This window comes from Limisphaerales bacterium, assembly GCA_014382585.1.
Taxonomy (GTDB): Bacteria; Verrucomicrobiota; Verrucomicrobiia; order Limisphaerales; family UBA1100; genus JACNJL01.
The window spans coordinates 1-49,943 of record JACNJL010000059.1; the positions used below are offsets into that span (position 1 = coordinate 1).

Here is a 49,943-nt window from a genome sequence, read left to right on the forward strand (position 1 = left end):
TGCAGAGCCGCACGCCGTCGATGATCGAGGCGTGGTTGAGTTCGTCGGAAATGACGGCGTCCTCGGGGCCGAGCAATGTCTCGAATAAACCGCCGTTGGCGTCGAAGCAGGAGCTGTACAGAATCGTGTCCTCGGTGCCCAGAAACTCGGAAAGTTTGTCCTCGAGTTGCTTGTGAATTTTTTGCGTGCCGCAAATGAAGCGCACGCTCGCGAGGCCGTAGCCCCATTCGTCGAGCGCCTCGCGCGCAGCGGCGACGACTTCCGGATGGCTCGCGAGGCCGAGGTAATTATTGGCGCACATGTTCAGCACCGGCGCCGTGCGGCCCACACCCACGCGCGCAGCTTGTGGCGTATCGATCACCCGCTCGGCCTTGTACAAACCGGCGGCGCGGATTTCGTCGAGTTCAGTTTGGAGTTGGGTTTTTAGGTTGCCGTACATTTGTCTTTCAATCGGAATGACCAATAACCAAACCCCCAATCCCCAACTTGGGCCACTGAGAATTGGTCATTCCTTGGTGATTGGTTCTTGGTCATTGGGCATTAATCATTCACCACTTCAATATTACCTTGCCGCTTTGGCCGCTCAGGGCGGTTTCAAAGCCTTCCTCAAAGTCCTCAAACCCGAACCGGTGCGTGATTACAGGGGCGAGGTCAAGGCCGGCTTCGAGCAGGACGCTCATCTTGTACCATGTCTCGTACATTTCGCGGCCGTAGATGCCCTTGATGGTTAGCATGTTGAAGACCACGATGTTCCAGTCGATGGCCATCTCGCGCTCTGGAATGCCGAGCATGGCGATCTTGCCGCCATGACACATGTTCGCAAGCATGTCGTTAAACGCATCCGGATTGCCGCTCATCTCGAGGCCCACATCAAAACCTTCGTCCATGCCCAGCTCGGCCTGCACATCGGCGAGCTTTTCCTGCGCCACATTCACCGCGCGCGTCACGCCCATCTGCGTGGCGAGCTCGAGTCGGTACTCGTTGACATCCGTAATCACCACGTGCCGCGCTCCGGCGTGGCGGGCGATGGCCGCGGACATGATCCCGATCGGCCCCGCGCCGGTGACCAGCACATCCTCGCCCAGCACCGGGAAACTCAACGCCGAATGCGTGGCGTTGCCAAAGGGATCAAAGATCGACGCCACCTCGCGGTCGATGTCCGGTTTGTGCACCCACACGTTGGTCTGCGGCAGCGCGATGTACTCGGCGAAGGCCCCGGATCGCGTCACGCCGATGCCCGCCGTGTCATTGCACAAATGCCGCCGGCCGGCCATGCAGTTGCGGCAATGCCCACACACCACGTGGCCCTCGCCACTGACGATCTCGCCCACGCTGAAATCCTTCACGTCCGCGCCGATCTCCACAATCTCGCCCACGAACTCGTGCCCCACCACCAGCGGCACCGGCACCGTCTTGCGCGCCCAATCGTCCCACTTATAAATGTGCAGGTCCGTGCCGCAAATGCCCGTGCGATCAATTTTAATCAACACATCGCGAGGCCCAGCCGTTGGGCGCGGCACTTCCTCCAGCCACAGCCCCGGCGCGTCCTCGCGTTTTACTAATGCTTTCATTTGAGGGTTCTAGTTCGTGTAAATCATTTTGTGAATTGCAGTACGCGTCATAGAATTATATTTACCAAGCCGTCCAGCCAACGTCGATGGTGAGATTGAGGCCGGTGGTGTAGCTGCCAGCTTCGCTGGCGAGGAAAATGAGCGCACGTGCCGCTCGCCAATCGAGCCGACCCCGACGATCAAAAAAGTTAGCCGTCCCTTCATCTGACAGAAACGCTTGAATCGGTTCTTTCACAAATCATTGGGTTGATTTAATTGTACCGCCAACCACGGCCAGACTGCGATATAATTGATTTAAATGATGCCTGACATGTTTCCACAACTGGACCTCGATTTTTGTCTCAAGCGCCAGCGACGGCTGCTCGAAGTTTTGGAATCTGCCGAAGCCGACCGTGCAATTTTGACGAAGCCGGAACAGGTGTATTATTTCACCGGCTTCCGGCCACATCACTTGATGGCCGCCGCAGTGTGTATTGATGCCGAAGACTGTTTGCTCGTTGCGCCCAATGAAGAGCCGTCGCGGCATGCCGCTTCGCGGGTGGTCACTTTCGAGGCGCAGCGACTCTGCACGTTGCGGCAGGATCAACAACACGCCGCGGTTAAAACGCTAAAGGATGCTCTGCCCAATCCGGCCGCACGGGTGGCCACCGATGGTGTGTCGAGTTGGGAGGGGGTGGACATTGAGCCAGAGATTTTACAACTGCGCCGCCGCAAAGATGCCGATGAAGTGGCAATGATCCGCCACGCCATTAGGGGCACGGAGGCGATGTACGCGCGCGCGAGAGAAATCATCGTGCCGGGCATTACGGAGTTGCGCGTGTTCAATGAACTTCAGTCGACCGCCGTGGAGACCATCGGCGAAATGCTCACCGGCACGGGAAACGACTACCAATGCAACGCTCCCGGTGGCCCGCCGCGCGATCGGGCCGCGGGCGACGGTGAACTTTATATTTTGGATCTCGGCCCCGCGTATCGCGGTTACTACGCGGACAACTGCCGCACGTTTGCGGTCAACGGCCAGCCGACTGACGAGCAGCTGCGCGCGTACGAAGCCATCGTTTCGGTGCTTGATCATGTGGCCGCCACAGTGAAGCCGGGCGTGTCGTGCGCTGCATTGTACGCCGAAGCCAAAACGATGCTTGATGAGTACGAGCCAGATTCATTCTCTCACCACCTCGGCCACGGCATCGGGCTTTTCCCGCACGAAGCGCCCCGCTTGAATCCGAATTGGGACGACACCTTTCAGGAAGGCGAAGTGTTCACCGCCGAGCCGGGGCTGTACACCGATGCGCTCCGCGCGGGGATTCGCGTTGAGGAAAATTACCTCGTCACCGCCAACGGCGTGGAACAATTGACACGCTTCCCGACAGCGCTTTAAGGGTTGTTGAAAAATTAACCGCGGATTCAATTAATTGGCTCAGCGCATACGCAGTTTGTTTGGTAACCGAGCCATCCGGTTTGCCGAGTCAGGTGCGGGCGAGGTCGAGGTTGTCCGAACCGCAGCGGCGCCCATAGTTTAATCTTTTGGCGTTGCGATTTCTTCGGCGGCACAGCCTTTAAAACGAATGCCGCCATCGACGGGGAGCACAACCCCGGTGATATAATCGGCGGCGGCGGAACAGAGAAATGCCGCGGCACTACCGATTTCATCCGGCCGACCCATCCGGCCCCACGGCAGTTTGGGGCCTTCTTGCTGGATGGTGACCTCGGTAAAATGCTCGCGCTCGCCGGGGGTATCGATCCAGCCCGGAGCAATGGCGTTGACGTTGATGCGATGTGGCAGCAGCTCGACGGACATCGACCGGGCAAGATGGTTTAGGCCGGCCTTGGCGGCGTTATAGCCGTTGGCGAGAGAGAGCGGCATTTCACCGTGCACGCTGGAAATAAACACAATCTTGCCGCCGCCGCCGCGGTCGACCATATGCTGCGCCACGATTTGTCCGATATGAAATCCGCCGGTCAACGTCCGCTGCAATGTCTTTTCAAAAAGGTCCGGATCAGAATCTAGAAACCCAATTTTCTGGCTGAAAGCGGGGTTGCTGATGAGGATGTCGATGCGGTCGGTGGCCTTGAGCGCGTCGGCCAACATTTGCTCGCAGCCGGCCCGCGAAAATGCGTCGGCCTCGATGGGGGTACATTGGCGGCCTAGCGCGCGGATCGCGTCAGCGGTCGCCGCGAGGTCCGGGCTGCTGGGGCGGTCATTGAGCAAAATGTCCGCGCCGTGCCGTGCCAGCTCGAGCGCGCAGCCTTTGCCAATGCCGCGGCCGCCGCCGGTGACTAATGCGATTTTACCGGTTAGATTCATTGTTTAATTCAGATCACCCAACTGCATGGCGCCAGCCGAACGTTCCATGGACCAGCCGTGGAACTCGCTGCCTGCGATGAGCATTTGTGCGCCGAGTTGATTTAGTTTTTAAGGTCACCGGGGCCGGCGTTGTTGCGGTCCACAGCGGCCAACGCACCCAGTGTGTTGTGCATCACCTTCACGGCAGTCTCGAGTTGTTCGATCTGTGTGGCCTAGTCGCCCTTCTCCTTCGCGTGGCCCGCGAGTCGCACGGCCTCGAGGCGCGTGAAATAATGCAGCGCAATATGGAGCCCGAAGGTGGAAGATTCAAGAACCAAGGATCAATCTTTTTTGACAAGGGACCACCGCACTCCATATAAGCCGGGGCATTTTCTTGAACCTTTTCATCCGCTCGTTATCATCGACGAATGCTACGCCTATTCCTCTCGATAGTTTTGATTGGGTTCGGGTTGTCGGCGGCGCCGGGGCCGCTTTCGCCGGCGCAGGCGCTCAAGGCGTTTCAAATGGAGAAGGGTGTGCGGGTGGAATTGGCGGCGGCGGAACCGCAGGTGAAGGATCCGGTGGCGATGTGTTTTGATGACGCGGGGCGGATGTTTGTGGTGGAAGGGCGCGGGTATCCGTTTCTACCGGCGAAGGATGGCAAAGGGAAAACGCCGCCCAAGCTGGGCACGGTGGCGTTGCTGGAGGATACCGATGGCGACGGACGATTTGAGAAGCGCACCACGTACGCCGAGGGGTTCACCTTTCCCAATGGCATCCTGCCGTGGAAGGGCGGCGTGTTCGTCACGTGCGCGCCGGATATTTGGTATCTCAAGGACACCACCGGCGATGGCAAAGCGGATGTGCGGCAAATCGTATTGACCGGTTTCGGCACCAAGAGCAGCAGCGAACAACTCCGTGTCGCCAGCCCCACGCTCGGGCCTGATGGCTGGGTGTACGTCACTAGCGGACTCACGGATGCGAGCGTAACCAGTCCGCTGCATCCGAAGCGTAAACCGGTTGTTTCCAAACGGCAGGACGGCCGCTTTCATCCGGAGAGCTTTGTGTATGAACCACTCGCAGGCACTGGCCAGTTCGGCCAATGCTTTGATGCCGCCGGCAACCGCTTTGTTTCCAGCAACCGCAACCCGCTCATGCACGTCGTCGTGGCGCCCGGGCTGCTGCAGCGCAATCCGCATTATTCGTTCACTGACACCATCGAGAACGTCATCCCTGCCGCGGCCAAGGTCTATCCGCTGAGCCCCGACACCACGGCGGCGAGCTACATTCCCAGCCTCATCAGCCGCCAACACGCCGGCACTTACACCAGCGCCAGCGGCATCGTCATCCGCGGACGCAGTGCGTTCATTTGCGAGCCCGCGCAAAACCTCGTGCAACGCCAAGTGCTTACCCCCGCCGGCGCCACCTACACCGCCGCGCATCCCTCGCCTGGCCGCGATTTTCTGGCCACGCCCGACCAATGGTTTCGCCCCGTCCACACCACCGTCGGCCCTGACGGCGCGTTGTACCTGTGCGACATGGTCCGCCAATACATCGACCACCCGCGCTATCTCCCCGAGAACATCCGCGGCCAGCTCCCCTTCAAAGCCGGTACCAACCACGGACGCATTTGGCGCATCCAACTGTCCACCCCCGCCTCGCCCAAGCCTAGCGCCACCCACCCAAACTTGGCCACTCATCCAAACTTAACCATCCGCCAAGGCAAGTTTCCGGAAACGGCCGTCGAGGATTTGTTGAAACAAGCCGGGTCGAAGGACGCGAATGCGCGTTTTCTGGCGGTGTTGCAGTTGAGCAAACAGAACCATGCTCGCAAGGCCGATGTGCTGGCGGCGGCGCTCATGAAAGATCCCAACGATCAGTGGCTGCGCGCCGCGGTGTTCAATGCGCTTTCCAAAGGGGAATCCATGGCCGTTTTGGATTTCATCCGATCACAGCCGTACCGAGTGGATGGCATGACCCGATCTAGTTTACTCACGGCCCTCAAGGAACTGGGCGAAATCGTTGCGCAAGATTGTACGCCGGACCAAATGATTTTCTTTTGGAACCTCGGCACGCAAATGGCCCAACCGAAACTCAAGAAGGAGCCGGTCAATATTTCGGTTTGGGAACGGGTCGCCTTTCTCAACGGGCTGATCCTCGGAGCCAAAAAGAAGGGCGTGACGCTCACCGCCACGCATCCCGATGCGCATCCCCTGCGAAACTTCATCCCGCTGAAATCCAAACTAACGCCGGCCGAAATCAAGACTCAGTATGACCGCAACGAACTGCCCATGGACGTGGTGGCTGACTTTACGATTAAATCAACGCTGGGCTCGGCTCGGAATTCCGTAGTGGCAGGCATCTCATTACCACGCCGCTTTGCCGCCATCGAGTTGATGGGCCATACAGACTACGATTATGCCGGCGACACATTGCTGCGCTTACTGAGGCCCCTTGATGATCAAACCGACATCGGCCTTCGCGCGCCTGAAATCCAATCCGCCGCCATCCAAGCCCTCGCCAACCTAAACGATGCACGCGTCACCCCAATCCTGCTCGAACCGAAAGAGTGGACGAGCTACAATCCGACGGTTCGGGAATCCATCTTAGGCATGGCCACCAGCCGCGCCCTACACCACCCCGCCCTCATGGACGCCCTCGAAAAGGGCACTGTGCCCGTCCACGCTCTTTCCCCCGCGCGACGGCGGTCGTTGGAACGCAGCAAAACCATCGGCGCGCGGGCCAAGAAGCTGTTTGCCCAACACGCCGGGGGCGATCGGATGAAAGCGTACGAAGCCGCCCAGCCGATTTTGAAAATGAAAGCCGACGCCGCCAATGGCGCGAAGATGTTCACGCGCGCGTGCGCCCTCTGCCACACCCACAGCGGCCAAGGCCACGCGGTGGGACCGGATCTCACCGGCCTGCGTAATCAACCCGCCGCCACGCTGCTGCTCCACATCATCGTGCCCAACCACGAAGTCCAAGGCGCCTACACGCTTTACGAGGTGGACACCCAGGACAACCAAACCTTCGCCGGTCTCCTCGCCGCCGACACGCCCGACCAAATCACCCTCAAGCTCCCGCTCGGCCTCACCCAAACCATCCTCCGGAAAAACATCAAGACCCTCCGCGCCAGCGCCAAGTCATTGATGCCCGAGCAACTGGAAAAGGCGATGACCCAGCAGGAGCTAGCCGATCTGCTTACGTTTTTGAAAAAGTAATTCACCACTGAGACACAGAGGGCACAGAGGGCACAGAGGGCACAGAGGGCACAGAGGGCACAGAGGGCACAGAGTTTTGACCCATTACATCTCTGTGTCTCTATGATAAAATATATCGCCGGATTTCATTGCGCCCGCCCCCAAAAAGGCGCACGATGCCCCAACACCTTCCCCCATCACACGGCGGAAGCCTCTTCAGAAATGAAAATTGGAAAACGAATTTTGCTGATGCTCGCGGCCCTTGTGACGGTTGCGCTACCCGCCGCCGAGAAAAACATCGTCTTCGTCATCGCCGATGACCTCAGCCCCACGCTTGGTTGCTACGGTGATATGACCGCCGTCACGCCGAACATCGATCGCCTCGCCGCTGACGGCACGCTCTTTCGCTACGCCTTCGCCACCACCGCCAGTTGCAGCGCCAGCCGCTCGGTCATACTCAGCGGACTGCACAATCATCGCAACGGCCACTACGGTCACCTCCACGCGTATCACAAATTCAGCAGCTTCCCGTGGGTACAGACGCTGCCCGTGCTGCTCGCCAAAGCCGGCTACCGCACCGCCCGCGTTGGCAAACATCACAACGGGCCGGAGGATATTTATTTCTTTGAAACAAAAATCAATGCCAACAGCCGCAGCACCGTCGAAATGGCCAACAGCTGCGAGGCATTTATTAAGGCCGACGACAACAAGCCGTTCTTTTTATACTACGCCACCAGCGACCCTCATCGCGGCGGCGGCGACGCCAACGAGCTGCCGCACAAACCCAATCGGTTCGGCAACAAACCCAACAAAGGCGCGTACCCCGGCGTGAAGGAAGTTTTTTATGACCCCGCCAAAGTCACCGTGCCGCCTTTCCTGCCGGACACCCCCGAGACCCGCGCCGAGCTGGCGCAGTATTATCAGAGCACCTCGCGCGTGGACCAAGGGCTCGGGCGGTTGATGGAGATCCTCAAGAAAAACGGCAAGTGGGAAAACACGATTATTATTTTCACCAGCGACCACGGCATGGCCTTCGCCGGCGGCAAAACCACCGTCTACGAAGGCGGCCTTCGCGTGCCCTTCATTGTACGCAATCCGTACCAAAAAGAACGCGGCAATACCAACAACGCGATGCTTTCCTTCGTGGACATCGTGCCGACGCTGCTCGACTTCGCCGGCGGTTACGACGCCAAGACCGGCGCCGCCAAACCCGAACTGGCCATGATGCCCGCCGGTCGCGGCACCAAAAAAGGCCCGTACAAATTTCACGGCCGCTCATTCCTCCCCATCCTCGCCGATAAAAATCCGAAGGACTGGGATCAAGTCAACGCCAGTCACACCTTTCACGAAATCCAAATGTACTACCCCATGCGCGTCGTGCGCGACCGCAAGTACAAACTCATCTGGAACATTGCCCACCCGCTCCCCTACCCCTTCGCCAGCGATCTCTGGGCTGCGCCCAGTTGGCAGGCACAATGGAAAAAAGGGCAAAGCGCCCCGTACGGAAAAAAGACCGTGCGCGAATACATCAACCGCCCGCAGTTCGAACTATTCGATATCAGCGCCGACCCCAACGAAGCGGTCAACCTCGCCACCGACGCGAAATACGCCAAGGTCTTGGAAGAATACAAGGCGAAGCTGAAAAAATTCCAGCAAGATACGCAAGACCCGTGGGTGCTCAAGTGGCGCTACGAGTAGGGTGAAATGACTCAGGCCGAGGGGAATCCCCAATGGCCCAATAAAGCTCCAAACCGTATTGAGTCATTGATTTTTGGGACTTCCTTGGGGGCTTGGACATTGGAATTTTGGGCATTCTCCCCGAGTTGTCCCCACATTATCCACACTTCATTTTTCTCAAATAGAACTGTTTTTACGGTGTTTCCGGTCACGAGGGAGATAACTTCCGAGGTTGTCAACAGCCTCTTTCGCAGCCTGTTTGGCACTCAAATTGCTATGTTACCATTGCAATGAAAAACTTGGCCCCGATTGACATTTTTTTCCTGTGCCTCACCGCCGGCACCGCTGCGTTCGCAGTCGTGTGCATGGTGATGATGAGAGCATGAAGCGCCGTTTGCCTTATGAAAACCGATCGTCGGTCCAAGGGTCGGCGGTGTTGGAATAGCCGCGCACTTCCCAGAAACCGAGGATGTCGCGATCGAGAAAAATGATTTCGCTCACCCACTTGGCACCTTTCCACGCGTAGAGCTTGGGAATAATCACCCGCGCCGGGCCACCGTGTTCGGTGGTAATGGGAGCAGCGTTCCACGTGTGGGCGATGAGGGTATCATCGTCCATCACGGCATCAAACGTGGTGTTGGTGGAATAACCGTCGTAACCCTTGTAAAACACGTGGCTCACTTCGTCCTTGGGTTTCACCAATTCCGTAAGCGTGAAAAACGAAACTCCGCCCCATTCCATTTCGTACTGGCTCCAAGTGGTGACGCAGTGGAAATCGCTGGTGTCGGCAAACTGATCGAGCGCCATAAACTGCTCCCAATCGAGCGTCACCGGATTCTCCACCAACCCGTGAATTTTCAACCGCCAATCCTTGCGCGCCACTTCCGGCTGAATGCCCATATCAAGCACCGGAAAATTTTTGACCTCCCGCTGCCCCGGCGGCAGTCGATCCGTGGAACGCACCACGCGAGGCGCCCGCCCCGCGCGCTTCGCCGCCCAACGCTCTTTCGCGGCAATGTATTTATCCTTCATCGGTTAGCTTAGGTTCCCCGCGCGCGCCGTGCCAAATTCTGTGGATTTCAATCAGTTTCGAATCCGGATACACGCTATAGAAAATCCGATATGATTTGAAAACCCATTCACGAATGACTCGGCCCTTCCTCGTGCAAAAAATCCGGCCCATTTCAGGCATAGATGCCAACCGAAAAGTTCGAGTCAGTAGTGCATCTCCGAATTTGAATGCGGCCCCGGGATTGTCCTTTGCGATGTACGCGACGATAGCTTCCAAGTCACCGATTGCAACTGGCGAGAGATTTACTTTGAAATCCATGAGCGCAATTGCTTTCGAACCTCTTCCACCGGCACTCCCTCGCCGCGGTCAAGCTGTTCAATGCTTCGCTCAATGCCTGCAATCAATTCCATTTGATCAAAGATTTCATCCATCGTGGCCTCGTCTGGCATGTTTCCAACAGTTTCGAGTACCTGAGCTTTAGCGGTCATAATGGGGAGATATTGCCTTAAAAAAGGCGGGCTGGCAAGGGCGTCATTTCAGGCGCACTTGATCGCCGGGTTTGAGGATGGTCTTGGCCGTGGCTTGAATGGTTTGTGCGCCGCGGATGACCTCGACCGCGCGATTGGCAGTTTGGATTTGGGCCACATCGAGCCCCTTTTCCCACGGCACTTTTTGGCTGACGCCGGTGGTGGTGTCGATGACGGTGACGGCGCCTTTTTTGAAGGCGGCCCCGGCGATGTCGAAGGTGGTGTTGATAGCGGTTTTAGTGACTGCGCCACCGACTTTGAGAGTGGTCTTGGCGATTGCGCCGGTGGTTTTGAGCGTGTAAGTGGCAACGGTTTTGCAACCGATGACAGCGGCCAACGCGCAGAAAATAAAAATGCGGGCGGTCATTGAGAAACGAATCGCAGCACGTCGCCGGGTTCGAGAAGGGCTTTGGGAGTGGCATCGAGCAATTCGTCACCGCGTTCGATTTTGCACGGGCCGGGCGGGCGGTTGAGGCCGGCGGTGCGGCGGGCGGTGTACACGGTCATTCCTTCGCGCCACGGCAGCACTTTTTGCAATCCGGTTTCGGGGACGAGCACGGTGATGATTTGTGGCTCGGCGGCCGCTTCGCCGCCGGGATCGGTCACCACATCCACCGCCAAACCGACGGCGGCATTTTGCGCGCCGGCCACGGGATTGCCTCCGGACGTAATGGTGCCGGTTGCAAATCTCACCACAGTTTTGCAACCTCCCGCAAAGAGCAGCAGGCCGAGTGCACCGTGGCAAACGATGCGTGTTACATGGTGCAAACCAAGTCGCGCTCGGGCACGATGCCCCAGCGTTCGCTAACCTCCTTGTGCCCGGGCTGTAATCCCCAGCGATCGGGCAACGGCTCGGGGCCTTCGAAATTCGGATTGGCGCCTTTCAAATCCATACAACCGGCGTTGTTTCCGATGTCGGTAATGAAATCGCGCTCGTCGTCGGTGAGTGAAATTTCCGGCAAAGCGGCGAGGTCATCCAGCTTGGCCTCGATGGTCTTGGCGTCGTCGCCCGCTTCTTGGATGAGCGTGGGGATGACGCTTTCCACCGCCGGATGCGCGAGGTTCCAAAGGCACGCGAGTTGCAGCAGCGACACGCCGTGCGTTTCGGCGACTTTAATCATCCGATCAATTTTTTCGCTGCCGCGTTCCACCCAACCGCTCGGCCGATACACCCGATGATCGCCCTCGGCAAACGCGTGCCCCGGCCGCACATCGCCGTGAAACAGCCCGCCGTGATCCACCACGCGCGTGATGACTTTCACGCCAAATTCTTCCGCCGCCGGCAGCACCAACGCGCCCGGCCACGGCTCCAGCGGATTCAAAATCACCATCGCCCAGTCGATCGTGTCCGCAAATTTTTCCATACACAAAAGCATATCCAGCGTGAACCCATTCGCCGGCCCGGGCGCGATGCCGAGTTGTTCGGTGAGCCCCGCCTCCTTCAACGCCGCCATGCCTTCCCAAACCGCTTCGCTGGTGTAGCCGATCACGTCGGGATTATGCAGCAGCAACAAATCAAATTGCTCCGCGCCGCAGCGTTCGAGTTCCTTCTCCGTGGCCATTCGGAGGTAGTCGGCGTAATCCTCGGAGCCGCGCAATTGGGGGTCAGTGAAGCGCGGAAAGCCACGAGAGCCCGCGCGTTCGCCATTGTAAAAATCGTGCCCCACCGCGCCCACGAGGCAATAGCTATCGCGCGGTTTTCCCGCCAGCCCGCGCGCAAGCATCTCGTCCGACGCGCCTTGGCCGTACACATCCGCCGTCATAAACGTGCGCGCGCCCTTTTCGTAAGCCCGATCGATGAGTGCGAGGAAGCGCTCCTCATCGAGCTTCTCGCCAAAATGCATATATCGGCCCCCACTCCAAGTACCAAACGCTGTACGTGTTAAATTCACAGCGCGGGAGTATACCAAAAAATGACCAATTTTCAATGCTGCAGTTCATTTGCCTGTGAATGAAAAAACATTTCCGCCGCGGTGCCCTTCAATTAAGCTGCCCAAATGTTCAAGGCGGCGGACTTATTTGACCTCAGCCAAACCGAGCACGCCGCCCTCTTTGATGGCGACGGCCCGGCGTGGGAGGTGTTGCCGCGCATCAAAGATTACCTCGCCGACAATCTGCAGCTGACCAATCACGCCACCGTTTCGTCCGGCGCGGTAGTAGGCGAAAATGTATTTCTCGGCGAAGGCACGGTGGTGGAGCCGGGCGCGACCATCATCGGCCCGGCGATCATTGGCGCGAATTGCCAAATTCGGCACAACGCGTACATCCGCGAAAATGTCATCATCGGCGACAACTGCGTGATCGGCAATTCGTGCGAGTTAAAAAACGCGCTGCTGTTCAACAACTGCCAAGTGCCGCATTTTAATTATGTGGGCGATTCGATTCTGGGCCATCACGCGCATCTCGGTGCGGGGGTGGTGTTGTCCAACTTCAAATCGCTCCCGGGCGATGTGACCGTGCAGCACGGGGAGGAAAAGATCGACACCGGCCTGCGGAAATTCGGCGCGCTGATTGGCGATCACGCAGAGCTTGGCTGCAACAGCGTGCTCAATCCCGGCAGCATCATCGGCCGCCGCAGTGTGGTGTATCCCAATGCGAACTGGCGCGGCGTGCTGGCGGCGGATCGGATTGCAAAGCACCGCGGGGAGATGGAACTTGTGGAGCGGGATGCTTCACGATGATTCTTTCTTCCGATCAACTCCCCGCAGAATCCTCAGGCCTCGAAGCGCAGGTGGAGGAAATTTTTGGCCCGGGCGGGCTCTTATCGAATTCGAAAAATTTCGAGTACCGACCTCAACAACAAGCGATGGCCACGGGCGTGGCGCGCGCGTTGGAGGCGGGGAAGAATTGCGTGGTCGAAGCCGGCACGGGTGTGGGGAAGAGCCTCGCCTATTTAGTTCCAGCCATTTTGCACGGACAGGCCAGCGTGAAGAAGGCGATCATTTCCACGCACACCATTAATTTGCAGGAGCAGTTGGCGGAAAAAGATTTGCCGATGTTGCAGCGGATTTTGCCGGTGGAGTTCAGCTACACGATGCTAAAGGGGCGCGGCAATTATTTGTGCACGCGGCGGCTGCATCGCGCCCTGCAACGGGCGGATGGGCTGTTCACCTCGCCTGAGGTTGCCGAGCTCAAGCGCGTGGCGGAATGGGCGGCAAAAACGGAGGACGGCAGCTTGTCGGATCTCGATGTGGAGCCGGATCCAAAGGTGTGGGAAGCGGTGTGCTCCGAGCGCGGCCTGTGCTCGCCCAAGTTTTGCGGGCGCGGCAGTGACACGGCGGCGTTGCACGGCGAATGTTTTTTTCAGAGAGCGCGCCGGCGTTTTCTGAGTGCGGATGTGTTGGTGCTCAATCACTCGCTCTTTTTCGCCAACCTCACGATGACGTTGGAGGGGTATGCCGATGAGCAAGAGGAAGGCGTGGAGGGCGGTTTGCTTTTCAAAAATGATTTTGTGATTTTCGATGAGGCACAGCATCTCGAACGCGTGGCGTCGCGCCATATTGGGCTGAGCGTTTCCAGCGGGCAAATTCGGTTCAACCTCCAGCGACTATGGAATCCGCGCACAGAAAAAGGCATTCTCTCAATCCTGCGCAAGGGCGACGTGGTAAAAGGCGTAGGGGAAACACTCGACGCGGCGGATCAACTGTTCGATGAAGTGGAAGCCGCCTGCAACACCTCGCACGATAAATCGGCGCGCCGCGCGCGCGAATGGAACGAACTGCGCGTACGCGAGGCGGATTTTGTGGAGGACACCGTGTCGCGTCCGCTGCAAGCCCTGCGCGAAGCACTCGGCCACCTCATCGAAGCCAGCGAGGGTGACGAGGAAACCACCGCCGAACTCATCGAATGCAACCGCCGCATCGCTGAGATTCGCGAGGCGGTCGCGGTGTTCATTGGGCAATCGGCCGAGCAGCACGTTTACTGGGTGGAACGCTCCGGCCGACAGCGCCAAAATCTCACGCTCAATGCCGCGCCCACCGACACGGCGGCGTTTCTGCGCCAGCGCGTATTTGGCAGCGGGTCGTCCGTCATCTGCGCCAGTGCCACGCTGGCGGTTGAGGACTCCGAACGCTGCAAGCTGCCGCCCGAGCAAAAGGCGATGTGTCCTGGCTTGGAATATTTCATCAATCAAGTGGGCGCAGAAACTTCCCGCCGCGCTCAGCTTGGCTCGCCCTTTGATTATCAACAAAATGTGAAACTTTATGTGGCCGGCAAAATGCCTGACCCGCGGGCGGACGAATATGCCGAAGCGCTCGTGCATTGGATCGGCCATTTTATCCGCATGACGCACGGCAAGGCGTTTGTGCTTTTCACCAACGGCAAACTGATGCGCGAGGTGGCGGAGGAATTGGAGCCGCTCATTGACGAATTAGGCATTCGCGCGTTCATTCAAGGCACTGGCACGCCGCGTGCCACAATCCTCGAGCAGTTTAAGCACGACACCGATTCGGTGCTGTTCGGGTTGGACAGTTTTTGGCAGGGCGTCGATGTGCCGGGTGAATCGCTGAGCAATGTCATCATTACGCGCCTCCCCTTCGCCGTGCCGGATCATCCCCTCATCGAGGCTCGCGTGGAGGCGATTGAAGCGCGCGGCGGCAATGCATTTATGGAATTTAATTTGCCCGAGGCGATTTTGAAATTCCGCCAGGGCGTCGGCCGGCTCATCCGCACGCAGGGTGATAGCGGCATCATCGCCGTACTCGACAACCGCGTGCTCACCAAACGGTATGGTCAAATGTTCATCGACTCGCTGCCGAAAATGGAGGTGGAAATCGTGTGATGTGCTGCCGAAAGCACGAGCTTGATTCCCGATGTCATCCTGTTAAACTCTCCGTATGTCCGACATTGCCGAATTTGTTCATTCCAACGCAGCCAAAGTGTCACCCAAAATCCTTCACGGGATTCACCAGAAGCTGCCGCAATTGAAGCTGGAATTTGCCGAAATCCACGCACCAAAATTTCCGCACCTCGTCGATCAGCTTGAACTTTTGGCCGATGTCATCGAAGACTACGCCGAAGGTGCGGATCAGGAAATTCCCTTTTTCGTGGTCGCTGAATCCTGCTTCGCGCTCGCCTACGCGCACAAGCAAACCCACCTCATCCCCGACCACGTCGCCGATGTGGGCTATGCCGATGAATCCTCCGTGGTGCGCACCGTGCTCATCGAAAACGAAAAAACCCTCAGCGAATACTGCAAACGCCACGGCTTGGACTTCGCGGAAGTGACCACCCAGGCGTAGACGCTTTCCCATTTACAAACGCACGGCGGGCGTTAGCCTTGGGGCCTCTATGAAACGCATCACCGTACTTTTCCTTTCGTTCGCCTTCACCGCCGTTGCGATGGCTGAAGATCTCCGCATTGGCCTCATCGGGCTGGACACTTCGCACGTCATAGCCTTCACCAAAATCATCAATGACCCCAAGGCCACTGGCCCGCTCGCGAATGCAAAAGTAGTTGCAGCCTTCAAGGGCGGCAGCCTCGACGTCCCTTCCAGTGCCGATCGCATTGATAAATACACCGAAACGCTTACGAACGATTACGGCCTCAAACTCTACCCCACCATCGCCGAGCTGTGCAAAAATGTAGACGCCATCATGCTCGAAAGCGTTGACGGCCGACCCAAAGTGCGCCAAGTCATTCCCGTCATTGATGCCGGATTGCCGCTCTTCATCGACAAGCCGATGGCCGGTTCGCTCGCTGACGCGATTTTCATTTTTGAGTACGCCAAGAAGAAAGGCGTGCCCGTTTTCAGCTCATCCTCGCTGCGCTACGGCAAAACGAATCAAGCCATTCGCAATGGCTCCATTGGCACTGTCACCCGCGCCGAGGTGCACAGTCCCTGCTCGCTGGAGGTACATCATCCGGATTTATTTTGGTACGGCGTGCACGGCTGCGAATCGCTCTTTACCGTGATGGGCCCCGGCTGCCAAAGCGTCGTGCGGCGCACCACCGCCGATGGCAAAATCGAGGTGGAAGGCCAATGGAAAGGCAAACGCATCGGCATCTTCCGCGAAGGCAAAGGCTACGGCGGCAAGGCCAAGGGCACCAAAGGCGAAAGCGAAGCGGGCAAGTACGACGGCTACGCACCACTAGTGGTCGAAGCCGTAAAAATGTTTCAAACCGGCAAAGTGCCCGTGAGCGCGCAGGAAACTATCGAGATGTTCGCCTTTATGGCCGCCGCCGATGAAAGCAAACGCCGCGACGGAAAACCGGTGACGATTAAAGAAATGATCGAACAAGCGCGGCAGTAAATGCTTGGGAGGACGCCCCGCCCTACCTACCTTCTACCTTCTACCCTAACTTCAAAAAATTCCGCAACAACGTCCGACCCTCCTCGGTCAGAATGCTTTCGGGATGAAACTGCACGCCCCAAATGGGATGTTCCTTGTGACGTAACCCCATCACTTCGCCGGCTTCGGTTTCAGCGGTAATTTCTAGGCAGTCGGGAACGGTGTCGCGTTTGACAACGAGTGAGTGATAGCGTGTGGCGACGAAAGGATCGGGCATATCCGCAAATAGAAATTTCCCGTCGTGCGAAATAGGCGAGGTTTTGCCGTGCATGATTTGGTCGTTCACCACCACCTCGGCACCAAACGAATGCCCAATGCATTGATGCCCGAGGCACACGCCCAAGAGCGGCGTGCGCGGGCCGAAGGTTTTAATGATGTCGTTGGAGAGCCCCGCCTCGCGCGGCGTACACGGCCCGGGCGAAATCAGAATGCGCTCCGGCTTAAGCGCCTCAATTTGTTCCAGCGTGATTTCATCATTCCGATGCACCTCCATCGCCACATCCTCCTCGCCGAGATACTGGACGAGGTTAAACGTAAACGAATCGTAGTTGTCGATGACGAGTAGCATTGAATTACTGTTTTGCCTTCCGCTTGGGCTTGGGCTGGGGCGTATTGAATAACTCCAATTGTGGGGCGGCGAATAGGTCGTAGTTTTTTAGGATGCGAATGATTTGGAGGAGGTCACTTTTTTGGTAGTTGCGGTTGACCTCAATGTGGTCGATGAGGTCGGAGAGCATGGTGCGAAAGGCAATGACGGCGTCAATGCCCTTGGCGCGGAGCACGTCGATGCTTTGCTGGCGGGCCTCGCCGGCGGTAGGAAGGGCGGGGACGACAAGGATTTTGGTGAGCGGTCCGGGGCCGCCGAAGGCGTGGGTGGCGCGGGCGAAAGTTTCGGGCCCGGCGAAGCGGAACATTTCCGGCGCGTGGGCGAGGACGGCTTGGGTGAAAACTTCGGTGTGCCACGCTTTCACGACCACCACGGCACGCGTGAGGTGCTTAAGGTCGGCGGCGGATTCGAGGACGAAGGGGACGTCATTTTTGTCGGCGGCGCCGCCGGGATTGTGCACGTAAAAATCAACTTCGTCATCCTCGCGCTTGGGCGCGATGTGCTTGCGCTGCTGCCGCACGAAAAAGCCATGCAACTCAAAGAACTCACGGACGATGGTTTCGCTAACTGCCACCGGGTTAGTTGAGGGTTGAGGGTTGAGGGTTGAGGGATTGGCGGATGATGGGAGGGGAAACTTTTTGGTGCGTGACCACTTGGCCGATTTTTTTTGCCAGGACAAAATTGATTTGGCCGGCGGTGACTTTTTTGTCGAGCTGGATGGCGGTGAAAAGGCGTTTGGACTGGGCGGGGGTGAGTTTTACTTCGGTGGGGAGGCCGGCGTTTTGGAAGAGGGCGATGACGCGGGCGGTGTCCTTTGCGGTGAATCCGGTTTGGGCTTGGGAAATTTTTGAGGCGGCGACTTGACCGATGCTGATGGCTTCGCCGTGGAGGTATTTTCCGTATTTGGAAATGGCCTCGAGTCCGTGGCCGAGGGTGTGGCCGAAATTCAATATCGCTCGAAGGCCCGATTCTTTTTCGTCTTGGCCGACGACTTCGGCTTTGATTTGGCAACAGCGCGCGATGACGGCGGTGAGGGTGGCGGGGTCCTGTTTCAGCAGCTTGGGCAATTCGCACTCGAGGCGGGTGAAGAGTTTGGCGTCGTAAATAATGCCGTATTTGATGACCTCCGCGAGACCGGCGCGGAACTCGCGCCGCGGCAAGGTTCGCAGCGTGTCGAGGTCGCACAGCACAAGTTTGGGTTGGTGAAATGCGCCGACTAAGTTTTTTCCGGCGGGGAGGTTAACGCCGACTTTGCCGCCGACGGAGCTATCCACCTGCGCGAGGAGCGTGGTGGGCACTTGCACGAAATCAATTCCGCGCAAATACGTGGCGGCCACGAAACCGGCGAGGTCGCCGACCACACCACCGCCCAACGCGACGACAAATGAGCCGCGCTCGATGCGGTGTTTGGCGAGTTGATCGTAACACGCCTGCACGTTTTTGAGCGTCTTAGCCTGTTCCCCGGCAGGTTGGGAAATGAAGACAGGCGCAAAGCCGGCGGCCTTGAGCGAAGCGAGAGCAGGTTTGCGATAACGTCGGGCAACGGTAGCATCTGAAATCACCGCACACCGTTGGCCGAGCTTGAGACGTGCGCAATGTTTTCCCAAGTCCGCGAGCAATCCCGCCCCGACCTGAATCGGGTACGATCGATTTGCCAGCGGTACCTTGACCGTACGCACGGCGGTTTAGGCGGTCGCCTGTTCAGCGACGTAAGGGGCGATGCCTTCCACGCGCAGACGACGGGTTTCGCCGCCGAGTTCAAATTCGATTTCCTCTCCGGCAGTGCGGCCCAGAATGGCCTGGCCCATCGGGGTGAGGTAGCTGATGAGGTTGTGATCCGGATCGCCATCCCACGCGCCGAGCAGCGCAAACTCCTCGCGCACGCCGCTGCCCAGATGAGTAACGGTAACGCGCGTGCCCACGTTCGCAGCAGCGGTATCGGCCTCGGAGTAATTCATCCCGCGCGCGCGATCGAGGTCGCGCTCCCATTCGGCTTGCAGCGCAGTCAGCACTTTTTGTTGTTCCTTGGCGGCTTTGAATTCGTGGTTCTCGCGGAGATCGCCGTACTCGCGGGCGATTTCGATTTCCTTGGAGTTGGCGGGAATACGCTTTTGCTTCAAGTCTTCCAACTCCGCGGCACGACGTTCGAGGCTAGCCCACGACACCATCAGCGTGCCTTCGCCTTCGGCCTTCTTCTCCGGTTTTTCCTTGTCGGCGCCGGTAATGAACTCCTGAATCTCCGGCCGCGTCTTCACGATTTTGCCGAGCACAGAGCGTTTATCCATTCCCTCAAAACAGGTGGAAAGCTGAATGGCGCGGGTGATGTCCTGCACCACTTCAAGGTCGGCCGATTCGGTGAGCGTTTCGATGAGGCCGGTGTCGGCCAAAATATAATCGCGCAGTTTGCACGCGCGCTTTTCGTCGCTGGTTTCACGTTCAATGGCCGAGAGCATTGCTCCGAAGGCATCCGTCGTGAGTAAATCGGTGTACGCTTCCGGGCGCTCTTTGGCCAACCACAGCAACAGCTCGGCGGCGGCAGCGTGGTGGTTGATGAGATGTTCCAGCTCTTCCTTGAACACGCCGGCTTGGTTATGCGCGGCGAGCAGATTCGCGCACTCGCCCACCAATCGAGCGGGCACTTGGTTGGCCATCACCAGCAACGAGGTCGCCCACTCTTCGTTGTGCGCCTGGAACGAATCAAGCACGCGTCGTTGTCGCGCGGCCGGCACGGCGGTCACCACATCTTTCACCATCGGATTTGTCTCCCACACCGTGGCCTCAATAGGTGCGTCTTCGCCGATCTCTGTGCCCAGCGCTTTGGCGAGATCATCCCGCGCCATCACCGCCTCTAACGCGAGCGGTGCCTGCGTTTTGGCGTGGCTGGTAATTTCTTCGTTTAACTTTCCGAGTGTGCTTTCCGCCATCGCGGCGGCATCGTCGAGGTCTCCGCTATTCTTCGAAATTTCCGCCGTGACCGCCAAGCGCGCCTTCAGCCCTTTGGCTTTAGTAAAATCCTGAAGCAATCGTTCCTGCAACGGAATCTCCTGCGATTGATATTCGATAGCCTCGGTTTTTTTGGTCGGCAGCTTGAAGTGACCGTCCTTTTTCATTTCGCGCCGCGCGGTCTCCCACCATTTTTTGTAATCGTCTTTATCAATCACCTCGGGCACGAGCGCTTCCTGCACTTTATCATTCGTCGCATAAACGCCGTAGCTGTCGATAATAACCTTGATGACCTCGTGATGCTGCAGCGCGGCCATTTGTTTCAGTCCGGTCATATCCGTAGCCTTGCGCGCCTCGATGTGGTCTTTGGAAATCGGCGTGAGAATTTTGGGCGCGAAGGCAAGGTCGATGCTGTGGCCGGGACGGCTGGCAAAATCCACCGCCATTTTGCCGAGCACCACATCCACGGTTTTGATGCGACCGAAGCCCCAGCTCTTGTGCATGCAAAACCCTTCGGTCGCCATTTGCACGAGGGTTTCCACATCGCCGGGGAGAATTTTGCCGGAAGCCGCCAGTTTTTCGAATTCTTCTTTCATAGGTTGGACAACGCGCCGCCCCGCGATGTTGCGAAAGGACTCGCGTGACTGAGTGCGTGGCGGGATACTAGCCGCGTGCCAAGGCAAAGTCCAAGAGAAATCGCTGCGCGCCTCCTGCGAGAGTGGGAACGGGGCCCGGAAACCGCTGACATCCTGCTGGCCGACGCCCTGCCGCATTTGGGCCCGCGCGATCGCGGCCTGTGCCAGGAGCTGGTGCTCGGCGTCATCCGGCATCGGGCCGCGCTGGATTGGTTGATCGACCAAAAAACCAACGGGCGTCGCCAGCAGGCGCTCGCGCAAATTCTGTTGCGGCTTGGTTTATACCAGATTTTCTGGCTCGATCGCATCCCCGGCCACGCCGCCGTGAACGAAACGGTCAACCTCGCCCGCCGGCACGATCTCGGCCCGCAAGCGGGATTTCTCAATGCCGTGCTCCGAAATTGCCTCCGCGAAATGGACGACTGGCGCGCGCGACTGGACGATCTCCGCCGTGAACGCCCGGCCATCGGCCACTCCCATCCGCAATGGCTCGTGCAACGCTGGCAGGATCGCTGGCCGGATTATGACAAACTCCTTGAGTGGAACAACACCCCCGCGCCCGTTTTTGCCCGCCGCAATCCGTTGCGCGCCACCGCCGCCGAGTTGGAGGCGCAATGGGAAAAAGAGGGCGCAACCTTCGCGGCCGTGAAACGCGATTGGCTTGGCTCTCACGAAATGTATCAATTAAAAACCGAACGCTCGCCTGCCGCACTGGACAGTTTTGGCGAAGGGAAATTTTATGTGCAGGATCCGAGCACGCTCGTTTCGGTGTACGAACTCAACCCGCAACCGGGCGAAAACATTCTCGACCTCTGCGCTGCGCCCGGCGGCAAGTCCACCGCCATCGCGGAACGAATGAACAACGAAGGCAGCGTGCTCGCCATCGACCTCAATGAAGCCCGCCTCGGACGCTTGCGCGAAAACATCTCGCGCCTCGGCCACACTTGCATCCAGCCCAAGCCGCTGCACGGCATTGACCTCAAAAACGCCGGGCCCTTCGATCGCATTCTCGTCGATGCCCCCTGCTCCAACACCGGCGTGATGCGCCGCCGCGTGGACGTCCGCTGGCGGCTGCACGCGCGCGAACTGGCCGTGCTGGCCCGCACGCAACTGGATTTGCTCCAGCGCGCCGCGCGCCTGTTGCCCGTGGGTGGCACGCTCGTTTACAGCACGTGCAGTTTGGAGCACGAGGAAAACGAAGCCGTCGTGGAAAAGTTTTTGCACAAGCGTAAAGATTTCGAGCAGGAAATCGCCCGCACAATTACGCCGATGAATGACGGGGTGGACGGCGCATTTGTCGCGTGTCTGCGCCGCGTGGAAACAGGAACTACTGCGCCGGAACCAGCAGCTTGCTAATCGGCGCGTGGTCATCCGTGAGCACCAGCGATTTTGCCGCGCTCAGCGGTGCATTCGCCTGAATGCGCCCCAACCGTGGCCCGAAGTGCGCGGGCAATTTCGGCTGTGCACGCCGCAGCAAATCCACTCGCGCCCGCAGAGTCGCGCTGGTCAACCCGCCGGATTTCGCCTTCACCCCCACCAGCACAATGTTGCGCGAATCGGCTGCCGGGAAATGGTACACGTGCGGGAAAACCGTTTTCATCGTGCGATACATCGACCCCACGATATCCGCGCGCCACTCATTGTACGTGCCAATCACGTTGTACGCGAGCACTCCGTTGGCCGTGAGATCCTCCGCCGCGAGTTGGAAAAATTCTTTGGTCGCCAAGTGATAGGGAATGAATGAGCCGTAGGTGTTCGACGAATACGCATCCATCAAAATCGCCTCGTATTTCCGATCCTTGTTGCGGCGCAAATAACCGCGCCCATCGCTGATGTGAATGGTATGAGTTTTTGTTTCCTTCACCCCAAACCATTCCTTGGACACCTTAGCCACCGCGGGATCCAGCTCCACGGTGTCCACGTGCACAGTTGGGTAATAATGCTGGAACGCGCGTTGCGTGCTGCCGCCGCCCAGTCCCATCACCAGCACGCGCTTGGCTTTGGGATTCCAGAGGAGCGGCATTTGAAAATAATCGGTGTACTCAAAATGCCCAAGCAACGGATTGGCAATCAGCAACCGCGTTTCCATCGAGCCATTGAAGCGCAGCATTCGATAGCCGCCTTGGTCTTCCACCACAATTTGATTGTGCGCCGATTGGCTGCGATGCCGCACGGCACCCTCCGCTGCCGCTGCGCAAAGCAGCAGCAACGCCAGCATCATTCGTCCTGTAATTCTTCCGGCCATTGCCAATCAATGAGACAACATAACCCACCCAGCCCCAAAGTCAACGCCCCGGTCAGTTGAAAAATTTGTGTGGTGGTAAAAAGATCGATCAGCACATAAGCCGAAATAAATACGCCCGCAATGCTGCCCACCGTGCTGGCCGCGTACACCAGCCCGCTCACCGTCCCCACGTGCGCCACTTGCCGCGCCGCCAGCCGCACCATAAACGGCGAAATCATTGCCAGCACAAAACACGGAAATAAAAACACCACCGCACTGCCGATCGCCGGATCGAGCTTGCGCCACAGTGCAGGAATTTCTGAAGGCGCCGCGTCATCGACCGGCGGCGCGGGCAACGCGTTGGCGGCGTTGTTTGTGTTGCCCTCCAAAAAATCTTTGGGCAGTTCGGAAAGCAAGTTTGTTTCTGTGATAACCGGTTCCGCGGACGCCTCTTTTGGCGCGGCAGCATTTTCGTGCCGATCGACGATGCTGTTCAACACACCCGGTGCCATCTGCGGAATCAGCAATATAAAAATCCCCGCCGGCGCCAGTAGCAGTGACAGAAAGCGCGCCTTTTTGAATCGATCCGCCAAGTGCCCGCCCACGCCGTAGCCGAGCGCCAGCGCCAACATCACCATTCCGATTTGGCTGGTCCACACGTAAAACGCCCCGCCAAACCACGGTTGCAAATATCGCGCGCCGACAATTTCCAGCACCATCACCGCAAAGCCGCCGAGCAAAACCAGCGCCCCCAAGGCGAGGGTGCGTCCGCGTGGCCCTGTGTTTGCCCCGTCCATTTTAGGGGAAGACCGCCACCGTGAGGCCCGTGCGTTCGCGCACGATGGCCGCCATTGTTTCCAATTCCGCCAAATCCAATTTGGTGGCAAACGCCTCCGGGGTGGGCCGCGCCACGGTGTACAAATGCACCTCACTGATTTGGCCGCCACCCGCGGTGAGCTCGTTGAGCCGTCCGCAATACGCCGCCAATTCTGCGTCGCTCATTGCCTCGCCGTGGACTTTCAGAAAAAGACTCTGGATGATCATCGCGCGCGCCTTCGCGGTGGCCAGCAGGTTGTCGAGAATGCGCTGGAATTTGACGTTGGTGCGGTTGACGCGTTTGAAATACGCCTCGGTGCCGGCATCGAGTTTGCCCCACACTTCACCTTCGTGCGCGTCCATTAGCTCCAAGCCCTGCTTTACGTTCGCCTTGTCTAGTCCGGCGGCGTCGGTGATGAGGACGATTTGCGTGGCGCCCAGGTCTTCCGACTGTTTCACATCCACCACGGTTTGCACGCACTCGGCGAAATTATGAATCATTGTGGGCTCGCCGTCGCCACTGAAGGCGATGTCCTTCACCTCGCGCGTGAGCCACGGGACTTCGTCAAACTTGGGTTCCTTCGCCAAGCCGCCGTCTTTGGCAAAACGAATCATCGCGGTCAGCTCATCCTTCATTTGGCGAAGATCTACTTCCGTGACCGCGCCCGGGATTCGGCGATCCACCTCGCAATAAATGCAGTCGAAATTGCACACCTTGTCGGGGTTGAGATTCACGCCGATGGAAAGCCCTTTGCTGCGGCGCGAGATGACGGGATACACAAACGTAAAATCCGAGAAGTGCCGCGTGTGATCCTGCACCGCCGCCCAGCTTGATTTGATTTCCATGGCACCTTCGTCCATGCGCGATACTGTACGCCGACTGCGGTCCCGTGCCAACGCTCAAGCGTGTCACGCCCCGAATCGATTTGTAACTTTGCCGTAAGTGCGTGACTTTCCGTCTCCGCCAAACTGCTCCCACGTGTGGAGTTCGCCCTCGCGGTATTCTGAACGAAAGCTGGGCGAACCGTCTTCGTGCCAGCCCTGCCAAATGCCTGCGCGGCGATTGAGGATAAAGAAGCCTTCCATCTCTTTCTTGCCGTTGGAGTGGTAAAAAACGACCGAGCCGTGCTTTTTGCCGCGGATTAATTCCGTCTCCTCGCGCAGCTGCCCCTCCTCGTCCCAGCGCTGCTTCAGCCCTTCTCGATGTCCGTCGACTAGCTTGTATTTTAGCTGTGGTGTGCCATTCGGGTATTCCACGATGACGGTGCGATTGTTTAAAAGATACCGCTCGCGCGCCTTGTGTTCTGATTCTTCCTTCTCCTTGCGTTCTCGTTCTCTGGCCTCACGCTGTTCTTTCTCGTTCCGTTCCTTATCTCGCCGCATCTTCTCGGCAAACTCGCGTTCTTTGCGTTCGCGCTCCTCGCGTTCCAAACGCCCTTTATGCTGTAAATACCATCCTGCGTAATCAGCCGCGGCCACCCCGTCGGGCCATGAATCTATCTCTTCACTTTTGGATTGCCAAGTGGACCGGCGCATCCAATCACTCCATTGGTCACACCGCTCGTCCGCCAGATCCGCCTGACTGATGCGTTCGGGCCACTCGGCCGGATCCATCTGGTAAATACGCACCATCCAGTCATAAAGATCCCGTCGCATAAATTTCACCATTTCAGACCGCTCAAAGAATGCCTCCGTGGCGCAGGTTAAAAACTCAGCTTTATCGGTGGTGGCATATTTGCGAATGATTTCGTTGCCTGTTTTCTTCTCCCATGCGTTGCAAATATCCGCGTATTCTTCTTCAAGGAAAAGTTGGTAGTCAAACCTGGCGGCCTTGCTGTCAAAGTGCGGAACACTATCAAAATCGGAATCTTTGTAATCGAGCATGTGGCCGAACTCGTGTAACGTGAGGTTATGATTGTCGATTCCATCCCTCATCCCGTATCTTGTGCTCTCCCACCGCTGCCGAATGGTTCCCCCCGGCTCTGCCCATCCTGCACATTTGTCGCCGTCCTTTGCCACTAGGTACTTTTCATGGAACACAAAAGTATGGAAATGCTGGTAATCCTTCTTGGATCGTCGCGCGATCAAAAGACAGGCTTCGCATGCGACGCAGACTTTTTGCATTTCCTTGTCGGGTCTGTAGCCCACCCAATCCTCCCATTTCCAGAACACCTTTTCGACAAACCACGGGATCATTTCTTCCAACACCAATGTCAGATCTTCCGGCAACCGCCGATACAACGCCACGTTTTTCTCAAGGATATCCCGCCACTTCGGCTTGAAGCCGGGCGGAAATGGGGCAGGGTGAGAAACGATGGCCATGGAGAGAGGCCATTACGCAATGAAGCGGATTTGTTTCCAAGCAAAAAGGCTACATGCCCATCACTTGATATCCGCAATCGACATAGAGCACTTGGCCTGTGATCGCCGCCGCGCCGTCGCTGGCGAGGAAGGTGCCGGTGGCGCCCAGCTCTTCGGGCAGCACATTACGCTTGAGCGGCGCGTGCGCTTCGTAATGTTTAAGCATGCTGCTAAAACCCGCTATGCCACGCGCGGCTAACGTATTTACCGGTCCTGCACTGATACAATTCACGCGGATTTTTTGCTCACCCAAATCGCTGGCCAAATAACGCGTGCTCGCTTCGAGCGCAGCCTTGGCCACGCCCATCACGTTGTAATGCGGGATCACCTTTTCCGCGCCGTAATAACTCATCGCCACAACGCTGCCGCCTTCGGTCATCAACGGAGCCGCCGCGCGGGTCAGCGCCACCAACGAGTACGCACTCACATCATGCGCCACGCGGAAGGCCTCGCGAGTGGTAGCCACAAACGTTCCCTCGAGCGCTTCCTTCGGCGCGAAGGCCACCGCGTGCAGCAACAAATCCAGCTTGCCGCCAAACTTGTCGCCCACTTCGTTGAACACCCGATCAATGTGATCATCCTGCGTCACATCGCATTCGGTAATCAGCGTGTCATCGCCAAAAGTCTCCGCCAATTGGCTCACGTTATCTTTCAGCCGTTCGCCTTGGTAGGTGAACGCCAGATTCGCGCCCGCCTCTTTCCACGCCTGCGCAATCGCCCACGCGATGGATCGCTTGTTCGCCACGCCGAAAACGACGCCTGTTTTGCCCGATAAAATTCCCATAACGCCGTCAGCCCTACGGAAAACCAGCCCGCGGTGCAAGGCACAAATTCACGAGGCGCGCAGGTAGGACGTACTCTCCGAGCGCGGCGCGGCGGTTTCGGAAAAGCCCCCCTACCTCTGCGTTGAAAACTTCCCGCTCACCGGCTACCTTCGCCCAATGAAACGCCGCGTGTATCTTGACCATCTTTCGGGCACTCCCCTTGCGCCCGAAGTACGCGAGGCAATGCGACCGTTTTTCGAGGAGCATCACCACGGCTTAGCCGCACGCGAAGCCATCGCCACCGCCCGCGAACAATGCGCCCAACTCATCGGCAGCTCTCCCGAAGAAATCCTCTTCGCCAGCAGCGGCACCGAGACCAACAACCTCGCCGTAAAAGGCACTGCCTTCGCCCAACGCGAACGCGGAAACCATATCGTGCTCTCGAACATCGAGCATCCGTCCATCGAGCAATCCGTCGCGTGGCTGGAGGAAAATGGATTCACCGCCACGCGCGTGCCCGTGGATGCCGAAGGGTTTATTTCACCCGCGGCCATTGCCGAAGCTTTCACGGACAAAACCATCCTCATCGCCACCCACCACGCCAGCCACGATCTCGGGACAATCCAAGACATCACCGCCATCGGCGCCCTCGCCGCCGAACGCGCCATTCCGTTTATGGTCGACGCCACCGCGAGCGGCCATTGGCTGCCCATCGATGTGGCCGCCGCAAATATCGCGCTGCTCACCCTCGCCCCCCATCGCTTTAGCGGACCGCAAGGCGCGGGCATTTTATATCGCAACCGCCGTGCGCCGCTCGCGGCAATTATCCACGGCGGCGCGCAGGAAGACGGCTTCCGTGCGGGCACGGAAAACCTCCCCGTCATCATTGGCGCGGGAGCCGCCGCCGCGTTGCCCCCGATCGAAGTCTCCGCACTGCAGCGCCAATTGCACGAAGGTTTGCTGAAAACCATCGGGCCCCTTCGGCTCAATGGTGCGGCGCTGGGCGCGGGTCGTTTGCCCACGCACCTCAATTATTCCATCGATGGCATTGAGGGTGAAGGGCTGGCACTCGCACTGGATTTGCAGGGCATCGCCATTGCCAGCGGCGCGGCGTGTGTCACCAAAAATCTCGCCGTGCCGCCTGCGCTGACGGCAATCGGGCTTGACGCCGCATCGGCCAAAGGCAACGTTCTCCTCTCCCTCGGCCGCGACACCACGGCAGCGGACATCGACCACGTGCTGGAAGTCATTCCGAAACAAGTTGATAAACTCCGCAGCTTGTCGCCCGCGTGGGACGCTTGAAATGAGTTTAGAACAATCCATCGAAGACGCCCTCAAAGGCGTGAACTATCCCGGTTACTCGCGCGACATTGTGTCGTTTGGCCTCGTGAAAAATATCGCGTCCGCCAATGGCTCCGCCAGCATCGCGCTTGAGCTCACCACTCATAACCCCGAAATTGCCGCCCAACTCAAAGCCGCCGTCGAATCCGCCGCGACCTCCGTGGACGGTATCAACCGCGCGATGGTGCAAATCAAAATGCCGCCCGCCGGCGAAGCTCCCGCCAGCGGTCAAGCCGGGCCCAATCGCGTGCCGGGCATCAACAAAGTCATCGCCGTTGCTTCCGGCAAAGGCGGTGTGGGCAAGAGCACTTGCGCGGTGAACCTCGCCTGCGCACTGGCCCAAAACGGCGGCGAAATCGGTTTGCTCGATTGCGACATCTACGGCCCGAGCGTGCCGTTGATGATGGGCGTGGACGAACGGCCACTGGTGAGCCCCGAAGAAAAATTGGTGCCATTGATGAGCCACGGCGTGAAGCTGATGAGCATGGGGTTTTTGTTGGACGGCGATCAGCCGGTCATCTGGCGCGGGCCGATGATTATGAAAACCATCCAGCAGTTTGTGATGCAAGTGGACTGGGGCACGCTGGATTATTTGCTAATTGATCTGCCGCCGGGCACGGGCGACGCGCAACTTTCACTTTGCCAAACTGTGCCGCTCGATGGCGGCGTCATTGTCACCACTCCGCAGGAAGCCTCGCTCGGCGTGGTCCGCAAAGGCATTGCAATGTTCGATCGCGTGAATGTGCCGATCCTCGGCATCGTAGAAAATATGAGCTACTTCACCGCGCCCAATGGCGACCGCATCGAAATCTTCGGCCACGGCGGAGGCGCGGCGGAAGCGGAGCGGCAAGAAACAGCCTTCCTCGGCGAGGTGCCGCTGTTTACCGAAATCCGCGAAGGCGGCGATGCCGGCATTCCGGTGGTGGTCAAATCCCCCGAAGGCGCGCCGGCGCAGGCCTTTGGCAAAGTTGCCGCGGCATTGCGCGAGACGCTCGATTAGCACTTATCCACTCTATTCACCCGTTGTTCACCGGTGGTTGGGGACAATTTGGTGCGGAATTCGCTTTTTTTCCTGAAAAAAGTGTTGTTTGTCTTGAACAGACGGTGCTACCTTCCCGTCCCATTTGGCGGAGAAATCCCGATGGCCAAGTCCACTGACAATCAGGAATTGCTGAAGCGCTCGTCGCTGTACCGCGAATTTTTGGCGGAACGCGAGGAGATCCTGCGGCACAAGTGGATTGAATCCGAGAAGGCCGGCATCGACGTCGGCTTCGAGGAGGCACTCACGGGATGGATGCTAAAGCACCGCTCCGAGTGGCGCAAACGCCGGCACGCCGCCCGGCAGTGTGTGTAAATTTTGAAGCCCTTTAACGCGGTCCCGCGAGGCCGCCAAGGACGATGAAGAAACGAAACGGATTTTATCCGCGTTGGATTCACGTGCAATCAAGCACGCGAAAACGGCGCGGCTTTTTTTATGGCTGACCCAAACGCATCGCGCACCGTGCTCGAAGCCGACGCCCTTGCGCGCGCGTGGCGGCGCGTGGCGCACGAGATCGCAGAAGCCCACGCGGACGGGGGCACCATTTTGCTCGTGGGCATCCAACGCGGCGGAGTCGCGCTGGCGCAGCAGCTCGGCAAAACGCTCACCGGCATTTATGGTCAACCCGTCGCCGTGGGTTCGGTGGAGCCGGGCTTGCACCGCGATGATCTTTCCCAGCGCGGCATGGCCGAACTGCGCCCCACCGAGTTGCCCGCCGATTTGGCAAACAACGTGGTGGTGCTCATCGACGACGTCCTCAGCACCGGCCGCACCGTACGGGCCTCCATTGATGCCGTGATGGGCTTTGGCCGGCCGCAGTGCATTCGGCTGGCGGTCCTCATTGATCGCGGCCATCGCGAGCTGCCCATCCGGCCGGATTTCGTCGGCAAAAATCTCCCCACCCATCCCGACGAGCACGTGGAAGTGCGCACGGCCGATTCCGGTGCGCCCATCGCCGTCACGATTAAAAAATGAGTTGGCATCGCAAACATCTGCTGGACATCGAAAGCCTCAGCGCCGAGGAACTCACCACCGTGCTCGACACTGCGCGTGAATTCAAAGCCGTGGGCGAGCGCGACATCAAAAAAGTCCCCGCGCTCCAAGGCAAAACGGTGGTGAACTTTTTTGTCGAACCCTCCACCCGCACGCGGGTGAGCTTTGAACTTTCCGCGAAGCGATTGAGCGCGGACATCATCAATTTTTCCGCCGACGCCTCGTCGTTCCAAAAAGGCGAGAGCCTCAAGGATACCGCGCGCACGCTCGAAGCACTCAATGCCGACATCATCGTCATCCGGCACAAGGCCGCCGGAGCGCCGCATTTCCTCGCGCGCTTTCTCAATGCCCACGTCGTCAACGCTGGCGACGGCGCGCACGAGCACCCCACACAGGCACTGCTTGACGTGTTTACCATTCGCGAAAAGAAGGGCGACATCGCCGGACTCAATGTCACCATCCTCGGTGATATTTTGTTCAGCCGCGTGGCGCGCTCCAACATTTGGGCCCTGCGCAAGCTCGGCGCAAACGTCACCCTCTGTGGCCCAAGCACGCTCGTGCCGCGCGTCTTCGAGCAAATGGGATGTCGCGTCACTTACGATCTTGATGAAGCATTGGCCGGCGCCGATGTCATCAACCTCCTGCGCATCCAGCACGAACGCCAGCGCAAAACGATGTTCCCCAGTATCGGCGAATACGCCCGCCTCTTCGGCCTCAACCGCGCACGCCTCGCCAAAGCGAAACCCGACGCCCTCATCATGCATCCGGGCCCAATGAACCGAGGTGTGGAAATCGAAAGCGAACTCGCCGACGGCAACCGCGCCGTGATTTTAGAACAAGTCACCAACGGCATCGCCGTCCGGATGGCGGTGTTATACTTAGTGAACGGCGGAAATGCCGAAGAGCTTTAGAGGCTAATAGGAGGGACGCATTCCACCTCGTCCCATTTTTCAGACACGGATTTCACAGATTTTCACGGATGGTTTAATCTGTGCGAATCTGTGAAATCCTTGTCCTAGTTTCGGGTAAGGGGGAACTCGACCCTCCCATCACAAATTCTCGTCCAACACCGCTTGGCTCGCTTCGGCCACTTCGGCGTGGAGCGAGCGCCCGTGGCTGTCCATCGTAACGACGGCTGGGAATTGATTCACTTCCAATTCCCAAATCGCCTCCGGGCTGCCAAACTCTTCCAGGAAATACACAGCTCGCACTTGGGTGATGTGCTCGGCCAACACTTGCGCTGCGCCGCCGATGCCGTGCAAATACACGCCGCCATTTTCCGCGCAGCCCGCGAGCGTTTTCGAGCCCATCCCGCCCTTGCCAATCACGCCGCGCACGCCGAATTTTTTCATAATATCCGCTTGATACGGCTCCTCGCGAATGGAAGTCGTGGGGCCGGCCGCAGTCACTTTCCATTCGCCCGCGTCATCCTTCACCACCACCGGGCCGCAATGATAAATGATGCTGCCCTCCAAATTCACGTCCCCGGGAAGCTCGCCCCCTTCGTGCAAATATTTATGAACCGCATCGCGCCCGGTAAAAACTACACCCGAAATCGCCACCGGATCGCCAACCTTCAGTTCGCGAATCTTTTCTTCGGATATCGGCGTGGTGAGTTCGGTCATTTTAATAAATCCACTCCGTGATTTCTCCTCCGTCATCCAACGTCGCACCGTGGCGGCGGAAGGCCCAGCACATGTAGCTGACGCTGACGAAGTACGAAGCGGGCACGCGATTGGCGGCGCAAATTTTTACTCCGAGCAAGGTGGTGTTGCCGCCGAAACCCATCGGGCCGATGCCGAGTTTGTTTGCGGTGGTGAGAATGTCTTTTTCCAGCGCAGCCAATTCGGCATTTTCATTTTCGTCATCAAGGTCGCGCAGGAATTGTGTTTTCGAAAGCTCATAGCCGGTGGCGCGATCGCCGCCGATGCACACGCCAAGGATGCCCGGGCCGCAGCCTTTGCCTTGAGCTTGTTGCACGGCATCGAGAATGACCTTGCGGCAGCCGTCGAGGTCGCGATTCGCGTTCAGCTTCGTGTTCGGCAGCGAGTATTGCGCACCAACGTTTTCGCAGCCGCCGCCTTTAAGCACGAGCCGCACGGTGACGCTTGCTTCACGGGTTTGATGAAAATGAAAGGTGGGCGCGCCGGGGCCGATGTTGGTGCCGTCATTTTTACCGGTGAGCGAATCCACAGAATTTTGCCGAAGGAAACCGCGCTTCGTCGCTTCGGTGACCGCCGCGCGCGCGGTGTCGCCAAATTCCATTTGATCGTACCCCACCGGACAATCCACATAAAAAAGCACGCTGCCGGTATCCTGACACAACGGCTGGGATTTCTCTTTGGCGAGCGCGATGTTGCGCTCAATGATTTCCATCGCGTTCTTGGCGATGGTATCCTGCTTTTCGTTTTCGAGCGCCGCGAGGATGGCGCGCTGCACGTCATCGGGAATCTCCGCCGATGTGCGGCGGATGATTTCGATCAGCGATTCAAACAGCGGACCCATTGCGGCAACACGTTAAAGCCCAGACGCGCCAGTGTCAATCGGGGGACGGTTGGCGTTGACCTCGGCGCGGCAAGCGGGCAACGTGCCGCCGTGATGAGCAAGGGCCCCAAAAGCAAAGATGCAAAATCCAGCAAATCCAGCACGCCCAAGGCGTTGCCGTTGCCTGTGACCGTTCCGAAGTGGCCGTTCCTATTGGCGGACATTATTTTCATTGGACTCGCCTATTGGATCAGCACGCTCATCGACGGCCCTGCGCAACAGTGGCACATCTCTAGCATTTTAGTGTGCGCCGGATTGGGCGCGGCGTTTGCAGTGGCGCCGTTTTATTTTGAGTATCGCGCGGAAGCCAAGGCGGTGGAGATTGCCCAGCTCACCACCGTGGCCAAGGAGGTCAACAACATGGAAACCGTGGCCGCTCAAATTTCCGAAGCCACCGCCAGCTGGAATGCTGTGCAGGAATCCTCCGGCCAAACCGCTCAGCTTGCAGAAGAGATTGCCGCCGGCATCGCCGCCACGGTGAAAGAGCATCACGAGTTTATGGCCAAGGCAGGCAATGACGAACACGCCACGCTGAAGCTCGAAGTGGAAAAACTGCGCCGCGCCGAACAGGATTGGGCGTCGACACTGGTGGGCCAGCTCGATTTGATTTTTCGCCTCGAACGTTCAGCCGCTGCGTCCGGCAAAGAACCGTTTATGCAAACGATGGCCACCTTCCAGGGCCAATGCCGCGAGCTCGCCAAACGCGTGGGCCTGGTGGCGTTTGAAGCGGACGCAGATGCTGCTTTTGACGCTGAACATCACGCCGTACTCGATAACGAGCCCAAGCCCACCGATGGCGACAAGGTCACCGAAACCCGCCTGCCCGGCATCCGCCTCCAAGGCCGGTTGATCCGCAAGCCGTTGGTGTCGGTAGCTTAATCCGATACGCTGGCTTTGCGGCTGGCGTGCGCGCATACGCCGCGATCACTCGCGACGATAAATTCCAAAAAATCCCCCGCTTGGGGCCCCACGGTTTCTTTCAATAATTCCGCCGCCTTTTCGCCTTCCAAAAACACCCGGCGATAGCACGCCTTTAACATCGAGCGCTCCTGCGCTCCCACGCCCGCACGGCGAAGGCCAACGATGTTGAGGCCGCATAATTTGTTCACGCCGAACCCCATCGTGTAGGGCGGCAAATCCTGGCTCACCGCGGCGTTGCCTTGCATCATCGCCAGCGTCCCGATGCGCACGAATTGATGCACGGCGCAGTTGCCAGAAAGAAATACGCGATCGGCAATCACCGCGTGCCCGCCCACGAGCGCGCCATTGGCGAAAATGTTGTGGTCGCCCACCACGGCGTTGTGGCCCACATGACTGGCCGCCATAAAAAAATTGTGGCTGCCGATGATGGTGTCTTCTTCTGGCGAGTTGGATCGATGCAGCGTGACGTGCTCGCGAATCACATTGTCATCGCCAATGCGTAATCGCGTCGGTTCGCCCGTGTATTTCAAATCCTGCGGCGCATCGCCCAACACTGCGCCGGCGTGGATGCGATTATTTTTGCCCAGCGTGATTTCGCCTGTGAGATGAATGTGAGGCCCAATGACGCAGTCCGCGCCCACCGTCACTCCGGAGTCAATGACGGTGTACGGTCCAACGGAGACGGTTTCGTGCAGCTCGGCTTTGGGGTCGATGATAGCGGTGGGATGAATCATAAGAATGGTTGGGAATGACCAATGACCAAAATCCAATACCCAAGGAATGCCCCAATCCCAAGCCCCAAATTAGATTATTGAAAGTTGGGCATTGGGGTTTCCTTGGTCTTTGGGCCTTGGTTGTTGGAACCCGGTTATTTGTAAATGTACCCGTGCTCTTTCAGAGAAAAATAATCGCGCGCGCGGTCGGTGGTGCGTTGGCCGAGGATGACGTGGTCGAGCACTTCGATTTTTAAAAGTTGCCCGGCGCGCACGAGATCGCGGGTGACGGTGATGTCCGCTTTGGACGGTGTGGGGTCGCCGCTGGGATGATTGTGGACGAGGATGACGGCGGAGGCATTGGCGGCCACGGCGTGGCGGAAGACGTCGCGGGGGTGGACGATGGCGGCGTCGAGTGTGCCGTTGGAGAGATGCACTTTGCGAATGAGGCGGCGGCGAGTGTTGACGAAGATGGCATAAAAATGTTCGACCTCGTAAGGGCGGCACTCTTCGCGCAAAAGTTCTGCAACGGAATCCGGCGTGTCGAGCACCGGCGCGGATTCTCGAATCTCCGCTGCCATCCGACGCGCGAGGGTAAAGGCGCTTTGCAGCGCGATGGCTTTGTCGCGGCCGATGCCTTTGATGGTTTGCAATTCCTCCAGCGTGGCTTGGGAAAGGGCACTAAGGGTCCCAAATTGGTGGACCAATTCTGTGCCCACATCCACTGCTGATTTTCCCTGCAGACCGGTGCGCAAAAGAATGGCGATGAGTTCCGCATCGGAAAGCGCGTCCGGCCCCAGCTCGGCCAATCGTTCACGCGGACGCTCGCGGTTTGGTAAATCTTTGATGCGCGTGGCAAGAGTCATTAGGAGAGAATGATCCTGTTTTTATATTCTGCAAGGGTTTTTTGGTAAGGACACGCGCTGCGCGTCTCTACCGAGTAAAGCGGGCGAACTCCGCTTGGGCGTGTTCGGGGATGCGGGCTTTGAGGTGGACGGTGTCGCCTTCGTAGCTTTCCTCATCCACTTGGCCCAGCGCGCGGATGCGGGCAAGCGTGGCCCCATCGCTGGCAGGAACTTGCAACTCAAGGCACGGACGAATTGGCCGCAGCATTATGCCCAGCTCGGCTTGGAGGTCATCAAGCCCTTCGCCGGTTTTGGCGGAAACGCACACCGCGTGCGGGTATTCGGACAACCAATGGAGGTTGCCGTTGCGTTCGGGGAGTTGATCGATTTTGTTGAAGACCATCAGTGTCGGCTTGTCGTCCGCAGCAATTTCCTTGAGCACTTCGTTGACTGAATTAATTTGGTCGGCGGCTGACTCGCTGGAAACATCGACCACATGCAACAGCAAATCCGCTTCGACCACTTCCTCGAGCGTGGCTTTGAATGATTCCACGAGTTGATGTGGCAACTTGCGGATGAAGCCGACGGTATCGCTGAGCAGCGCGTTTTGATTGGTCGGCAAATTGATGCGGCGCGTGGTGGGATCGAGCGTGGCGAAGAGCTTGTCCTCGGCCAACACCTCCGCGCCGGTGAGCGCGTTGAGTAGCGTAGATTTGCCGGCGTTCGTATACCCGACGATGGACGCAAGCGGCCATTGACTGCGCTGGCGGCCTTGGCGTTGGGTTGAGCGCACGCGTTTGACCTCCTTCAAATCGCGCCGCAATTTGGAAATGCGTTCCTGAATGCGGCGGCGATCCACCTCGAGCTGGCTCTCGCCGTCGCCCCGCATTCCGATGCCGCCTTTCTGCCGCGAAAGGTGCGTCCACAATCCCGTGAGCCTCGGCAGAATATGCTGCAGTTGCGCCATTTCGATTTGCATCCTGCCTTCCCGCGTGCGGGCGCGTTGGGCGAAGATGTCGAGGATGAGGGCAGTGCGATCGAGTACTTTGCAGTCAAACACACGCTCGAGGTTGCGCGTTTGGGCGGGTGAAAGTTCATCATCAAAAATGACGGTGTCGACGTCCCCGAGTTTGCATTCCTCTGCAAATTCCGCCGCCTTGCCTTTGCCAATGTAAGTGGCGGCGTGTGGGCGGTCGAGGCGTTGGGTGCCTTCGCCGATGATTTTCGCTCCTGCGGTACTGGCGAGCTCGGCTAATTCGGCCATCGTTTCGGCGAGGTCCGCGCCGTTGCGTTTGCTCAGTTCTGCGCCAATGAGAAAGACTCGTTCGGTGGCTCCAACTTGTTCCGCGAGGGCTTTCACTTGAGTTGATCAATCAAACGTTGCGCTGTTTCCGCCGCCGCCTCGTTGGCGGGCACGGTCAGCGTTTGTGCTCCGTGCAGTTTGCGAAACCACGTCATTTGTCTGCGGGCGAATTGCCATGTGCGTGACTTAACCAACGCGACGGTTTCCGGCAAGCCTTGTTCGCCGTTAAGGTGCCCAATAACCTGTCGATATCCGAGGGCTTGTTGCGCGACAGGATTGCCCTCCAGCGCTGAGCGCAGCGAACAAGTTTCTTCGACCAATCCGGCGGCAAACATCGCATCCACGCGGACATCGATGCGATGCCGCAAATCTTTGCGATCCCTTTCGAGCAGGAAAAAATTTGGTGGCACCTGGCCCGTCCATTCTGCGCGCTGTTCGGAAAACGGTTTGCCGGTGAGGCGAATGACTTCAACTGCACGCACCACGCGTCTTCGGTTTTGGCGATCGATGGTCGCGTGTGTGGCGGGGTCGCGCTCAAGCAATTCGGCCACGAGGGTTTCTAAATCCTCCTCTTCCAACGCTGTCCGCAGTGGTGCGTTCGCTTGCGGCGCTTCGCCCAACCCTTCAAGCCACGCGCTGAAATACAATCCGGTTCCGCCACAAAAAATTGGACTCTTTATTTTTTCGATGATTGTTTCTGTCCGCGTCACAAAACTTGCGGCATCGAAGGATTCGGTTAAATCAAGTATGTCGATGTGATGATGCAGGACGCGCGCAGTTTCTTCTGCGGAGGGCTTGGCCGTCCCGAGATTCAGACCCCGGTAAACTTGCATTGAATCGACGGAAATAATTTCTCCGTTTTTCTGTTGGGCCACCTCAAGCGCCACGGCGGATTTCCCGCTGGCGGTGGGGCCCGCGATGAAGACGGGTGCGCCCATCGATTAGGATTCCTTTGCGGTTTCCTCTTTTTCCTCTTCGTCCGGCGTTCCCTCGCGCCAGGCAAGGAGGAAGAGTAATCCCACTCCGACACAAATGCCCATATCCGCGATGTTGAACGCCGGGTATCCCAGCGGCGTGCCATCGCTGCGGATGATATAAAATCTAATAAAATCGATCACGTGTTGGTATGCCACACGATCGATGAGATTGCCAAGGATGCCGCCGATAAGTAGGCCGAATGCGAGCTTTCCGGTGGAGGTGTGGGTTTCAAAATGATAGCGAAACTTGATGAGCGCAATCAGTGCGACCGCCGAAAGCGCGGCAAGCGGGAGACTGCTTCCCTCAAACATACTCCATGCGGCGCCGGTGTTTTGCCAATTCACAAAGCGAAAAAATCCTTCAATCACTTCCTTTGTTTCTCCTGTGCCGAGTGCGCGGATGACCAACTGTTTTGAAATTTGATCTGCCGCCAACACGATGGCGGCCGTGATGAGGATGCGTTTTTCCTCAATGAACGGAACGGAGCCGCCGGTGGATTGCCGGTCTGCCGTGGGGGTTTCCATTTTGGCTAGTGATGCGTGCGCATCGGCATCAAAACGTAAAGGAAGGGCGTGTTGCTCTTGAGCACGCCGGGGCTGAGGCTGTCGGTGAGTTCAAAAAACACTTCGTCCCCTTCGAGCACCTTGAGGGGATCCATCAAGAACGTGGGGTTAAAGGCGACTTCGATTTCCGGGCCTTTGTATTTGATGGCGATGGATTCACGCCCGGATCCCACGTCGGGTGTGTTCGCGGTGATGGCGAGTGTGTCGTTGGCAAACGTTAGCTTTACGGAATTCGCTTTGTCGCTGGTGATTTGGTCCGCCCGCCGCAATGCGTGGTGGAGCTCCTCCTTGCCGAGCGTGATCCGTTCCTTGAATTCGGCGGGAATAACCTGTTTGAAATTTGGATAATTTCCTTCCACCAATTTGCTGTGTAATCTGATCGCTTCGCCGCCGTCCTGCGGGAGTGTGAATTCCACGTGCGTGTCTCCGAGGCGGATTTCCACTTCGCCCGTGCTTTGCAGTAGCCGTTGCAATTCGGCCACCGCTTTGTTGGGTACGATGAATGCCGCGTCGGTGCCGCCGTTGATTTCCTCTTCCACGAGCGCAAGTCGCCTTCCGTCCGTGGCCACCAGCGTAAGCCGTTCTTCGCTTATGACGATGTTGATTCCGTTAAGCACGTGGCGCGATTCATCGGTACTCACGGCGTATCCGGTTTTGCGAATCATCTCCTTGAATTTCGCCTGCTCCACTTTGATTGTTTCGCTCTTTTTAAATTTCGCTTGCTGTGGATATTCATCCGCTCCAATGCCGTTGAGCTTGTACTTCGATGCGCCGGCTTGAACCGTGGCCACCTCTTTTTCGCTTACCTCGATGTCAATTTCGTTCGCCTCAATTTCGCGCACCAATCCGAAGAGCCGTTTGGCGGGCATCGAGGTTGCTCCTTCGCGGTCGACCGTGGCGGGCACCGAGGCGTGCACGCTCACCTCAAGATCTGTGGCGCGCAGTTCCAGTCGTTTGGCTCCGGCGACGAGCAGTACGTTTGAAAGAATGGGAAGTGTGGACCGAGCGCCCACCACATTTTGGACGGCCTGCAATCCGCTGGCGAGGTCTTCCTTGGTTACCGAGATTTTCACAAAGGCTAATTAGATGAATGTTTCAAACAGTATCACACTATTATTAAGGGCCGTGGATAAGGCCAACAACTTGCGGAGTAAAGGCGGAGCGGCAGGAAAAAGCCAGAAATTTCGGCAAAGAGCAGGGGATAAAAATGGTGGCAAAAACCGGCAAGTCGGAAAAGCAGGGGGAAAAAGAGTTGATGGGCAAAAATCATCGAGTGATTCCCATCTTATTAGCAGAACGACAACGCTCGATAACGAGCGGGATAATTTCACACGCTGCGGCAATTTCATCAGGGGAAGTTTCACGCCCCAGGGAAAGGCGCACCAACGCATTGGCCGCGGCCGCGGGGGCGCCCATTGCCAGAGCCACGTGAGAAGGGGTGACCGAACCGCTGGCGCATGCCGAGCCGGCAGAGGCGCAAAGCCCTTCCAAATCGAGGCCGCTTAACAGGGCAATGCTATCAGTGTTTTCAACGGTAAAAGAAATAGTGTTGGGCAAACGCATGGCCGGATCGCGATCGCCAAGGAACGAGGCGCCGTCGGAGGCGTCCACCATATCAATCAAATTAGCAGCAAGCGGGGCGAGCGATTCCATAGGGAAAACAGGGTTTGGAAAAAAGCGGACAATCGCTTCCGCGAGGCCGATGATGCCGGGGAGATTCTCGGTGCCGGCGCGGCGTTCGTTTTCGTGCGGGGCGCCGTGGACGATGGGATCGGGCAACAAAGGAGATTTTGCGTAAAGCAGTCCTGCGCCATTGGGGCCGTGAAATTTATGGGCGCACACGGAAACCAAATCCGCATTGAAATCCGCAATGCCGCCGAGCGGGATTTTGCCAAAACACTGGACGGCGTCCGTGTGGAAAACCACGCCTTTATTCGCGCACAATTCACCAATTTCCGCAACCGGTTGCAGCGTGCCCACCTCGTTATTGGCGGCCATAATGCTGACCAAAACCGTATCGGGCCGAATCGCCTCGCGGACAGATTCCACCGACACGCGGCCCGCGGAATCCACGGGCAGAAAAGAGACCTCGAAACCCTCGTTATTCGCAAGATATTCACAGGGTTGCAGCACCGCGTGATGTTCCACAGCGGAGGTGATGATGTGCCGGCCTTTATCGCGTAGTTGGCGCGCCATCCCGTGCAAAGCGAGGTTGGTGCTTTCGCTGCCGCCGCTGGTGAAAATGATTTCGCTGGGCTTACACTTCAGCGTGGCGGCGACGCGATCGCGCGCGTCATCGAGCAACGACCGGGCGCGCTGCCCCACGTGATGCACGCTGGAAGGATTGCCCCAAACCTCATCGAAGATCGGCAGCATCGCCGCACGCACGTCAGCATCCAGCGGCGTGGTGGCGTTGTAATCCAAATAAATCGTGCGCACGCCCCGTGTTTACTCCATACTCGCAGCCGATGCCAGACTGGCTTCAAGTCATCCTGCTGGGCGTGGTGGAAGGCATCACGGAATTCCTGCCCGTTTCGTCAACGGGCCATCTGCTGCTGGCCGAACTGTGGCTCGGCGCGCGACCGGATCACTTCACTATTTGCATCCAAAGCGGCGCGGTGCTGGCGGTGCTCGCAGTTTTCCGTGAACGAGTGCGTTCTCTCTGGTTAAAAAGGAGCGAGGCCGAAACCCAAGATTACCTCAAAAAGCTCGGTTTTTCCTTTGTTTTAACAGGGGTCGGCGGGTTAACCCTCAAAGCAGCCGGATGGGAATTGCCCAACACATTCGCCCCCATCGGCTGGGCATTGCTCATCGGCGGATTGCTCTTCATCGCGTACGAACTGCGCCAACCCAAAAAAGAAGAGAGCGATGCAGAAGAAAATAAACTGCTGAGTCTCACGTGGACCATCGCGATCGCCTTTGGCTTAGCGCAGTTGGTGGCGATGGTTTTTCCCGGGGCTTCGCGCAGTGGCACCACGATTTTGATTGGCCTCATTCTCGGGATGGCGCGGCGTGATGCGGTTGAGTTTTCATTTTTGCTTGGCGTGCCCACGTTGCTAGCTGCGGGCGGATACGAACTCGCTTCAGCGTTAAAGGAAAACTCAAACGCCGTGATCAACGAATGGGATAGTCTCCTGCTCGGCACCGTGGCCTCGGCGGTGACGGCGTTTATCGTGGTAAAGTGGTTGCTTGGTTATTTGCAACGGAACACTTTTTTAGCCTTCGGTTGGTATCGCTTTGGGGCGGGGCTTTTGGTGCTGGGGATGGCGGCGATGGCTTAAAACACAAACGGCGAAAAGGCAGAAGTGGAAAAAATCGGACTTTTTCACCGATTTATCCACAGGCACAATGAAGGGCTAAAATTCGTAGATGAAATTGAGGTGAGCCCCGTGGTTATTATGGCGGCCATTGACGGGTTCATCGGTGTTATCCCAGCGATATTCCACGCGCGAGATGACGTTTTCCCAGATTTTGTAATTCAGCGTGAGCGTGAGGCCTTGGCCGTCGGTTTGCTCCGCAGCGCTTTCGCCGGAATACAGTTTGGAGCCTTCCTGATAAATTTCACCGCGAGCGGAGAGCGTGAGGTCCTCGGAAAACGTGCGGCCCACGTAGAGGCCAAAGACCGAATCGTCGTTGCCTGAGCCCGGCAAAATGCGCGAGTCGTGCGTGAGGCTGAGATTCCATTTCTCAGAATTCGGTAATAAGCCCAGGCCGAGATAAAGATTTTGAATGGGATCGCTCCCCGTGCGGTCGCGGCCATTGACGTAGCCCAACGAAAAACGCGAGCCACCTAACGGCCCGAGCGCTTCGGGCAGTTCCCACATCAAACCGGCAAGCAACGTCTTGCGGTCAGCGTTGGTGGCAGAGCCGTTGATGCGTGGGTCGTTGGTGTTTGCCACGCCGAGGGCGAATTGGTAGCGGCTGTCCCATTCGTAAAGCGCATCCACCCCCGGTCGACCCGTGCCCGGGAAAAAGGCAAGGATACCCGTGTGCACCGTCGGTTGAATCGTATAGCCCCACGAGCGCGTGTAGTGTGCATTGGCATTGTGATCGGGTGATTCAAAGCCAACGATGGAATTAAACGTGCCGATGCGCAGATCAAGGCTGGTCGTTTCGCCATCGGTGAGTGGGTTAACCAAGGGAAAGCGAAGCTCCAAATAAGCCTGTCTCAACTCCGCAGAATTCGAGGTGGAGCCCGTTTCCAAATCACTCGCATCCGGCCCGAGCCAGAGATCCACGCGATAGCCAGAATCTAAAAGCCAATTCTCCATCGGCCGATGCAGCGAGAGCGCCACCACATCCAGCGAAAACGCATTCGCGCGGCTCGTCGTCCCCGAAAGCCCATAAGCAAAATTCCCCGTGCCCGGCCCCCAATGGTAGCCCGTGCTCACATATCCCGAAAGCGAAGCCGAAGCCAGCAACGCCGGAGCAGACTCCGCCGCATCCTGTGCCCACACCACGCCATTCAGGAGCAACCCAAAAAAAATCAATCCACGCATCCTAACCTCCAGCCCCATTAAACACCCGAATCCCATTCGCATCAAGGCAACAAAAAACCCCCCCGGTTTCCCGAAGGGGTTTCAAAGGTTTCTAACAGTGAGTTAGAAAGTGTAGATCAAGTTCAACGCAACCACGTCCTGCGTATCATCAACAGAACCGGAGGTATCCACCGAATCATTGCGATACTCGATACGGGAGATAACATTATCCCAGATCTTGTGGTTCACGCCGACAGTGAAGGACTGAAGGTTATCAGCGTTGGCTGTTCCCAATCCTTGTGCGGCCCCAGAGGTAGTGTTGAGGTTGCCCGTTTCGTAACGAACGTTGATCGTGGTGTCTGCATTCAACGTGTAGTCGAGGTACAAACCAACAACGTTGGAGTCAGCTTCAATCGTCTCCTTTTCCACGTGATCCCAGACCAGTTTGATGCCGAGATTCGCAACCAACTCCGGTAGCTCAACGCTAGCGTAGTGATACGCGTCGTTGCCTTTTGAGGCACCATCGGCGTCACCTTGCACGAGGCCGTAGTACAGCTTAGTGCCAGCCAAGGCACCCGTGCCGGATGGCAAAGTGTAGGAAACAGTAGCAAGAAGAGTCTTGCTCGAACCAACACTTTTTGCGTTGATGGCAGCGCTCGTTGAGTTAGCCAGACCAAGACCAATTTGCAGGTCGTCAGTCACGGTGTAGGAAGCCAGCAAACCGGTGTGATGAGTCGGCTCAATCGCGAATCCCCAAGAATGAGTGTAGAACGGATTCTCGTTGTAGTTGTAGACTTCGTTGCCAACCACTGTGCCAAACTGACCAATTTTCAGGTCAATCCCACTGATCCGCAGATCAATGTTGGCCTGCATCAGCTCAACAGAGCCATCAGTCACGCCAGTGTCTGCGGTGCCAATGTCACCAGCAGCAGGGCCCATCCACAGCTCAACGGTGTAACCGGTGTCCATGGCGCCGTCGCCCTGTGCGGACGAAAGTTTCAAGTCAACCACGTCCATGCTGAACGCATTGCGGTCTTCAGCGGCCCGGAAGTAGCCTGTAGGGGCCGCGCCGTTGGTGCGTTTGTAGCCAGTGCTCACATAACCACTCAGGGTTGTGGAAGCGGCCACGGCTTCTGCGCCCGTGGCGGCATCTTGCGCCTGAGCGACAGACGAAAGGGACACGATGCCAGCGGCAGCGAGACCCATGGTCCATTTATTCATTTTCATATTTTTCATTTACTCCTGTTAGTAGGTGTTAACTTTATACTGCAGTTTACTGTATGGGGAAATGCCGAAGCATAAACCCCGCGCCCAAAAAGGCGCGTGGCGGTGTTAATAAGTTATTTCGCATCACCGATGCAAGCACATTTTCACAAAAAAATACGTGTCCGTACATTTTTAGAAGTTGATTCTTTACGACAAAAAACACAATTTCTCGGTTCGTGAAACAATCCATATTACGCGCGCTTACGATTTCATCGCTGGTTCTATTTTTGGGTCAAATTCAGGGGGCAACGGTGCCGGCTGCGATGCGCTCAATTTTCCAACCGCCGCTCACGGCACTGGATCGCCTGCCACGCAGCGGGGAGGATCAGGCTAAAGTCGATCTCGGACGGCATTTATACTACGAAAAACGCCTGTCCAGTAACAATAAAATCGCCTGTAATTCGTGCCATTTGCTCGATAAATACGGCGTGGATGGGCTGGATTTCTCGCTGGGCGTGCCCGGCAAACCGGTGGGGCGAAATTCGCCAACCACTTACAACGCGTTTTTCCATATTGCCCAATTCTGGGATGGCCGTGCTGCCACAGTCGAAGAACAGGCAAAAGGCCCCATTTTAGCCGGAAAAGAGATGGGAATGCCCAGTGCCGCCGCCGTGGTGGCCAAGCTGAAGGGCATCCCGGAATATCCGCCGCTCTTTAAGAAGGCGTTTCCACGGGATAAGGATGCGGTGACGTTTATGAATGTCGGCACGGCGATCGGGGCGTTTGAGCGGAATTTGGTGACACCAGGGCGGTTTGATGAATATCTCGCCGGCAAAACCTCCGCACTCACTGCAAAAGAACAAAAAGGCCTGAAAACGTTTGTCACCACCGGCTGCGTGACCTGTCACACCGGCCCATTGGTGGGCGGGAATAGCTATCAAAAGCTCGGTCTGGTGAAGCCTTGGCCGAATCAAGGGGATCCGGGGCGTTCGGCGATTGTGGGCGATGATGCGTTTAAGATGTTCTTCAAAGTGCCATCATTGCGGAATATTGAAAAAACCGGTCCGTATTTTCACGATTCCAGCGCAAAGACGCTGGAAGCAGCTGTCACCAAAATGGCCAAACACCAGCTTGGCCGCGAATTGACCGGTGAACAGCTTGGGGATATCGTGTCATTCCTCAAGAGCCTCACCGGTAAAATACCCGAGGAATACATCAAAAAACGCCCGTTCTAGGCGAGTTTAGCCCCAAACAGGATGCGCATAAAAATCCACTTTGGTGGGTGAATAAAGCTTTCGCTAGCTCGTCTCAATATCAGACACGCCACTCAGGCAGTCGAACAGGAGGAAGACATTATAGACAGGTTGGGTAGCCCGTCGGCTCTGGCAACAGACCGGCGGGCTTTTTTTGCCGACAACCCCCTCGCGCCCTGCCACCCTCCGCCAATGGGCGAACTCGATCCCCAACTCGAACAACACCTCCGCCGCCAACCCAATCTCGGCAAAGGCGTGTACCTCGCCAGCACCGCAGTCGTTGTGGGCGATGTCACCCTCGGCGATCACTCCAGCGTTTGGTATCACGCTGTACTGCGCGGCGATATCAACTTCATCAAGATCGGCCATCACACCAATATCCAGGACGGCACAGTCGTCCATCTCGCCGATGATTACCCCTGCGAAATCGGCAACTGGACCACCATCGGTCACAGCGCGGTAGTCCACGCGTGCCGCATCGGCGATGAATGTCTCATCGGAATGAACAGCACCGTCCTCGATGGCGCCGTCATCGGCTCCCAATCCATCATCGGCGCGAACGCACTCGTCACCGGCGGCACCCAAATCCCCGCGGGCTCGCTCGTCCTCGGCAGCCCCGCTAAAGTAATCCGCCCTCTCACTGAAGATGAACGCGCCGACCTAAAGCCGTGGGCCCAAAAATACGTCGACAACACCGCCTATTGTTTGAAACATAATTTGAATGTTGGCGCTCCGCTGTCCACTTGATTTTCCCTCGATTGAGCTTGCGAATTAAATCCAACTCATCGGCCAAGCGTTGGATTTTGTACACACCGCCGGGAGCAGTAAACGCCACTTTTTTTTGGCAGTAGCAAACGGATTCGGCACAGAACTGGATGCACTCATCAACATCAGGAAGCGCCTGAAGGAATCAGGCTGCACGTGATCGCCAGTGGAAGAAGGACATTTACGGACTGGAATGATTACTTCGTAGGGGTACTTGAGATTTTGCACTTAGGCAACGCCTTCGGTAAGCCATCAATTTGGGATTTGGTTAGCGGGTTGTTATTAAGATGCAAATCCTTCAAATTTGTCAGTTTCTCCAGCCCGGCTACGCTGGTTAGGTGGTTGTTGATTAGAAACAATAACGTCACGCTCTCCAAGTCAGACTTGGTAAGCATTCCGTTCGGCTTATTGATTTTAACACGAATCGTGTTCTCAATCTTGACATTATTCGGATCGCTTGGATCAGAAACCCAATTCGGATTCTTTGGAGTAGAGGCACCCCCACCAACGCCATTCCAGCAATTATCAATAGAAGTTGTTTCATTTGCGATAAGCTATATCAGCCCCGTTTGGTGACGTAACCCATTAAAGTCTATACTTCCATATCATCAAAAGGCATAAAGCCAAGGGCTTGTCCGCATTTCGGCGTTTGGCCTGCCATTATTTAAGAGGCTTACTTATGGAAACAATGCGATTGACTGCGCTTAGAATGGCCCCGAGGAGTAGAATTACCTTAAGCGGATTGTAGTGCCGTCTTCCCGCCGAGCGGGCCTTTGGGCGCAGGATTGGTTCAACCGAAAATTTTCCCCAGCTTGGTAATAGCCAGATACAAGCCGATGCCCACAAAACTGATAAACGAAATCCACAACATCACATCCCACGCGCGCCCCGATTGCAATCTGGCCTCCCCTTCCCGGTAGCGCAACCACAACACTGCAAACCCGAGCGGCACCAACAACAGACTTTGGAACATGCCAGAAATCACCACCAGCTTCCCCGGGTTTGGCCAAATGACATACACCAAAACACAGATCAACGGCAGCGCCGCCCCAAACCCACGCACCCATTTCTCGCGCTGGGCATCATCCAATTTCACCAATCCGGAGATCGCCGCGAAGTCCGTGTACAAGCGACACTTGGTGGCGTTGGAAATGAAGAACGTGGAAAACAAGACCGCCACTGCGCCCATCAGGAAAACACCGACCGCGTATCCACCGAACACCGGCGTGTACATGACTGAGAGCGTGCGAATGAGATCCTGCTTTTCGGGCAACAATCCCAAGCGCCCCAGCACCGCCGCGCCGAGCAAATAAAAAACCACCGTGCAAAAAGTGTAGACCACCATCGACAACCAGGCATCCCACTGCATCACCCGGATCCATCCTTGAGCCCGTGCGAACCAGCCCTCATTTTTCTCCCGCTTCCCCGTCCATCGCCCATACCCCTTTTCCAGACACCAATACGGATAGGCCACGATCTCCGCTGCGCCCACTCCGATAATCCCAAAAGTCGCTAAAGCGAGCCCGAGTTTTTCAGAACCTGAAGACAAAAAACCCAAACCCAAACCCGCCTTCAGATCGGCCGCTCGCACGGCCCATTCCGGTTGTGTTTGTAGCACGAACAAATTGACGATCGTCACCAGCGTGAAGGCGCCCACCAAAATCGCGGCAAACGCTTCGATAAACCCGAACCCGCCTCGCACTAGCATCACCGCCGTTAAGAGCGCAAGGATCAGAGCCCATACCCGGTCATCCACCGGTTTGTTTTCGAAGTCAAATCCGTCAACTCGCCCCGCCAACACATTCCGTTTCTCGGCGGACTCCGGATTCGCCCCAACCGCGATCTGTTGATCGATCACCTGAAGCTTCGCCCGCGCCGAAGCGGCCTCGTTGTAGCGTTGCCCCTTTTCGGTGATCGGCATGGCAATGGCCATAGCTTGCCCAACCCCGCCCACAATTCCGCCCAACTGCCCAAACCCAAAAATCATGGTGAAAGCCCAAAACAGCACGATCCAGTTGCCCTTAAACCGTCCCACTCTCAGACGTGGGCCCGGCAGACGATTCAGCAATCCGAGCGTGGTTTCGCCTTTGACGATAGCGTGACGCGCCATTTCGACCTGCGTGAAGCATTTGATCACACAACCGAAAATAATTAGCCCGAGAAAAACAAATCCCGCCTTGGCCCCGGTATGCGTAGCCGCGATCAGTTCCCCGGAACCCACAATACCGCCGGCCATGATCAGGCCCGGGCCCAGCATGCGGAGTATCCCGGCGATCTTCTCCGGCGGCTGACGCACCTCCGCCTCGCTCAACGCCAATCCTCCGACCACTGAGCCGTTCGCACCTGACTGCGTATGTGCCATTCGCGCAGCTCGGCCAGCATCCGCGATTTGGCCTCAGCGCCTGTTGGCGAATCCCAAAGATTATTCATCTCTTCCTGGTCCACCCGTAGATCGAACAGTTGCCCGTACGGTTCATCCAGAAAATGCACGAGCTTCCAATCGTGATCGCGAATCATGGTCATGAACGGCCCGTCCGTATAAATCCCATCCGTCATCTGTTCCGCGTACACGTAATCGCGCCCACCCCATTCCTCGCCGCGCAAGGCCGGCAGCACACTCACCGCCTCATTGCCTTCCGGTTGATCGGCCCCAGCTATTTCCAGAATTGCCGCGCCGATGTCCATGCTTTGCATGAGCCCATTCACCTCCCGGCCTCCGGCAAATTGGCTCGGCGCCCAAACCAACATCGGTACGCGCACAATTTGATCGTACATCGTCCATTTCTGGCTGTGCCCGTGATCCGTTAAGCAATCGCCGTGATCGCTGGTGAAGATGACAATCGAATTATCGAGAATCCCTTTGGCCTCCAATCCGGCCATCAATTCGCCGAGCTTTTCATCGATCATCGTCACGTTCGCCAGATAATGCCGGCGCTGGCGCAGGCGTTGCTCCTCGGTTGGGTTCAGCGAATGCACCACGGAATCGTGGTCCACCTCCACATTATGCTCGCGCATGGACTTAAATGGCGGCGGCTGACTTTCCAAATCCGCGTCAGTAACGGGCTGCAACTCAAGCTCACGATCCGCATAGGCCTCCAAATGTCGCGGCACGGGATCGTACGGTGGATGGGGCCCCGGAAACCCAATCTGCAAAAACAACGGCTTGTCCACCGGCTTTGTGCGCAGCCACCATTGCGCGAAATCGCCCACGAAGAAATCCGAATGCGTCTCTTCCGGAAGATCCCAAGTGAAAGCCCCCAACGCGTCGTGGTAGTTTTCGTATTCGCGGTAGAGTTCTCGCTGTTGCTTCACCAAACCGCGCGCCGCCAGCGCCTTGTCCCATTCATCAAAATAATAACGCCCCTCAAGAAAACGGTCCTTGTTCTCCACCACGTACCGCTCATGAAACCCGCACGGCGTCTGGAATGGCCACGTATGCATTTTCCCCACGTTCACGCAATGATACCCGGCATCAGCCAGTTGATTCACCCAACTCCGCCGCCACGCATCGGCATTCTTTAGGATCCCTGTTGTGTGCGGAAAGTAACCGGTGAATAGGCTCGCCCGAGAACTAGCGCAGGACGGCGCCGCCACATGACAATTGGAAAACGAAACGCCTTCGCGCACCAGCCGGTCCATGTGCGGCGTGTCCACAAACGGAAATCCCAACGCGTTGATGGTATCGTACCGTTGCTGATCGGTGATGATGAAAATGATGTTGGGCTGATCGGCCATGCGCAATCAGTCTAGGGTTTACGGAAAGGAATCGCAAGTGCCCGAGGCCGCGCCACACCCTTCAGACGAATTTTACTTTGCTGTTCCAACGAAAATGTCTAACCCGCTCCATCCCAATCATTCGGCATGTGGCTTCAAGCTTTTGGGCGCGCTCCCCAAATTCCACCGTCCGCCACGTTACCCTTGGGACAAACGGCATGGCCTTCTTGGATGTGAACGTGATCTCCGGTATGAGCTAATGTGGAGGCGGTTGTCTGCGCCGAATGAGCTTGCCTCTGGGCGCAGGCTTTGGCACACAGAACGCTTCAGATGCGCGGTTAGCTCAGTTGGTAGAGCATCACCTCGACACGGTGG

Annotated in this window: 48 protein-coding genes and 1 pseudogene; 17 read left to right on the top strand and 32 right to left on the bottom strand. The window is 57.4% G+C overall.

Going from position 1 to position 49,943, the window contains the following annotated elements:
- The 3 genes from H8E27_13635 to H8E27_13645 all read right to left on the bottom strand — a co-directional run.
- Positions 1-439: aminotransferase class I/II-fold pyridoxal phosphate-dependent enzyme (locus H8E27_13635; GenBank protein ID MBC8326655.1), on the bottom strand; the 439-nt coding region annotated here is incomplete at its 3' end.
- Between the two features lie 109 nt (positions 440-548).
- On the bottom strand, positions 549-1,571 hold the full coding sequence (gene tdh / locus H8E27_13640) for an L-threonine 3-dehydrogenase (protein ID MBC8326656.1): 1,023 nt from the start codon (positions 1,569-1,571) through the stop codon (positions 549-551).
- Positions 1,572-1,632: 61 nt separating this feature from the next.
- Positions 1,633-1,806, bottom strand: coding sequence for a hypothetical protein (locus H8E27_13645; protein ID MBC8326657.1), 174 nt, complete (start codon positions 1,804-1,806; stop codon positions 1,633-1,635).
- A 75-nt stretch (positions 1,807-1,881) separates the two neighbouring features.
- On the opposite strand from H8E27_13645, the gene H8E27_13650 reads away from it, so the two are divergent.
- Positions 1,882-2,949 (top strand): aminopeptidase P family protein, encoded by a 1,068-nt coding sequence (locus tag H8E27_13650; protein MBC8326658.1) that lies wholly within the window; start codon positions 1,882-1,884, stop codon positions 2,947-2,949.
- Positions 2,950-3,087: 138 nt separating this feature from the next.
- Here H8E27_13650 and H8E27_13655 read toward each other — a convergent pair whose 3' ends face one another.
- Complete coding sequence (locus tag H8E27_13655; protein MBC8326659.1) at positions 3,088-3,876, bottom strand: SDR family oxidoreductase; 789 nt, start codon at positions 3,874-3,876, stop codon at positions 3,088-3,090.
- A 407-nt stretch (positions 3,877-4,283) separates the two neighbouring features.
- Between H8E27_13655 and H8E27_13660 the strand changes: the two genes are divergently transcribed.
- Both H8E27_13660 and H8E27_13665 read left to right on the top strand, forming a co-directional pair.
- Positions 4,284-7,076: a c-type cytochrome gene (locus tag H8E27_13660; protein MBC8326660.1), complete on the top strand. Its 2,793-nt coding sequence runs from the start codon at positions 4,284-4,286 to the stop codon at positions 7,074-7,076.
- A 201-nt stretch (positions 7,077-7,277) separates the two neighbouring features.
- Positions 7,278-8,753, top strand: coding sequence for a sulfatase (locus H8E27_13665; protein ID MBC8326661.1), 1,476 nt, complete (start codon positions 7,278-7,280; stop codon positions 8,751-8,753).
- Positions 8,754-9,131: 378 nt separating this feature from the next.
- Here H8E27_13665 and H8E27_13670 read toward each other — a convergent pair whose 3' ends face one another.
- Genes H8E27_13670 through H8E27_13695 form a run of 6 tightly spaced genes read right to left on the bottom strand, consistent with a single transcriptional unit; the run spans position 9,132 to position 12,163 of the window.
- Positions 9,132-9,764, bottom strand: coding sequence for a molybdopterin-dependent oxidoreductase (locus tag H8E27_13670; GenBank protein MBC8326662.1), 633 nt, complete (start codon positions 9,762-9,764; stop codon positions 9,132-9,134).
- On the bottom strand, positions 9,754-10,062 hold the full coding sequence (locus tag H8E27_13675; GenBank protein ID MBC8326663.1) for a type II toxin-antitoxin system RelE/ParE family toxin: 309 nt from the start codon (positions 10,060-10,062) through the stop codon (positions 9,754-9,756). The genes H8E27_13670 and H8E27_13675 overlap by 11 nt, the downstream gene beginning before the upstream one ends.
- Complete coding sequence (locus tag H8E27_13680) at positions 10,047-10,232, bottom strand: hypothetical protein (GenBank protein ID MBC8326664.1); 186 nt, start codon at positions 10,230-10,232, stop codon at positions 10,047-10,049. The genes H8E27_13675 and H8E27_13680 overlap by 16 nt, the downstream gene beginning before the upstream one ends.
- Positions 10,233-10,275: 43 nt before the next feature.
- On the bottom strand, positions 10,276-10,638 hold the full coding sequence (locus H8E27_13685; protein ID MBC8326665.1) for a hypothetical protein: 363 nt from the start codon (positions 10,636-10,638) through the stop codon (positions 10,276-10,278).
- Positions 10,635-10,967: a hypothetical protein gene (locus H8E27_13690; GenBank protein ID MBC8326666.1), complete on the bottom strand. Its 333-nt coding sequence runs from the start codon at positions 10,965-10,967 to the stop codon at positions 10,635-10,637. Before H8E27_13690 ends, H8E27_13685 begins: the two co-directional genes overlap by 4 nt.
- A gap of 59 nt (positions 10,968-11,026) precedes the next feature.
- Positions 11,027-12,163, bottom strand: a complete 1,137-nt coding sequence (locus tag H8E27_13695; protein MBC8326667.1) for an aldo/keto reductase — start codon at positions 12,161-12,163, stop codon at positions 11,027-11,029.
- Between the two features lie 105 nt (positions 12,164-12,268).
- On the opposite strand from H8E27_13695, the gene H8E27_13700 reads away from it, so the two are divergent.
- The 4 genes from H8E27_13700 to H8E27_13715 are packed head-to-tail and all read left to right on the top strand — an operon-like array spanning position 12,269 to position 16,523.
- Positions 12,269-12,952 carry a UDP-N-acetylglucosamine diphosphorylase gene (locus tag H8E27_13700; GenBank protein MBC8326668.1) on the top strand — a complete coding sequence of 228 codons (684 nt, stop codon included), beginning with the start codon at positions 12,269-12,271 and terminating at the stop codon, positions 12,950-12,952.
- On the top strand, positions 12,949-15,051 hold the full coding sequence (locus tag H8E27_13705) for a DEAD/DEAH box helicase (protein MBC8326669.1): 2,103 nt from the start codon (positions 12,949-12,951) through the stop codon (positions 15,049-15,051). Before H8E27_13700 ends, H8E27_13705 begins: the two co-directional genes overlap by 4 nt.
- A 55-nt stretch (positions 15,052-15,106) precedes the next feature.
- The gene (locus H8E27_13710; GenBank protein ID MBC8326670.1) at positions 15,107-15,511 is read left to right on the top strand and encodes a hypothetical protein; all 405 of its coding nucleotides are present in this window, start codon (positions 15,107-15,109) and stop codon (positions 15,509-15,511) included.
- A gap of 49 nt (positions 15,512-15,560) precedes the next feature.
- Positions 15,561-16,523, top strand: coding sequence for a Gfo/Idh/MocA family oxidoreductase (locus H8E27_13715; protein MBC8326671.1), 963 nt, complete (start codon positions 15,561-15,563; stop codon positions 16,521-16,523).
- A gap of 40 nt (positions 16,524-16,563) precedes the next feature.
- On the opposite strand, the gene H8E27_13720 is transcribed toward H8E27_13715, so the two are convergent.
- Genes H8E27_13720 through H8E27_13735 form a run of 4 tightly spaced genes read right to left on the bottom strand, consistent with a single transcriptional unit; the run spans position 16,564 to position 20,708 of the window.
- Entirely contained in the window at positions 16,564-17,130 is a 567-nt protein-coding gene (locus H8E27_13720; protein ID MBC8326672.1) for an aminodeoxychorismate/anthranilate synthase component II, read from the bottom strand.
- 4 nt (positions 17,131-17,134) lie between these two features.
- Entirely contained in the window at positions 17,135-17,743 is a 609-nt protein-coding gene (locus H8E27_13725) for a hypothetical protein (GenBank protein ID MBC8326673.1), read from the bottom strand.
- Positions 17,744-17,747: 4 nt separating this feature from the next.
- Entirely contained in the window at positions 17,748-18,848 is a 1,101-nt protein-coding gene (locus H8E27_13730) for a 3-dehydroquinate synthase (protein MBC8326674.1), read from the bottom strand.
- A gap of 6 nt (positions 18,849-18,854) precedes the next feature.
- A complete protein-coding gene (locus H8E27_13735) occupies positions 18,855-20,708 on the bottom strand; it encodes a GreA/GreB family elongation factor (protein MBC8326675.1) in 1,854 nt (617 codons plus the stop codon).
- A gap of 75 nt (positions 20,709-20,783) precedes the next feature.
- Here H8E27_13735 and rsmB point away from each other — a divergent pair, with 75 nt between their 5' ends.
- Complete coding sequence (rsmB, locus tag H8E27_13740; protein MBC8326676.1) at positions 20,784-22,103, top strand: 16S rRNA (cytosine(967)-C(5))-methyltransferase RsmB; 1,320 nt, start codon at positions 20,784-20,786, stop codon at positions 22,101-22,103.
- Here the strand turns inward: rsmB and H8E27_13745 are convergent.
- The 5 genes from H8E27_13745 to H8E27_13765 all read right to left on the bottom strand — a co-directional run bounded on the left by H8E27_13745 (position 22,075) and on the right by H8E27_13765 (position 26,932).
- Positions 22,075-22,992: a fused MFS/spermidine synthase gene (locus H8E27_13745; GenBank protein ID MBC8326677.1), complete on the bottom strand. Its 918-nt coding sequence runs from the start codon at positions 22,990-22,992 to the stop codon at positions 22,075-22,077. The genes rsmB and H8E27_13745 overlap by 29 nt on opposite strands.
- A complete protein-coding gene (locus tag H8E27_13750; protein MBC8326678.1) occupies positions 22,965-23,768 on the bottom strand; it encodes a fused MFS/spermidine synthase in 804 nt (267 codons plus the stop codon). The genes H8E27_13745 and H8E27_13750 overlap by 28 nt, the downstream gene beginning before the upstream one ends.
- 1 nt (position 23,769) lies before the next feature.
- Positions 23,770-24,606 (bottom strand): radical SAM protein, encoded by an 837-nt coding sequence (locus tag H8E27_13755; protein ID MBC8326679.1) that lies wholly within the window; start codon positions 24,604-24,606, stop codon positions 23,770-23,772.
- Positions 24,607-24,696: 90 nt separating this feature from the next.
- On the bottom strand, positions 24,697-26,109 hold the full coding sequence (locus H8E27_13760) for a zinc-dependent peptidase (GenBank protein MBC8326680.1): 1,413 nt from the start codon (positions 26,107-26,109) through the stop codon (positions 24,697-24,699).
- Between the two features lie 49 nt (positions 26,110-26,158).
- Positions 26,159-26,932 (bottom strand): enoyl-ACP reductase, encoded by a 774-nt coding sequence (locus H8E27_13765; GenBank protein ID MBC8326681.1) that lies wholly within the window; start codon positions 26,930-26,932, stop codon positions 26,159-26,161.
- Positions 26,933-27,089: 157 nt separating this feature from the next.
- Here H8E27_13765 and H8E27_13770 point away from each other — a divergent pair, with 157 nt between their 5' ends.
- From H8E27_13770 to H8E27_13790, 5 genes are all read left to right on the top strand, one after another.
- Positions 27,090-28,214: a cysteine desulfurase gene (locus H8E27_13770; protein ID MBC8326682.1), complete on the top strand. Its 1,125-nt coding sequence runs from the start codon at positions 27,090-27,092 to the stop codon at positions 28,212-28,214.
- A gap of 1 nt (position 28,215) precedes the next feature.
- Positions 28,216-29,253: an Mrp/NBP35 family ATP-binding protein gene (locus H8E27_13775; protein ID MBC8326683.1), complete on the top strand. Its 1,038-nt coding sequence runs from the start codon at positions 28,216-28,218 to the stop codon at positions 29,251-29,253.
- 141 nt (positions 29,254-29,394) lie between these two features.
- On the top strand, positions 29,395-29,607 hold the full coding sequence (locus tag H8E27_13780; GenBank protein ID MBC8326684.1) for a hypothetical protein: 213 nt from the start codon (positions 29,395-29,397) through the stop codon (positions 29,605-29,607).
- Positions 29,608-29,727: 120 nt separating this feature from the next.
- Positions 29,728-30,267: a bifunctional pyr operon transcriptional regulator/uracil phosphoribosyltransferase PyrR gene (pyrR, locus tag H8E27_13785; protein MBC8326685.1), complete on the top strand. Its 540-nt coding sequence runs from the start codon at positions 29,728-29,730 to the stop codon at positions 30,265-30,267.
- Entirely contained in the window at positions 30,264-31,196 is a 933-nt protein-coding gene (locus H8E27_13790) for an aspartate carbamoyltransferase catalytic subunit (GenBank protein ID MBC8326686.1), read from the top strand. The genes pyrR and H8E27_13790 overlap by 4 nt, the downstream gene beginning before the upstream one ends.
- Before the next feature lie 138 nt (positions 31,197-31,334).
- Here the strand turns inward: H8E27_13790 and H8E27_13795 are convergent.
- Positions 31,335-32,790: pseudogene (locus H8E27_13795) on the bottom strand (fumarate hydratase).
- Positions 32,791-32,883: 93 nt separating this feature from the next.
- On the opposite strand from H8E27_13795, the gene grpE reads away from it, so the two are divergent.
- Complete coding sequence (gene grpE, locus H8E27_13800; GenBank protein MBC8326687.1) at positions 32,884-33,708, top strand: nucleotide exchange factor GrpE; 825 nt, start codon at positions 32,884-32,886, stop codon at positions 33,706-33,708.
- Here grpE and lpxA read toward each other — a convergent pair.
- The 7 genes from lpxA to H8E27_13835 all read right to left on the bottom strand — a co-directional run bounded on the left by lpxA (position 33,705) and on the right by H8E27_13835 (position 40,591).
- Positions 33,705-34,484 carry an acyl-ACP--UDP-N-acetylglucosamine O-acyltransferase gene (gene lpxA, locus H8E27_13805; protein ID MBC8326688.1) on the bottom strand — a complete coding sequence of 260 codons (780 nt, stop codon included), beginning with the start codon at positions 34,482-34,484 and terminating at the stop codon, positions 33,705-33,707. The two genes, grpE and lpxA, sit on opposite strands and share 4 nt — an antisense overlap.
- 134 nt (positions 34,485-34,618) lie before the next feature.
- Positions 34,619-35,329 carry a DNA repair protein RadC gene (gene radC, locus H8E27_13810; protein ID MBC8326689.1) on the bottom strand — a complete coding sequence of 237 codons (711 nt, stop codon included), beginning with the start codon at positions 35,327-35,329 and terminating at the stop codon, positions 34,619-34,621.
- Between the two features lie 67 nt (positions 35,330-35,396).
- The gene (gene hflX / locus H8E27_13815) at positions 35,397-36,668 is read right to left on the bottom strand and encodes a GTPase HflX (protein ID MBC8326690.1); all 1,272 of its coding nucleotides are present in this window, start codon (positions 36,666-36,668) and stop codon (positions 35,397-35,399) included.
- On the bottom strand, positions 36,665-37,549 hold the full coding sequence (gene miaA / locus H8E27_13820) for a tRNA (adenosine(37)-N6)-dimethylallyltransferase MiaA (GenBank protein ID MBC8326691.1): 885 nt from the start codon (positions 37,547-37,549) through the stop codon (positions 36,665-36,667). The genes hflX and miaA overlap by 4 nt, the downstream gene beginning before the upstream one ends.
- 3 nt (positions 37,550-37,552) lie before the next feature.
- Positions 37,553-38,113 carry a signal peptidase II gene (gene lspA / locus H8E27_13825; GenBank protein ID MBC8326692.1) on the bottom strand — a complete coding sequence of 187 codons (561 nt, stop codon included), beginning with the start codon at positions 38,111-38,113 and terminating at the stop codon, positions 37,553-37,555.
- 5 nt (positions 38,114-38,118) lie between these two features.
- A complete protein-coding gene (gene dnaN / locus H8E27_13830) occupies positions 38,119-39,225 on the bottom strand; it encodes a DNA polymerase III subunit beta (GenBank protein ID MBC8326693.1) in 1,107 nt (368 codons plus the stop codon).
- 193 nt (positions 39,226-39,418) lie between these two features.
- Positions 39,419-40,591 (bottom strand): cysteine desulfurase, encoded by a 1,173-nt coding sequence (locus H8E27_13835; GenBank protein MBC8326694.1) that lies wholly within the window; start codon positions 40,589-40,591, stop codon positions 39,419-39,421.
- Between the two features lie 29 nt (positions 40,592-40,620).
- On the opposite strand from H8E27_13835, the gene H8E27_13840 reads away from it, so the two are divergent.
- Positions 40,621-41,433: an undecaprenyl-diphosphate phosphatase gene (locus tag H8E27_13840; GenBank protein ID MBC8326695.1), complete on the top strand. Its 813-nt coding sequence runs from the start codon at positions 40,621-40,623 to the stop codon at positions 41,431-41,433.
- 75 nt (positions 41,434-41,508) lie between these two features.
- On the opposite strand, the gene H8E27_13845 is transcribed toward H8E27_13840, so the two are convergent.
- Together H8E27_13845 and H8E27_13850 are read right to left on the bottom strand one after the other, a co-directional pair.
- On the bottom strand, positions 41,509-42,651 hold the full coding sequence (locus H8E27_13845; protein MBC8326696.1) for an outer membrane beta-barrel protein: 1,143 nt from the start codon (positions 42,649-42,651) through the stop codon (positions 41,509-41,511).
- A 102-nt stretch (positions 42,652-42,753) separates the two neighbouring features.
- Positions 42,754-43,851 carry an outer membrane beta-barrel protein gene (locus H8E27_13850; GenBank protein ID MBC8326697.1) on the bottom strand — a complete coding sequence of 366 codons (1,098 nt, stop codon included), beginning with the start codon at positions 43,849-43,851 and terminating at the stop codon, positions 42,754-42,756.
- A 308-nt stretch (positions 43,852-44,159) separates the two neighbouring features.
- On the opposite strand from H8E27_13850, the gene H8E27_13855 reads away from it, so the two are divergent.
- Entirely contained in the window at positions 44,160-45,071 is a 912-nt protein-coding gene (locus H8E27_13855) for a c-type cytochrome (GenBank protein MBC8326698.1), read from the top strand.
- 210 nt (positions 45,072-45,281) lie between these two features.
- Complete coding sequence (locus tag H8E27_13860) at positions 45,282-45,836, top strand: gamma carbonic anhydrase family protein (protein ID MBC8326699.1); 555 nt, start codon at positions 45,282-45,284, stop codon at positions 45,834-45,836.
- Between the two features lie 215 nt (positions 45,837-46,051).
- On the opposite strand, the gene H8E27_13865 is transcribed toward H8E27_13860, so the two are convergent.
- The 3 genes from H8E27_13865 to H8E27_13875 all read right to left on the bottom strand — a co-directional run bounded on the left by H8E27_13865 (position 46,052) and on the right by H8E27_13875 (position 49,589).
- Positions 46,052-46,249 (bottom strand): leucine-rich repeat domain-containing protein, encoded by a 198-nt coding sequence (locus tag H8E27_13865; protein ID MBC8326700.1) that lies wholly within the window; start codon positions 46,247-46,249, stop codon positions 46,052-46,054.
- A 395-nt stretch (positions 46,250-46,644) separates the two neighbouring features.
- Entirely contained in the window at positions 46,645-48,216 is a 1,572-nt protein-coding gene (locus tag H8E27_13870) for an Nramp family divalent metal transporter (protein ID MBC8326701.1), read from the bottom strand.
- Positions 48,162-49,589 carry a sulfatase-like hydrolase/transferase gene (locus H8E27_13875; GenBank protein ID MBC8326702.1) on the bottom strand — a complete coding sequence of 476 codons (1,428 nt, stop codon included), beginning with the start codon at positions 49,587-49,589 and terminating at the stop codon, positions 48,162-48,164. Before H8E27_13875 ends, H8E27_13870 begins: the two co-directional genes overlap by 55 nt.
- Between the last annotated feature and the right edge of the window lie 354 nt (positions 49,590-49,943).

Coding starts and splice junctions, on each gene's coding strand:
- H8E27_13665 (MBC8326661.1), top strand. CDS start 7,278: ATGAAAATTGGAAAACGAATTTTGCTGATGCTCGCGGCCCTTGTGACG.
- H8E27_13750 (MBC8326678.1), bottom strand. CDS start 23,768: ATGGACGGGGCAAACACAGGGCCACGCGGACGCACCCTCGCCTTGGGG.
- H8E27_13865 (MBC8326700.1), bottom strand. CDS start 46,249: ATGCTTACCAAGTCTGACTTGGAGAGCGTGACGTTATTGTTTCTAATC.
- H8E27_13770 (MBC8326682.1), top strand. CDS start 27,090: ATGAAACGCCGCGTGTATCTTGACCATCTTTCGGGCACTCCCCTTGCG.
- H8E27_13685 (MBC8326665.1), bottom strand. CDS start 10,638: ATGACCGCCCGCATTTTTATTTTCTGCGCGTTGGCCGCTGTCATCGGT.
- H8E27_13790 (MBC8326686.1), top strand. CDS start 30,264: ATGAGTTGGCATCGCAAACATCTGCTGGACATCGAAAGCCTCAGCGCC.
- H8E27_13675 (MBC8326663.1), bottom strand. CDS start 10,062: ATGGATTTCAAAGTAAATCTCTCGCCAGTTGCAATCGGTGACTTGGAA.
- H8E27_13680 (MBC8326664.1), bottom strand. CDS start 10,232: ATGACCGCTAAAGCTCAGGTACTCGAAACTGTTGGAAACATGCCAGAC.
- H8E27_13840 (MBC8326695.1), top strand. CDS start 40,621: ATGCCAGACTGGCTTCAAGTCATCCTGCTGGGCGTGGTGGAAGGCATC.
- H8E27_13870 (MBC8326701.1), bottom strand. CDS start 48,216: ATGGCACATACGCAGTCAGGTGCGAACGGCTCAGTGGTCGGAGGATTG.
- miaA (MBC8326691.1), bottom strand. CDS start 37,549: ATGGGCGCACCCGTCTTCATCGCGGGCCCCACCGCCAGCGGGAAATCC.
- radC (MBC8326689.1), bottom strand. CDS start 35,329: ATGACTCTTGCCACGCGCATCAAAGATTTACCAAACCGCGAGCGTCCG.
- H8E27_13700 (MBC8326668.1), top strand. CDS start 12,269: ATGTTCAAGGCGGCGGACTTATTTGACCTCAGCCAAACCGAGCACGCC.
- H8E27_13705 (MBC8326669.1), top strand. CDS start 12,949: ATGATTCTTTCTTCCGATCAACTCCCCGCAGAATCCTCAGGCCTCGAA.
- H8E27_13655 (MBC8326659.1), bottom strand. CDS start 3,876: ATGAATCTAACCGGTAAAATCGCATTAGTCACCGGCGGCGGCCGCGGC.
- grpE (MBC8326687.1), top strand. CDS start 32,884: ATGAGCAAGGGCCCCAAAAGCAAAGATGCAAAATCCAGCAAATCCAGC.
- H8E27_13780 (MBC8326684.1), top strand. CDS start 29,395: ATGGCCAAGTCCACTGACAATCAGGAATTGCTGAAGCGCTCGTCGCTG.
- H8E27_13745 (MBC8326677.1), bottom strand. CDS start 22,992: ATGGCCGGAAGAATTACAGGACGAATGATGCTGGCGTTGCTGCTGCTT.
- H8E27_13845 (MBC8326696.1), bottom strand. CDS start 42,651: ATGCGTGGATTGATTTTTTTTGGGTTGCTCCTGAATGGCGTGGTGTGG.
- H8E27_13855 (MBC8326698.1), top strand. CDS start 44,160: ATGCGCTCAATTTTCCAACCGCCGCTCACGGCACTGGATCGCCTGCCA.
- H8E27_13760 (MBC8326680.1), bottom strand. CDS start 26,109: ATGGCCATCGTTTCTCACCCTGCCCCATTTCCGCCCGGCTTCAAGCCG.
- H8E27_13860 (MBC8326699.1), top strand. CDS start 45,282: ATGGGCGAACTCGATCCCCAACTCGAACAACACCTCCGCCGCCAACCC.
- H8E27_13670 (MBC8326662.1), bottom strand. CDS start 9,764: ATGAAGGATAAATACATTGCCGCGAAAGAGCGTTGGGCGGCGAAGCGC.
- H8E27_13775 (MBC8326683.1), top strand. CDS start 28,216: ATGAGTTTAGAACAATCCATCGAAGACGCCCTCAAAGGCGTGAACTAT.
- pyrR (MBC8326685.1), top strand. CDS start 29,728: ATGGCTGACCCAAACGCATCGCGCACCGTGCTCGAAGCCGACGCCCTT.
- H8E27_13660 (MBC8326660.1), top strand. CDS start 4,284: ATGCTACGCCTATTCCTCTCGATAGTTTTGATTGGGTTCGGGTTGTCG.
- H8E27_13650 (MBC8326658.1), top strand. CDS start 1,882: ATGTTTCCACAACTGGACCTCGATTTTTGTCTCAAGCGCCAGCGACGG.
- lpxA (MBC8326688.1), bottom strand. CDS start 34,484: ATGATTCATCCCACCGCTATCATCGACCCCAAAGCCGAGCTGCACGAA.
- H8E27_13710 (MBC8326670.1), top strand. CDS start 15,107: ATGTCCGACATTGCCGAATTTGTTCATTCCAACGCAGCCAAAGTGTCA.
- tdh (MBC8326656.1), bottom strand. CDS start 1,571: ATGAAAGCATTAGTAAAACGCGAGGACGCGCCGGGGCTGTGGCTGGAG.
- H8E27_13735 (MBC8326675.1), bottom strand. CDS start 20,708: ATGAAAGAAGAATTCGAAAAACTGGCGGCTTCCGGCAAAATTCTCCCC.
- H8E27_13720 (MBC8326672.1), bottom strand. CDS start 17,130: ATGCTACTCGTCATCGACAACTACGATTCGTTTACGTTTAACCTCGTC.
- H8E27_13715 (MBC8326671.1), top strand. CDS start 15,561: ATGAAACGCATCACCGTACTTTTCCTTTCGTTCGCCTTCACCGCCGTT.
- lspA (MBC8326692.1), bottom strand. CDS start 38,113: ATGGAAACCCCCACGGCAGACCGGCAATCCACCGGCGGCTCCGTTCCG.
- H8E27_13875 (MBC8326702.1), bottom strand. CDS start 49,589: ATGGCCGATCAGCCCAACATCATTTTCATCATCACCGATCAGCAACGG.
- H8E27_13765 (MBC8326681.1), bottom strand. CDS start 26,932: ATGGGAATTTTATCGGGCAAAACAGGCGTCGTTTTCGGCGTGGCGAAC.
- H8E27_13850 (MBC8326697.1), bottom strand. CDS start 43,851: ATGAATAAATGGACCATGGGTCTCGCTGCCGCTGGCATCGTGTCCCTT.